General features: G+C 64.9%; 56 protein-coding genes and 1 pseudogene (1 of these 57 cut by a window edge). 33 read left to right on the plus strand and 24 right to left on the minus strand.

Annotation, left to right across the window (positions count from 1 at the left end; all coding sequences use genetic code 11):
* Positions 1-9 precede the first annotated feature (9 nt).
* Complete coding sequence (locus ACM43_RS23030; protein WP_271542981.1) at positions 10-1,506, minus strand: sigma-54-dependent transcriptional regulator; 1,497 nt, start codon at positions 1,504-1,506, stop codon at positions 10-12.
* Positions 1,507-1,633: 127 nt separating this feature from the next.
* Here ACM43_RS23030 and ACM43_RS23035 point away from each other — a divergent pair, with 127 nt between their 5' ends.
* From ACM43_RS23035 to ACM43_RS23095, 13 genes are all read left to right on the plus strand, one after another.
* On the plus strand, positions 1,634-3,571 hold the full coding sequence (locus ACM43_RS23035; protein ID WP_271542982.1) for a M3 family oligoendopeptidase: 1,938 nt from the start codon (positions 1,634-1,636) through the stop codon (positions 3,569-3,571).
* Between the two features lie 82 nt (positions 3,572-3,653).
* Positions 3,654-3,878: an AbrB family transcriptional regulator gene (locus tag ACM43_RS23040; RefSeq protein WP_035998672.1), complete on the plus strand. Its 225-nt coding sequence runs from the start codon at positions 3,654-3,656 to the stop codon at positions 3,876-3,878.
* Positions 3,879-3,890: 12 nt separating this feature from the next.
* Positions 3,891-4,286, plus strand: coding sequence for a type II toxin-antitoxin system death-on-curing family toxin (locus ACM43_RS23045; RefSeq protein WP_271542985.1), 396 nt, complete (start codon positions 3,891-3,893; stop codon positions 4,284-4,286).
* Between the two features lie 97 nt (positions 4,287-4,383).
* A complete protein-coding gene (locus ACM43_RS23050) occupies positions 4,384-4,536 on the plus strand; it encodes an aa3-type cytochrome c oxidase subunit IV (RefSeq protein ID WP_035998674.1) in 153 nt (50 codons plus the stop codon).
* Between the two features lie 140 nt (positions 4,537-4,676).
* Positions 4,677-5,804 (plus strand): Re/Si-specific NAD(P)(+) transhydrogenase subunit alpha, encoded by a 1,128-nt coding sequence (locus tag ACM43_RS23055; RefSeq protein WP_157288160.1) that lies wholly within the window; start codon positions 4,677-4,679, stop codon positions 5,802-5,804.
* 11 nt (positions 5,805-5,815) lie between these two features.
* Positions 5,816-6,133 (plus strand): proton-translocating transhydrogenase family protein, encoded by a 318-nt coding sequence (locus ACM43_RS23060; RefSeq protein WP_035998681.1) that lies wholly within the window; start codon positions 5,816-5,818, stop codon positions 6,131-6,133.
* Positions 6,134-6,172: 39 nt separating this feature from the next.
* Complete coding sequence (locus ACM43_RS23065; RefSeq protein WP_057028050.1) at positions 6,173-7,570, plus strand: NAD(P)(+) transhydrogenase (Re/Si-specific) subunit beta; 1,398 nt, start codon at positions 6,173-6,175, stop codon at positions 7,568-7,570.
* Between the two features lie 17 nt (positions 7,571-7,587).
* Positions 7,588-7,758, plus strand: coding sequence for a hypothetical protein (locus ACM43_RS23070; protein WP_271542990.1), 171 nt, complete (start codon positions 7,588-7,590; stop codon positions 7,756-7,758).
* A gap of 28 nt (positions 7,759-7,786) precedes the next feature.
* On the plus strand, positions 7,787-8,584 hold the full coding sequence (locus tag ACM43_RS23075) for an alpha/beta hydrolase (protein ID WP_271543099.1): 798 nt from the start codon (positions 7,787-7,789) through the stop codon (positions 8,582-8,584).
* Positions 8,585-8,681: 97 nt separating this feature from the next.
* The gene (locus tag ACM43_RS23080) at positions 8,682-10,016 is read left to right on the plus strand and encodes a sodium:proton antiporter (protein ID WP_442869340.1); all 1,335 of its coding nucleotides are present in this window, start codon (positions 8,682-8,684) and stop codon (positions 10,014-10,016) included.
* Between the two features lie 49 nt (positions 10,017-10,065).
* On the plus strand, positions 10,066-11,163 hold the full coding sequence (locus ACM43_RS23085) for a calcium:proton antiporter (RefSeq protein ID WP_157286898.1): 1,098 nt from the start codon (positions 10,066-10,068) through the stop codon (positions 11,161-11,163).
* Positions 11,164-11,175: 12 nt separating this feature from the next.
* Positions 11,176-11,460, plus strand: a complete 285-nt coding sequence (locus ACM43_RS23090; protein ID WP_271542994.1) for a cupin domain-containing protein — start codon at positions 11,176-11,178, stop codon at positions 11,458-11,460.
* A gap of 93 nt (positions 11,461-11,553) precedes the next feature.
* Positions 11,554-12,459 carry a hypothetical protein gene (locus ACM43_RS23095; RefSeq protein ID WP_271542996.1) on the plus strand — a complete coding sequence of 302 codons (906 nt, stop codon included), beginning with the start codon at positions 11,554-11,556 and terminating at the stop codon, positions 12,457-12,459.
* Positions 12,460-12,485: 26 nt separating this feature from the next.
* On the opposite strand, the gene ACM43_RS23100 is transcribed toward ACM43_RS23095, so the two are convergent.
* Positions 12,486-13,136, minus strand: a complete 651-nt coding sequence (locus ACM43_RS23100; protein ID WP_157286896.1) for a tetratricopeptide repeat protein — start codon at positions 13,134-13,136, stop codon at positions 12,486-12,488.
* 101 nt (positions 13,137-13,237) lie between these two features.
* Entirely contained in the window at positions 13,238-13,534 is a 297-nt protein-coding gene (rpsU, locus tag ACM43_RS23105; RefSeq protein WP_008546194.1) for a 30S ribosomal protein S21, read from the minus strand.
* Between the two features lie 259 nt (positions 13,535-13,793).
* Between rpsU and aqpZ the strand changes: the two genes are divergently transcribed.
* The gene (gene aqpZ / locus ACM43_RS23110; protein WP_271542999.1) at positions 13,794-14,516 is read left to right on the plus strand and encodes an aquaporin Z; all 723 of its coding nucleotides are present in this window, start codon (positions 13,794-13,796) and stop codon (positions 14,514-14,516) included.
* Positions 14,517-14,562: 46 nt separating this feature from the next.
* On the opposite strand, the gene ACM43_RS23115 is transcribed toward aqpZ, so the two are convergent.
* Positions 14,563-15,669, minus strand: coding sequence for a 5-(carboxyamino)imidazole ribonucleotide synthase (locus ACM43_RS23115; protein ID WP_271543001.1), 1,107 nt, complete (start codon positions 15,667-15,669; stop codon positions 14,563-14,565).
* Positions 15,666-16,154 carry a 5-(carboxyamino)imidazole ribonucleotide mutase gene (gene purE / locus ACM43_RS23120; protein ID WP_271543003.1) on the minus strand — a complete coding sequence of 163 codons (489 nt, stop codon included), beginning with the start codon at positions 16,152-16,154 and terminating at the stop codon, positions 15,666-15,668. The genes ACM43_RS23115 and purE overlap by 4 nt, the downstream gene beginning before the upstream one ends.
* A gap of 142 nt (positions 16,155-16,296) precedes the next feature.
* Here purE and ACM43_RS23125 point away from each other — a divergent pair, with 142 nt between their 5' ends.
* Entirely contained in the window at positions 16,297-17,004 is a 708-nt protein-coding gene (locus ACM43_RS23125) for a GGDEF domain-containing protein (protein WP_271543004.1), read from the plus strand.
* Position 17,005: 1 nt separating this feature from the next.
* On the opposite strand, the gene ACM43_RS23130 is transcribed toward ACM43_RS23125, so the two are convergent.
* From ACM43_RS23130 to ACM43_RS23140, 3 genes are all read right to left on the minus strand, one after another.
* A complete protein-coding gene (locus ACM43_RS23130; RefSeq protein WP_157286891.1) occupies positions 17,006-17,257 on the minus strand; it encodes a hypothetical protein in 252 nt (83 codons plus the stop codon).
* A gap of 22 nt (positions 17,258-17,279) precedes the next feature.
* Positions 17,280-17,498 carry a hypothetical protein gene (locus tag ACM43_RS23135; protein WP_271543007.1) on the minus strand — a complete coding sequence of 73 codons (219 nt, stop codon included), beginning with the start codon at positions 17,496-17,498 and terminating at the stop codon, positions 17,280-17,282.
* A 131-nt stretch (positions 17,499-17,629) separates the two neighbouring features.
* Entirely contained in the window at positions 17,630-17,836 is a 207-nt protein-coding gene (locus ACM43_RS23140) for a YdcH family protein (RefSeq protein ID WP_008546179.1), read from the minus strand.
* 330 nt (positions 17,837-18,166) lie between these two features.
* Here ACM43_RS23140 and ACM43_RS23145 point away from each other — a divergent pair, with 330 nt between their 5' ends.
* Positions 18,167-18,349 (plus strand): YdcH family protein, encoded by a 183-nt coding sequence (locus ACM43_RS23145; RefSeq protein WP_008546178.1) that lies wholly within the window; start codon positions 18,167-18,169, stop codon positions 18,347-18,349.
* Between the two features lie 146 nt (positions 18,350-18,495).
* Here ACM43_RS23145 and ACM43_RS23150 read toward each other — a convergent pair whose 3' ends face one another.
* Positions 18,496-19,620, minus strand: a complete 1,125-nt coding sequence (locus tag ACM43_RS23150; protein ID WP_271543009.1) for an NAD(P)/FAD-dependent oxidoreductase — start codon at positions 19,618-19,620, stop codon at positions 18,496-18,498.
* A gap of 202 nt (positions 19,621-19,822) precedes the next feature.
* On the opposite strand from ACM43_RS23150, the gene ACM43_RS23155 reads away from it, so the two are divergent.
* From ACM43_RS23155 to ACM43_RS23175, 5 genes are all read left to right on the plus strand, one after another.
* The gene (locus tag ACM43_RS23155; protein ID WP_271543011.1) at positions 19,823-22,507 is read left to right on the plus strand and encodes an EAL domain-containing protein; all 2,685 of its coding nucleotides are present in this window, start codon (positions 19,823-19,825) and stop codon (positions 22,505-22,507) included.
* 137 nt (positions 22,508-22,644) lie between these two features.
* Complete coding sequence (locus ACM43_RS23160; RefSeq protein WP_271543013.1) at positions 22,645-24,123, plus strand: glycerol-3-phosphate dehydrogenase; 1,479 nt, start codon at positions 22,645-22,647, stop codon at positions 24,121-24,123.
* Between the two features lie 52 nt (positions 24,124-24,175).
* Positions 24,176-25,348 carry an ABC transporter ATP-binding protein gene (locus tag ACM43_RS23165; RefSeq protein ID WP_271543015.1) on the plus strand — a complete coding sequence of 391 codons (1,173 nt, stop codon included), beginning with the start codon at positions 24,176-24,178 and terminating at the stop codon, positions 25,346-25,348.
* On the plus strand, positions 25,345-26,259 hold the full coding sequence (locus tag ACM43_RS23170) for an ABC transporter permease (RefSeq protein ID WP_271543017.1): 915 nt from the start codon (positions 25,345-25,347) through the stop codon (positions 26,257-26,259). Before ACM43_RS23165 ends, ACM43_RS23170 begins: the two co-directional genes overlap by 4 nt.
* A 4-nt stretch (positions 26,260-26,263) precedes the next feature.
* The gene (locus ACM43_RS23175) at positions 26,264-27,076 is read left to right on the plus strand and encodes an ABC transporter permease (protein WP_271543019.1); all 813 of its coding nucleotides are present in this window, start codon (positions 26,264-26,266) and stop codon (positions 27,074-27,076) included.
* A gap of 141 nt (positions 27,077-27,217) precedes the next feature.
* Here ACM43_RS23175 and ACM43_RS23180 read toward each other — a convergent pair whose 3' ends face one another.
* The 4 genes from ACM43_RS23180 to ACM43_RS23195 form a co-directional block, all read right to left on the minus strand.
* Complete coding sequence (locus ACM43_RS23180; protein ID WP_035998760.1) at positions 27,218-28,069, minus strand: carbohydrate ABC transporter permease; 852 nt, start codon at positions 28,067-28,069, stop codon at positions 27,218-27,220.
* On the minus strand, positions 28,066-28,938 hold the full coding sequence (locus tag ACM43_RS23185) for a carbohydrate ABC transporter permease (protein WP_035998764.1): 873 nt from the start codon (positions 28,936-28,938) through the stop codon (positions 28,066-28,068). Before ACM43_RS23185 ends, ACM43_RS23180 begins: the two co-directional genes overlap by 4 nt.
* Positions 28,939-29,031: 93 nt before the next feature.
* Positions 29,032-30,417 (minus strand): ABC transporter substrate-binding protein, encoded by a 1,386-nt coding sequence (locus ACM43_RS23190; RefSeq protein ID WP_271543023.1) that lies wholly within the window; start codon positions 30,415-30,417, stop codon positions 29,032-29,034.
* Positions 30,418-30,620: 203 nt separating this feature from the next.
* Positions 30,621-32,513 (minus strand): AsmA family protein, encoded by a 1,893-nt coding sequence (locus tag ACM43_RS23195; protein ID WP_198399966.1) that lies wholly within the window; start codon positions 32,511-32,513, stop codon positions 30,621-30,623.
* A gap of 288 nt (positions 32,514-32,801) precedes the next feature.
* Here ACM43_RS23195 and ACM43_RS23200 point away from each other — a divergent pair, with 288 nt between their 5' ends.
* Genes ACM43_RS23200 through ACM43_RS23210 form a run of 3 tightly spaced genes read left to right on the plus strand, consistent with a single transcriptional unit; the run spans position 32,802 to position 34,835 of the window.
* Positions 32,802-33,509 carry a CoA transferase subunit A gene (locus ACM43_RS23200; protein ID WP_035998773.1) on the plus strand — a complete coding sequence of 236 codons (708 nt, stop codon included), beginning with the start codon at positions 32,802-32,804 and terminating at the stop codon, positions 33,507-33,509.
* 18 nt (positions 33,510-33,527) lie between these two features.
* Positions 33,528-34,178, plus strand: a complete 651-nt coding sequence (locus ACM43_RS23205; protein ID WP_035998776.1) for a CoA transferase subunit B — start codon at positions 33,528-33,530, stop codon at positions 34,176-34,178.
* Positions 34,179-34,199: 21 nt separating this feature from the next.
* Complete coding sequence (locus tag ACM43_RS23210; RefSeq protein WP_271543028.1) at positions 34,200-34,835, plus strand: GNAT family N-acetyltransferase; 636 nt, start codon at positions 34,200-34,202, stop codon at positions 34,833-34,835.
* Positions 34,836-34,916: 81 nt separating this feature from the next.
* On the opposite strand, the gene ACM43_RS23215 is transcribed toward ACM43_RS23210, so the two are convergent.
* The 5 genes and pseudogenes from ACM43_RS23215 to ACM43_RS23235 form a co-directional block, all read right to left on the minus strand.
* Positions 34,917-36,551, minus strand: a complete 1,635-nt coding sequence (locus ACM43_RS23215; RefSeq protein WP_271543030.1) for an ABC transporter permease — start codon at positions 36,549-36,551, stop codon at positions 34,917-34,919.
* A 67-nt stretch (positions 36,552-36,618) separates the two neighbouring features.
* A complete protein-coding gene (locus tag ACM43_RS23220; RefSeq protein WP_035998784.1) occupies positions 36,619-37,644 on the minus strand; it encodes a Fe(3+) ABC transporter substrate-binding protein in 1,026 nt (341 codons plus the stop codon).
* A 164-nt stretch (positions 37,645-37,808) separates the two neighbouring features.
* Positions 37,809-38,572 (minus strand): annotated as a pseudogene (locus tag ACM43_RS23225) (SUMF1/EgtB/PvdO family nonheme iron enzyme).
* A 158-nt stretch (positions 38,573-38,730) separates the two neighbouring features.
* The gene (gene nirK, locus ACM43_RS23230; protein ID WP_271543033.1) at positions 38,731-39,828 is read right to left on the minus strand and encodes a copper-containing nitrite reductase; all 1,098 of its coding nucleotides are present in this window, start codon (positions 39,826-39,828) and stop codon (positions 38,731-38,733) included.
* Between the two features lie 303 nt (positions 39,829-40,131).
* Complete coding sequence (locus ACM43_RS23235) at positions 40,132-40,332, minus strand: hypothetical protein (RefSeq protein ID WP_271543035.1); 201 nt, start codon at positions 40,330-40,332, stop codon at positions 40,132-40,134.
* Between the two features lie 164 nt (positions 40,333-40,496).
* On the opposite strand from ACM43_RS23235, the gene hemN reads away from it, so the two are divergent.
* Together hemN and ACM43_RS23245 are read left to right on the plus strand one after the other, a co-directional pair.
* On the plus strand, positions 40,497-41,849 hold the full coding sequence (gene hemN / locus ACM43_RS23240; RefSeq protein ID WP_271543037.1) for an oxygen-independent coproporphyrinogen III oxidase: 1,353 nt from the start codon (positions 40,497-40,499) through the stop codon (positions 41,847-41,849).
* A gap of 179 nt (positions 41,850-42,028) precedes the next feature.
* The gene (locus tag ACM43_RS23245; RefSeq protein ID WP_271543039.1) at positions 42,029-42,226 is read left to right on the plus strand and encodes a DUF1858 domain-containing protein; all 198 of its coding nucleotides are present in this window, start codon (positions 42,029-42,031) and stop codon (positions 42,224-42,226) included.
* 109 nt (positions 42,227-42,335) lie between these two features.
* Here ACM43_RS23245 and ACM43_RS23250 read toward each other — a convergent pair whose 3' ends face one another.
* Positions 42,336-43,046 carry a Crp/Fnr family transcriptional regulator gene (locus tag ACM43_RS23250; RefSeq protein ID WP_271543041.1) on the minus strand — a complete coding sequence of 237 codons (711 nt, stop codon included), beginning with the start codon at positions 43,044-43,046 and terminating at the stop codon, positions 42,336-42,338.
* A gap of 140 nt (positions 43,047-43,186) precedes the next feature.
* On the opposite strand from ACM43_RS23250, the gene ACM43_RS23255 reads away from it, so the two are divergent.
* Positions 43,187-44,398 carry an NnrS family protein gene (locus tag ACM43_RS23255; protein WP_271543043.1) on the plus strand — a complete coding sequence of 404 codons (1,212 nt, stop codon included), beginning with the start codon at positions 43,187-43,189 and terminating at the stop codon, positions 44,396-44,398.
* Between the two features lie 2 nt (positions 44,399-44,400).
* Here the strand turns inward: ACM43_RS23255 and ACM43_RS23260 are convergent, their stop codons facing one another.
* Positions 44,401-45,429, minus strand: coding sequence for an AraC family transcriptional regulator (locus ACM43_RS23260; protein ID WP_271543045.1), 1,029 nt, complete (start codon positions 45,427-45,429; stop codon positions 44,401-44,403).
* A 201-nt stretch (positions 45,430-45,630) separates the two neighbouring features.
* Between ACM43_RS23260 and ACM43_RS23265 the strand changes: the two genes are divergently transcribed.
* Together ACM43_RS23265 and ACM43_RS23270 are read left to right on the plus strand one after the other, a co-directional pair.
* On the plus strand, positions 45,631-46,239 hold the full coding sequence (locus ACM43_RS23265; protein ID WP_157286873.1) for a response regulator transcription factor: 609 nt from the start codon (positions 45,631-45,633) through the stop codon (positions 46,237-46,239).
* Positions 46,240-46,418: 179 nt separating this feature from the next.
* Entirely contained in the window at positions 46,419-48,095 is a 1,677-nt protein-coding gene (locus tag ACM43_RS23270) for a mucoidy inhibitor MuiA family protein (RefSeq protein ID WP_271543048.1), read from the plus strand.
* A gap of 172 nt (positions 48,096-48,267) precedes the next feature.
* On the opposite strand, the gene ACM43_RS23275 is transcribed toward ACM43_RS23270, so the two are convergent.
* The 4 genes from ACM43_RS23275 to ACM43_RS23290 are packed head-to-tail and all read right to left on the minus strand — an operon-like array spanning position 48,268 to position 51,321.
* Positions 48,268-49,080 (minus strand): heme ABC transporter ATP-binding protein, encoded by an 813-nt coding sequence (locus ACM43_RS23275; RefSeq protein WP_157286871.1) that lies wholly within the window; start codon positions 49,078-49,080, stop codon positions 48,268-48,270.
* Positions 49,077-50,162, minus strand: coding sequence for a FecCD family ABC transporter permease (locus ACM43_RS23280; protein ID WP_271543050.1), 1,086 nt, complete (start codon positions 50,160-50,162; stop codon positions 49,077-49,079). The genes ACM43_RS23275 and ACM43_RS23280 overlap by 4 nt, the downstream gene beginning before the upstream one ends.
* Positions 50,159-51,109, minus strand: coding sequence for a heme/hemin ABC transporter substrate-binding protein (locus ACM43_RS23285; protein ID WP_271543052.1), 951 nt, complete (start codon positions 51,107-51,109; stop codon positions 50,159-50,161). Before ACM43_RS23285 ends, ACM43_RS23280 begins: the two co-directional genes overlap by 4 nt.
* A gap of 5 nt (positions 51,110-51,114) precedes the next feature.
* Positions 51,115-51,321, minus strand: coding sequence for a hemin uptake protein HemP (locus ACM43_RS23290; RefSeq protein ID WP_271543054.1), 207 nt, complete (start codon positions 51,319-51,321; stop codon positions 51,115-51,117).
* A 262-nt stretch (positions 51,322-51,583) separates the two neighbouring features.
* Here ACM43_RS23290 and ACM43_RS23295 point away from each other — a divergent pair, with 262 nt between their 5' ends.
* From ACM43_RS23295 to exbB, 4 genes are all read left to right on the plus strand, one after another.
* On the plus strand, positions 51,584-53,977 hold the full coding sequence (locus ACM43_RS23295) for a TonB-dependent hemoglobin/transferrin/lactoferrin family receptor (RefSeq protein ID WP_271543056.1): 2,394 nt from the start codon (positions 51,584-51,586) through the stop codon (positions 53,975-53,977).
* A gap of 126 nt (positions 53,978-54,103) precedes the next feature.
* Positions 54,104-54,439, plus strand: a complete 336-nt coding sequence (locus tag ACM43_RS23300; protein WP_035998838.1) for an antibiotic biosynthesis monooxygenase family protein — start codon at positions 54,104-54,106, stop codon at positions 54,437-54,439.
* Positions 54,440-54,468: 29 nt separating this feature from the next.
* The gene (gene hutX, locus ACM43_RS23305) at positions 54,469-54,984 is read left to right on the plus strand and encodes a heme utilization cystosolic carrier protein HutX (protein ID WP_271543058.1); all 516 of its coding nucleotides are present in this window, start codon (positions 54,469-54,471) and stop codon (positions 54,982-54,984) included.
* Between the two features lie 23 nt (positions 54,985-55,007).
* Positions 55,008-55,462 carry the 5' portion of a tonB-system energizer ExbB gene (gene exbB, locus ACM43_RS23310; RefSeq protein WP_271543060.1) on the plus strand. The gene runs 322 nt beyond the window's last position, so only the first 455 of its 777 coding nucleotides appear in the window; the start codon lies at positions 55,008-55,010; its stop codon lies beyond the right edge, outside the window.

Consider the following 55,462-nt stretch of genomic DNA (forward strand, 5'->3'; position numbering starts at 1 on the left):
GCACTGGGCTCAATGCGTCTCCTCGCCGCTTTTGCCGCCATGCCCGGGAACCCCGGCCTCGTCGAGTTTGCGGTAGAGCGTCGAGCGGCCGATTTTGAGTCGGCGAGCCACTTCGGACATCTGGCCGCGATAATGCGAGATGGCGAAACGGATGATCTCGTTCTCCATGGCCTCCAGCGGGCGGACATCCCCGGTCGCAGTGAGCATGGACAGCGTTCCCACCGCGGGGAGCGGGGCGATTGGTATTTCATTACCCGATACCAGGGAGGGCGTCGCCGCCGGCTCGAGCAACAGCGGAGCGGTCGGAATATCCGTGACGGGATGCGCCTGCGAGGCCAGCAGGGGGAAGTCGCCGAGACCGAGCTGGTCCCCATCGCTCATCACCACGGCGCGATAGACCGCGTTCTCGAGCTGGCGGATGTTGCCGGGCCAGTCGAGCTGGGCAAGATGGGCCACCACCTCGCCGCTGATCCCCGTGATCGGGCGGTTCTCCTCGGCGGCAAAGCGCGTGATGAAATGCCTGAGCAGGTGCGGGATGTCCTCACGCCGCGCGCGGAGCGAGGGGATCGTCAGTGGCAGCACGTGCAGCCGGTAGAACAGGTCTTCCCGGAAATGTCCCTGCTTCACCCGCTCCAGCAGCTTGCGATTGGTGGCCGAGATGATGCGGACATCGACCTTGACCGGTTTGCGGCCGCCGACCGATTCCACGGCGCCTTCCTGGAGCGCGCGCAGCAGCTTCACCTGCGCCGTCAGCGGCAGCTCGCTGACCTCGTCCAGAAACAGCGTGCCGCCATGAGCCTCGACGAACTTGCCCGTGTGCCGCTCGGTGGCGCCGGTGAAGGCGCCCCTCTCATGGCCGAACAGGATGGACTCGACGAGGTTATCGGGAATTGCGCCGCAATTGACCGCAACGAACGGCTTGGCCTTGCGCTCGCCGCTGCCATGGATGGCGCGCGCGAACATCTCCTTGCCGACGCCGGACTCGCCCTCAATCAGCACGGGGATCGCGGAGTTTGCCGCCTTCTGGGCGGCGCGCATCACGCCCGTCATCGCTTCGGAGCGGGTGATGATGTCGGAGAAGGTGAGCCGTCCTTCGCGGCTGTGACGGATGCGCTGCAATTCGCCCTTGAGCGCGGACGTGTTGAGCGCGTTGCGAAGCGAGACCTGGAGCCGCTCGACGCCGACCGGCTTGACGACGAAATCGGCCGCGCCCGCGCGCATCGCGGAGATCACGTTGTCGATGCCGCCATGGGCGGTCTGCACGATGACGGGGACGCTCAGCCCCGCTTCGCGGATCTTCGCCAATACGCCCATGCCGTCGAGGCCGGGCATCACGAGATCGAGGATGACGGCGTCGATGGTTGGTCCGTCGGGGGCAGTGAGGGCGGCAATTGCGGCGTCACCGGAGTCCACGACGACCGTCTCATAGCCGCATTTCTGCACCATGTTCTCGACCAGCCGGCGGGCTACAGCGTCGTCGTCGGCGATCAAAATACTGGCAGCCATGGTGTTCCCCGCACGCTACTACTATCTGTCTCGAATCGGGGCACTCTGGCCGAAGCCGATTAACGCACGCTTAAACCTTGATGTCCCCGCCTGCCGCCGCGATTGTTGAACACAGGTTTCCCACACAATGAATTCGCGCTCCAAGTCCGCCTTGAACAAGTCTGCCTTGAACAAGACCGCTCTCAAGAAGTCTGCTCCCGGCAAGCCCGCTCCCCGCAAGCCAAGCACCAAAAAATCCGCCGCCAAGGCAAGACCCTCCAAAGCTGCACCCTCCAAAGCTGCGAGCAAGACCGGCAAGCTTCCGGAGTGGAACCTGGCCGACCTCTATTCCGGGATCGCGGCGCCGGAGGTGGCGCGCGATCTCGAAAAGCTGGATGCCAACTGCATCGCCTTCGAGACGGACTACAGGGGCAAGCTGGCGACAGGGACAGCAAACGAAGATGGCGGAAAGTGGCTCGCCGAGGCGGTGCGACGCTATGAGGCGATCGACGATCTCGCCGGCCGTCTTGGCTCCTATGCCGGGCTTGTCCATGCCGGCGACAGTGTGGACCCTGCGATTTCAAAGTTTTACGGCGACGTGTCCGAGCGGTTGACGGCGGCGTCCACGCATCTGTTGTTCTTCGCGCTCGAGCTCAACCGGATCGATGACGATATTTTGAATCGCGCGATGCAGGCCGCCGAGCTCGCGCACTACCGTCCCTGGATCGAGGATCTGCGCAAGGAGAAGCCGTACCAGCTCGATGACAAGCTGGAGCAGCTTTTCCTGGAGAAGGCGCAGACCGGCTATTCAGCCTTCAACCGGCTGTTCGACCAGACCATCTCCGGCCTGCGCTTCAAGGTCGGCACCAAGGAGCTCGCGATCGAGCCGACGCTCAACCTGTTGCAGGACCGTGACGGCTCCAAGCGCAGAAGCGCGGCGGAGGCGCTGGCGAAGACCTTCAAGGCCAATGAGCGCACCTTTGCGCTGATCACCAACACGCTGGCCAAGGACAAGGACATCTCCGACCGCTGGCGCGGCTTCAAGGACGTTGCCGATTCCCGCCATCTGAACAACCGCGTCGAGCGCGAGGTCGTCGACGCGCTGGTCGCCTCGGTTCGGGCGGCCTATCCGAAGCTGTCGCATCGCTATTATGCGCTGAAGGCGAAATGGTTCGGCAAGAAGCGGCTGGCCTATTGGGACCGCAACGCGCCGCTGCCTTTTGCGGCGACCGATGTCATCGCCTGGCCGGAGGCGCGCAGCATGGTGCTGACGGCCTATCGCGGCTTCTCGCCTAAAATGGCCGATATCGCCGAGCGCTTCTTCACCGACCGCTGGATCGACGCGCCGGTGCGGCCGGGCAAGGCGCCCGGTGCGTTCTCGCATCCGACCACGCCGTCGGCGCACCCTTACGTGCTCATGAACTACCAGGGCAAGCCGCGCGACGTGATGACGCTCGCGCATGAGCTCGGCCATGGCGTCCATCAGGTGCTCGCGGCAAAGAACGGCGCGCTGATGGCGCCGACGCCGCTGACCCTGGCGGAGACCGCGAGCGTGTTCGGCGAAATGCTCACCTTCAAGCGGCTGCTGGCCCAGACCAAGAGCGCGAAGCAGCGCCAGGCGCTGCTCGCCGGCAAGGTCGAGGACATGATCAACACCGTGGTGCGGCAGATAGCATTCTATTCCTTCGAGCGTGCGGTCCACACCGAGCGCAAGAACGGCGAGCTCACCGCGACGCGGCTCGGCGAGATCTGGCTGTCGGTGCAGGGCGAGAGCCTCGGGCCGGCGATCGAGATCAAGGCGGGTTACGAGAACTACTGGATGTACATCCCGCACTTCATCCATTCGCCGTTCTACGTCTACGCCTACGCGTTCGGCGACTGTCTCGTGAACTCGCTCTATGCCGTCTACGAGAACGCGGCCGAGGGTTTCGCCGAGCGCTATCTCGACATGCTCGCCGCCGGCGGCACCAAGCACTATTCCGAGCTGCTGCGGCCGTTCGGGCTCGATGCGAAGGACCCGAAATTCTGGGACGGCGGGCTCAGCGTCATCGCCGGGATGATCGACGAGCTGGAGGCGATGGGCTGACGCATTCGCCATCCGTAAAACATCCGTTGAACCGACTCTGTTGGTTGTGTTATACAAGTGTATAACGCGCCGGAGGTCAGCCATGAAAATTGAGATCAAGAAGATCGGCAATTCGGATGGTTTGCTGTTGCCACGCGAGCTGATGCAGCGCCTCGATCTCAAGCGCGGCCAGCAATTGCATGTGGTGGAATTGCCTGGTGGTGGTTTTCAGCTGCTGCCCTACGACCCCGATTTCGAGCGGACGATGGAGATCGCCGACGAGATCATGGATAAGTATCGCGACACGCTCGCTGCGCTCGCAAAATAGCTGGCGATGCGCATGAGCGATCCTCAGGAGCCGCTCTGGGTCACCTACGAGCAGGCTGTCGCAATTCATGGTCGACAGCTCCGGCGCTTCGGCGGTGCGCCGCGATTGCGCGACGAAGGCATGCTGCGCTCGGCGCTGGAGCGCCCGATCAACAAATGGCGCTATGGACAGGCGCCGTTGGACGAACTCGCTGCAGCCTATGCATTCGACCTCGCGAAAAATCATGCATTCGTCGACGGAAACAAGCGCATCGCCTTCATGACCATGATGGCTTTTCTTCGCAAGAACGGCGTAGCTTTCAGCCCCGATCCCGCAGAAGCGACAACGATCATCCTCTCTCTCGCTGCCGGCGAAGTCAGCGAGGAGAGCCTCGCGCGCTGGATCCGGGACAATTGGAATTCCAAATGACCCGATTTGCGGGAAAACCCCGCCTCGGTGCCGTTGCCCTGTCTAAATCTTTCAGGTATCCCAGCCCGAGAATTCGACGTTCGACTGGGGACATTCCATGGCTGACCATAGCGAAGTGGCATACACCACCGCCGACGGCAACGACTACGTTGCCCACGAGCAGACCTATGAGGGCTTCATCAAGCTGGTGAAGTACGGCACGGTCTCGGTCGCGCTCATCGTGATCCTGATGGCGGTCTTTCTGACCTGATCCATCGTCGGCTGCATCCGCCAACGCCGGCGGCTGCTCATTAATTTTGCATACAAGCCGGTTTCAAAACCGGTATCCAAACGTTGCGGGAGTAACGCTAAGTTCGCGTGCGCGCTTTTGTCCGCGTCGCTGGAGGGCCTATGAAGATCGCCGTTGCCAAAGAAATAGATCCGTCGGAGCCGCGGGTCGCCGCTTCGCCTGATACGGTGAAGAAGTTCAAGGCGTTGGGCGCCGAGATCGCCGTCGAGCCGGGTGCCGGCATCAAGTCGGGGCTTCCGGATTCCGAATTCACCGCGGCCGGCGCCACCGTCAGCGCTGACGCGCTCAAGGACGCCGACATCATCATCAAGGTGAAGCGCCCTGAGGCATCCGAGCTGGCGCAGTACAAGCGCGGCACCCTCGTCATCGCCATCATGGACCCCTACGGCAACGATGCCGCGCTGAAGACGATGGCCGATGCCGGCATCGCCGCCTTCGCGATGGAATTGATGCCGCGCATCACCCGAGCGCAGGTGATGGACGTGCTGTCCTCGCAGGCCAACCTCGCCGGCTACCGCGCCGTGATCGAGGGCGCCGAAGCCTTCGGCCGCGCCTTTCCGATGATGATGACCGCAGCCGGCACCGTGCCTGCCGCAAAGGTGTTCGTGATGGGCGTCGGCGTCGCCGGCCTCCAGGCGATCGCGACCGCGCGCCGTCTCGGCGCCGTCGTGACCGCGACCGACGTGCGGCCCGCCACCAAGGAGCAGGTGGAATCCCTCGGCGCGAAATTCCTCGCCGTCGAGGACGAGGAGTTCAAGAACGCGCAGACCGCCGGCGGCTACGCCAAGGAAATGTCGAAAGAATACCAGGCCAAGCAGGCCGCGCTCACCGCCGAGCACATCAAGAAGCAGGACATCGTCATCACCACTGCGCTGATTCCGGGCCGCCCGGCGCCGAAACTTGTCAGTGCCGACATGGTCAAGTCGATGAAGCCCGGCTCGGTGCTCGTCGACCTCGCCGTCGAGCGCGGCGGCAATGTCGAGGGTGCGAAGCCGGGCGAGGTCGTCGATGTCGATGGCATCAAGATCGTCGGCTACACCAACGTCGCCGGCCGCGTCGCAGCCTCGGCCTCCAGCCTCTATGCCCGCAATCTGTTCTCCTTCATCGAGACCATGGTCGACAAGAAGGAGAAGAAGCTCGCCGTGAACTGGGACGACGAGCTCGTCAAGGCCACCGCGCTGACGAAAGACGGCGCCGTGATCCACCCGAACTTCCAGCCGAAGGTTTAAGGAGAGCCGCCATGGAGCACGCTGCACAGGTCGTCGACCCCTTCATCTTCCGGCTGTCGATCTTCGTTCTCGCCGTCTTCGTCGGTTATTTCGTGGTGTGGTCGGTGACGCCCGCGCTGCACACGCCGCTGATGAGCGTGACCAACGCGATCTCCTCGGTGATCGTGGTCGGCGCGCTGCTCGCCGTCGGCGTCGGCATGGTTTCGAGCGGCTCGGGCTGGGCACGCGGCTTCGGCTTCGTCGCGCTCGTCTTCGCCTGCGTGAACATCTTCGGCGGCTTCCTTGTCACCCAGCGCATGCTGGCGATGTACAAGAAGAAGTCGAAGTAAGCGGCCACCTCGGGCTGAAGGGATCAATGGGGACCTGAGATGAGCGCCAATCTCTCTGCATTCTTGTATCTCGTGGCGGGGGTGCTGTTCATCCTGTCGCTGCGCGGGCTGTCGAGCCCGGCAACCTCGCGCCAGGGCAATCTGTTCGGCATGATCGGCATGGCGATCGCGGTCGCCACCACGCTGGCGAGCCATCCGCCGGCCGATGGCGTGGCCTGGGTCCTCGTGATCCTCGCGGTCGCGATCGGCGGCGGCATCGGCGCGGTGATCGCCCGTCGCGTGCCGATGACCTCGATGCCGGAACTGGTCGCCGCCTTCCACTCGCTGGTCGGCATGGCCGCGGTGCTGGTCGCCGCCGGCGCGTTCTACGCGCCGGAGGCCTTCGACATCGGCAAGCCTGGCGCCATTCATGCATCAAGTCTGGTCGAAATGTCGCTCGGCGTCGCCATTGGCGCGCTGACCTTCACCGGCTCGGTGATCGCGTTCCTGAAGCTGTCCGCGCGCATGAGCGGCGCGCCGATCATCCTGCCCGCCCGTCACATCATCAACATCGCGCTCGCCGTGGCGCTGGTGTTCTTCATCGTCCGTCTCGTCCTCACCGGCGGCGCGTTCGACTTCTGGATGATCACCATCATCGCGCTGGCACTCGGCGTGCTCATGATCATCCCGATCGGCGGCGCCGACATGCCGGTCGTGATCTCGATGCTGAACTCCTATTCGGGTTGGGCGGCCGCCGGCATCGGCTTCACGCTCGGCAATTCCGCGCTGATCATCACCGGCGCGCTGGTCGGATCGAGCGGCGCGATCCTGTCCTACATCATGTGCCACGCGATGAACCGGTCCTTCATCTCGGTCATCCTCGGCGGCTTCGGCGGCGAGACGGCTGCTGCCGGCGGGGCCACGGGCGAGCAGAAGCCCGCCAAGCTTGGCTCGGCGGACGATGCCGCCTTCATCATGAAGAACGCCTCCAAGGTCATCATCGTGCCCGGCTACGGCATGGCGGTGGCGCAGGCGCAGCACGCGCTGCGCGAGATGGCGGACATGCTAAAGAAGGAAGGCGTCGAGGTGAAATACGCCATTCACCCGGTCGCCGGCCGCATGCCCGGCCACATGAACGTGCTGCTGGCCGAAGCCAACGTGCCCTATGACGAGGTGTTCGAGCTCGAGGACATCAACTCCGAATTCGCGCAGGCCGACATCGCTTTCGTGATCGGCGCCAACGACGTCACCAACCCGGCGGCCGAAGAGGACAAGACTTCGCCGATCTACGGCATGCCGGTGCTCCAGGTCTGGAAGGCCGGCACGGTGATGTTCATCAAGCGCTCGCTGGCCTCGGGCTATGCCGGCATCGACAATCCGCTGTTCTACCGCGACAATACCATGATGCTGCTCGGCGACGCCAAGAAGGTCACCGAGAACATCGTCAAGGCGATGTAGCGCCAGGCGCGCGGACCGTGGCCATCAACAAGGAATGGCACCGGTCCCATCGCATGCCGCCCAAAGCGACGCGCGAGCAGCGCATCGCCTGGCACGCTGCCCACAAGGCGGCGTGCGGCTGCCGCGACGTTCCGGCGAGCCTGCGGCCCGACGTCATGAAATTGCTGTGGAGCCGTCGCAAGCCCTAGTCTCAACCGAGGGGCCGGCCGCGCAATGATGACAATCGTCAAGTGGATCGCCATCCTGCTCGTGACCGTCTATCTCGTCGGTCTCGTCGTGCTGTACGTCCGCCAGCGCGAGATGCTGTTTCCGATCCCGCCCGTTGGCCGCACCGCACCCGATGCTGCGGGCCTTGCCGAGGCACAAGAGCATGTCCTGACCACGTCTGATGGCGAGCAGGTCATCGTCTGGCACGTGCCGGCCAAGCCCGGTCGTTCCGTGATCCTCTACTTCCACGGCAATGGCGATTTTCTCGCCGGCCGCGTCAGCCGTTTCAAGGCGATGACCGCCGACGGCACCGGCCTCGTTGCGCTGTCCTATCGCGGCTATGGCGGCTCGAGCGGGATGCCGAGCGAACAGGGCCTGCTGCGCGACGCTGCAGCCGCCTACGCGTTCACCACCGCGCGCTACGCGGCGGAACGAATCGTCGCCTGGGGCTTTTCGCTCGGGACGGGCGTCGCAGTCGCGCTCGCCTCGGAGCATCGCGTTGGAAAACTCATCCTGGAGGCGCCCTATACGTCGACGGCCGACATTGCGGGGTCATCGTTCTGGTTCGTTCCGGTCCGCCTTCTGATGCGCGACCCCTTCCATTCGGACCAGCGCATGTCGCGCGTCACGGTGCCGCTGCTCGTCATGCATGGCACCAATGACCATGTCATTTCGATCGTCTTCGGAGAGCGTCTGTTCGCACTCGCCCGCGAGCCCAAGCGGTTCGTTCGCATGGAGGGCGGCGGGCACGACGATCTCGATCAATATGGCGCGATCGAAACGGCGAGAGGCTTCATTGGCGGCTGACCGCTTGGCTCAACGTTACATCCCCGCGCTCGTCGTCTCCTGCTTGACGTTTCTGCCGCAGAACGCGCTTGCCGCGGCCGGCCTCGACGGTGCGGCGATGCGCTGGCCCTATGCGCTGCCCTTTGCCGGCTTGTTGCTGTCGATTGCAATGGGGCCGCTGCTGTTGCCGAAGATCTGGCATCACCATTACGGCAAGATCACCGCTGCCTGGTCGCTGCTGGCGCTCGCCGCGCTCGTCGTCTTCGCCGGCGGCATGGCGACACTGGCGGCGCTGGTCCATGCCATGCTCGCCGAGTATCTCGGCTTCATCGTGCTGCTGTTCGCGCTCTATGTCGTGGCCGGCGGCATCCTCATCACGGGCGACATCAAGGGCACGCCGGCGGCGAATGTCGGCATCCTCGCGCTCGGCACGCTGGGGGCGAGCATCGTCGGCACCACGGGTGCTGCGATGATCCTGATCCGCCCCTTGATCCGCGCCAACCGGCAGCGGCGCCACAACACCCATGTGGTCATCTTCTTCATCATCCTGGTGGCCAATGTCGGCGGCGCGCTGAGCCCGCTTGGCGATCCCCCGCTGTTCGTCGGCTTCCTGCATGGCGTTGACTTCTTCTGGACCACGCGGACCATCTGGTTGCAGACCACACTCGTCGCCGTCCTGCTGCTCGCGATCTTCGCCGTCGTCGATGTCTGGCGCTTTCGCAGTGAGTCGCCGCCCGCCGACACGGGCCGGGGAGAGCCGTTGCGCATCCGCGGCCTCGTCAATCTGGTGCTGATCGCAGCCATTGTCGCCAGCCTTCTCGCCTCGGCGATGTGGAGGCCGGACATTGCCTTCGACATTTTCGGTACCAAACTGGAGCTGGAGGACGTCGCGCGCAATCTGGCGCTGCTGGCCATCGCGGCGCTGTCGGTGTGGCTGACGCCCGACGAGCACAGGCAGGCCAACGGCTTCACCTGGGAGCCGATCCGCGAGGTCGCAAAACTGTTCGCGGGCATCTTCGTCGCCATCATCCCGGTCATTGCCATGCTCAATGCCGGCCATCACGGCGCGTTCGCCTGGCTGCTGTCGGCGGTGACGGCGCCGGATGGCGCGCCGCGCGAGGTCGTCTATTTCTGGTTCACCGGCCTGATGTCCGCGTTCCTCGACAATGCGCCGACCTATCTGCTGTTCTTCGAGCTCGCCGGCGGCAATCCGCAGGTGCTGATGCATCAGCTCTCGGGCACGCTCGCCTCGATCTCCATGGGAGCGGTCTACATGGGAGCGCTCACCTATATCGGCAACGCGCCGAACTTCATGGTGAGCAGCATCGCCCGCGAGAACGGCATCGCGATGCCGAGCTTCTTCGGTTATCTCCTGCGCGCCGGCGCCGTGCTGATCCCGCTGTTCCTGTTGCTGACGTTCCTGCCGGTCGCACCGATCCTGCACTGGGATTGAATCTGCCGGCCGATTTGCTATTGCTCGCTTTCGTAGTTGGAGCCGATGGATGAGCGCGCATGATCCGATGCCCCGGTCGGCCTGGGTCTTTCCGGCGCTGTCTCTGCTGTTGTTCGCAGCCGTCAGCGCCACGGATTACGTCTTCACGCTGTCGTTTGGCGGTCTTCTCTTCACCGCCGTCCTTCTGGTCATCCTGTTCGGCACGGTGTTCGCGGCGGTTCATCATGCCGAGGTGATCGCGGAGCGGGTCGGCGAACCCTATGGCACGCTGGTGCTGACGCTCTCGGTGACCATCATCGAGGTCGCGCTGATCACCACGATCATGCTGGGCGAAAAGCCCGCTCCGGCACTGGCCCGCGACACCGTGTTCGCCGTGGTCATGATCGTCTGCAACGGCCTCGTCGGGCTCTGCATCTTCATCGGCGGCCTGCGCTATCGCGAGCAGGGTTTTCAGCTCTCCGGCGCTAACGTCTATCTCAGCGTCCTGTTCGCGCTCGCGACCATCACGCTGATCCTGCCGAACTACACCACCACCACGCCGGGGCCGGTCTATTCGGCGGTCCAGCTCGGCTTCGTCGACGTGGTCACGCTGGCGCTCTATGCGGTGTTTCTCTACACCCAGACGGTCCTGCACAAGGATTACTTCGTCCACGAGCGGGCGTATGGCGGCAGCGGCGAGGTGCATCTGTCGGGCAGGATGCTGGTGCTCAGCGTCGTGCTGCTGCTGATCGCGCTGCTGGCGGTCGTGCTGCTCTCCAAGAAGTTCTCGCTGGTGGTCGACGCCGTCGCGGCCAAGATCGGCGCGCCGCCGGCCTTTGCCGGGCTTCTGGTCGCGCTTCTGATCCTGATGCCGGAAGGCGTCGCGGCCGTCTCGGCGGCCCGCCAGAACGACCTCCAGAAGAGCATCAACCTCGCTCTGGGATCGTCGCTGGCGACCATCGGCCTGACCATTCCTGCCGTCGGGGTCGCCACTTACGCGCTCGACAAGGAGCTCGAGCTCGGCCTCGGCGCCCAGGGCAGCGTGCTCCTGCTGCTGACCTTCTTCCTGAGCATGCTGACCTTCGGCACGGGCAGGACCAATGTCCTGTTCGGCCTGGTGCATATGGTGGTATTTGCCGTCTACGTCTTCATGGTTTTCGTACCCTAGAAGGAGCTCCCAGTGCTTGCCGCCCAGTCCGAGGTTCAGGTCGACAACGAAGAGGTCCGGGTGACGGAATGGCGGCTTGCCCCCGGCAGCGCCACCGGTCATCACACCCATGGCATGGACTATGTGATCGTTCCGGTCGTCGCTGGCGAGATGACCATCGTGGCGCCCAATGGCGAAAGGTCCAAGGCGCAGCTTGCCGCCGGGAAATCCTACTTCCGCAAGGCCGGCGTCCAGCATGACGTACTTAACGAAACCTCAACTGAGATCGTGTTCCTTGAAATTGAGCTGAAACGCTAGGGTCGCGCGCCCGTTTGCCATCGATCCGTCGCAGTTGATCCCTCACAATGCCCTAAAGTTCCCGCATCAGGTCGCGCGGGGAGTGTGGTCGGAATGCTGAAATACCTCGCAAAAATTTCGATGGATATTTTCCCCTCGGTGCTCGCGACGATCATCGGGGCCTACATCGTCAATCATTACATCAACGCCAAGCCCGCCGCCGACACCCCAGCTGCCGTGACCGCGCCTGCCCAGACCGGCAGCGACGGCAAGCCCACCGATACCGCCAACCTTCCCGCTCCCGGCGTCAAGGCCAAGGGCATCCCCGAGAAGAGCGTGACGGACAAGGCGGCGGTCGAGAAGCCGGCCGATCATCCGCCGGCCGCCGAGACCAAGGCCGCAGACGTGGCTCCCACTGAGACCGGCCCGCGCGGCCGTCCCTCTGCCCGCGACAAGGCCGCGGCGAAATCCGCACCGGCTGCCTCTGCTCCCGTGGTTGAGGCCAATTCGGCCCCGACAGCGGCATCCCCGGCCCCCGATGCCAACGATCTGGCGCGTGCTGCGATCGAGCGCCTGCGCAAGTCGCCCGAGGGCAAGGCTGCCGAGGCCAGAGCGTCCGAGACCAAGCCGTCCGAGGCTCGCGCGCCGGAGACCAAGCCGGCTGAGCCTGCGGTGCGGGACGCCGCCCGCACGCCGGAGGCCCCGCGGGTCGTGAATGTGGAGCCGTCTCCAGTCCGTCCGCTGCCGCCGCCGATCAATGTCTCGACGCCCTCACCCGAGGCCTATGGCAATGGGGGCTCCAATCCGCCGTACACGGCCTCGATCGGCAACGATGATCCGAATCGGGTGACGCCGCCGGCCGACATTCCCGTGCCGGTCATCGCACCGCCGCTCGACCTGCGTGCCGATGCGGGCGCCGCCCTGCCGCGGCCGAAGAAGACCAATGTCGCCGACGAGATGCTGTCGGGCATGAAGTCGATGTTCAACGCCGTTCTGCCCAAGAGCGCCACGCCCGACTAGAACTCCGCTCAGCCTGCGCCAAACCGTCAGCCGCCGACGCGGGCGAGACCGCTGCGGGCGGGTTCGTCGCGTGGACGAAGCGCGACCGCCTTGGTGTAGGACGCCGCCGCCTTGGCTTTGTCGCCCAGGCGCTCATAGACCTGACCGCGCGCGGTCCAGACTTGGGCATTGTTCGGATCGGCCTCGGAGGCTTCGTCGAGATCGGCTGCGGCCTCCTTGACCTTGCCGAGCGCGAGATAGCTGTTGGCGCGGCCCAGCAGCGGCTCGGCCTTTTGCGGGTTGAGTCCGCTGGCGGCGCTGAAATCGGCGATCGCGAAGTCGTGCTGGTTGTTGCCTTGGTAGATCAGGGCGCGGCCATAGAGCGCCTGCGCATTGTAGGGATCGAGGCCGATCGCGCGATTGAACTCGTCGAGCGCTGCCGCGGTCTCGCCCGACTTCGCCAGGGACTGGGCCTTCGCGGTATGGGCCTGGGCTTCGGTGACGTTGCCGGCGCTCACGGCGCTCTCGGCCGGCGCGGCGGCCTTGGGGGCCTCCTGCGGCTTGTCCTTCTCCGGCATCAGCGATCCCAGATCGAACGAGCAGCCGCCCAGCACGATTCCCGTCAGGGCCGCCGCGAGCGGCGGCTGCCAGATCCGGCGCCGTCGCGGAAGGCCGCGCTGGGAGAAAGGAGAGGCCATCTACGGTTGGCTCGCGCTAGAGCTTGATCCGACAAGTCCTCAAAACAATAACGCGGGCCTGGGGCCCGCGTCATCGAAAACTAGAGTCTTGCTGAATCGGCTCAGCGCGGTCCGCGCGGACCTGCGCCGGGGCCGCCACGACCGCCGCGATCACCGCCCGGGCCGGCGCCGAACACCGGCTTCGGCTTCATCGGCAGCAGGCCTTCGCGCTGCAGCTTCTTGCGGGCCAGCTTGCGCGCGCGGCGCACGGCTTCGGCCTTTTCGCGGGCCTTCTTCTCGGAGGGCTTCTCGTAATGACCGCGGAGCTTCATCTCGCGGAAAATTCCCTCGCGCTGCATCTTCTTCTTCAGCGCCTTGAGGGCTTGATCAACATTGTTATCGCGAACGAGAACCTGCACGCGGCATCCTCTTCAGGTGGATCGGATTTGAATTCTGGTAAGTCAAAGGGGATGGCGAAACGCGCAAGCCCTTAACCTTGAGCGCGCGGATGTATCAGACAAAACCGCAGATGTCCACCGGCCAAGCGGGTTTTCGGGCCAAGTTCGGCCATTAAATGCGGCGAAAATACCTCCATGCGGCCCCGATTTGGGCGATTTGGCGCCGAGGACGGGGCCGCGCCGGAGCTTGTTCCGGAATCTTTGCAATGAGGGGACCACAATGGACATCAAAAAATACGCTGCCGAAGCCATCGGCACCTTCTGGCTGACATTCGCAGGCTGCGGAAGCGCAGTGATCGCGGCCGGTTTCCCGCAGGTCGGCATTGGCCTTGTCGGCGTCTCCCTCGCCTTTGGATTGAGCGTGGTCACGATGGCCTATGCGATCGGTCACATCTCGGGCTGCCATCTGAATCCGGCCGTCACGGTCGGTCTCGCCGCCGGCGGCCGCTTTCCGGCCGGCCAGATCCTGCCTTATGTGATCGCCCAGGTGGCGGGCGCGATTGTCGCCGCATCGCTGCTCTATGTTATTGCCAGCGGGGCGCCCGGCTTCGACGTCAGCAAGGGCTTCGCATCGAACGGATACGGCGCGCATTCGCCCGGCCAGTACAGCCTGATGGCCGGCTTCCTCACCGAGGTGGTGATGACCATGATGTTCCTGTTCATCATCATGGGGGCAACCCATGGCCGCGCGCCGGCGGGTTTCGCACCGCTGGCGATCGGGCTCGCGCTGGTGATGATCCATCTCGTCAGCATTCCCGTCACCAACACTTCGGTGAACCCGGCACGCAGCACCGGCCCGGCACTGTTCGTCGGCGGCTGGGCGCTGGCGCAGCTCTGGCTGTTCTGGGTCGCGCCGCTGATCGGCGGCGCGCTCGGTGGGGTGATCTATCGCTGGCTCAGCGAGGAGCCCACCGGCATCGTTGCGGGTGTGAAGACGGCGTAAGTAATCACAATCACCCGGCGGGATTGCAGCCTTTGCTGCGATCCCGTCACTTGTCCCGGGGCGGCCTGACTTCGGTCACGTGGCCCATCTTGCGGCCGGGGCGCGGCGCGCCCTTGCCGTAGATGTGCACGGTCGCGCCCGGCACGCTCAGCCACTTTTCGTAATCGTTGATCTCGTCGCCGATCAGATTGGTCATGGTGACGACGTCGCCGTGGCGCACCGGCTTGCCGAGCGGCCAGCCGGCGATGGCGCGGATGTGCTGCTCGAACTGCGAGACGGAGGCGCCGTCGAGCGTCCAGTGCCCGGAATTGTGCACGCGTGGCGCGATCTCGTTCACCAGCACCTTGGGTCCGGTGCCGTTGTTCAGCACGAACATTTCGACGGCGAGCACGCCGACATAGTCGAGCGCGCTCGCGATCTTGCTCGCGATGCTGCGCGCCTCTTCGGCGAGCGCGTCAGGGATCGGCGCGGGCGCACGCGATATCTTCAGGATGTGGTCGCGGTGCTCGTTCTCGGTGAGGTCGAAGCACTCGACCTCGCCCGTGGCCGCGCGCGCAGCGATCACGGAGATCTCGCGCTCGTAGGGCACGAAGGCCTCCAGGATCGCCGATTTGGTGGCGAGGCTGGTCCACACCTTCGCGATGTCGTCGCCCTCGCGGATGATGGCCTGGCCCTTGCCGTCATAGCCGAAGCGGCGGGTTTTCAGCACCGCTGGAAGGCCGATCCCGGCGATCGCCTCGCGCAGCGAGGAGACGGAGGTGACGTCGGCGTAGGCGGCAGTGCCGATCCCGAGCTTCGTCACGAAATCCTTCTCGGCGAGCCGGTCCTGGGTCGTCTCGAGGATCTTGCGGTTGGGCAGCACCGGGCGGCGCGCGTCCAATACCAGCGCGGCTGCCGCCGGCACGTTCTCGAATTCGTAGGTGATGACGTCGACATCATGTGCGAACAATTCGAGCGCCTCGACGTCGGCATATTCGGCGCAGGTCGCGTTCAGCACGACGTCGAAGGCCGGTGAATCGGGATCGGGCGAGAACACCTGGCAGCGCAGGCCGAGTCGCGCCGCGGCCATGGCAAGCATCCGGCCCAATTGTCCGCCGCCGAGGATTCCGATGGTGTCACCGGGCTTCAGCTTCACGTGCCTGGTGTCCGTCACGCCTTGTCCTCCGGTCGCTCGGCGACCGCCTCGGTCTGGGCCTTGCGCCAGGCGGCGAGGCGATCCGACAGGGCCGAGTCGGACAATGCCAGCACCGCGGCTGCCAGCAGCGCGGCATTGATCGCGCCGGCCTTGCCGATGGCGAGGGTGCCGACCGGAATGCCCGCGGGCATCTGGACGATTGAATAGAGCGAATCGACGCCCTTGAGCGTCTTGGATTCGACGGGAACGCCAAACACCGGGAGTTCCGTCAGCGCCGCCGCCATGCCGGGCAGATGGGCCGCGCCACCGGCGCCGGCGATGATAATCTTGTAACCTGCGGCCTTGGCACCCTTGGCGAATGCGAACAGCCGGTCGGGCGTGCGGTGGGCCGAGACGATGCGGCTGTCGGCAACAATGCCGAGCGCGTCAAGCGTGTCGGCGGCGTGCCGCATCGTATCCCAGTCCGACTGGCTTCCCATGATGATGGCGATCGGCGCGGTCATGACGTCAATTGTGCCCAGAAAAACAGAGAGATAGGCCAGATTAATGATTCCGGCCGGCGGCTCGCAAGGCGGTGGCAAGGAGAAGGGAATCCACTATCCTGTCTTGGTGAATCCCCGCAAGCCTTCATTGAGCAGGATGCCCATGAAGAAACCGAAAAGGGCGAGCCCTGAGAAGGTCAGAAAGGGCCGGAACATCAGCGCCGCCCGACCCAAAGCCGTTTCGAGCCGCGCGGCCAAACCGGCCTTGCGCAGAGCGCCGGCTGCTGATGACGGCAAGGCGATCATCCGCGGCCTCAGGAGCAAGCTCAAGGCGGCCCTGCTGCGGATCTCGGAGCTCGAGGCGGCCGCCGATACCGATTTCCTGCTCGGGATTCCCAACCGGCGCGGTTTCGAGCGCGAGCTCGCGCGCGCCATCGCCTATATGAAGCGCTACCGCGCCAGCGGGGCGCTGATCGTGCTCGACGTCGATAGGTTGAAGCCGATCAACGATTCCTTCGGTCATGCCGCCGGCGATGAGGTGCTCAAGGCGATCGTCGCCACGTTGACGCGACAGGTCCGCGCCTCGGACGTGGTCGGCCGGCTCGGGGGCGACGAGTTCGCGCTGCTGCTCTGGAATCTCAGCGAGACCGATGCCAAGGCGAAGGCCGCGGCCCTGGAGCAGGCGATCGACGAATTGTCATTCGTTTTTCGCGGCCAGCACGTGACCGCGGGCGCCTCGGCCGGCGTCGCGCTGCTCGGTCCGCAATCCGCTGCGGGCCGCGCCCTGGAGGAGGCGGATGCCGCCATGTATGTGCGCAAGGCGAGCCGCCGGCACGAGCCGCGGATCAAGCTGGTCGGCAGCGAGCGCTAGTCTACAGGGAGGCAAGATCGTCCGGCACGTTGCCGAACTTGCGCAGCAGCGTCGCGTCGCCAAATTCGCCCGTCATGGGATCGCCGCTGCGGCTGAACGCGATTGCGCCGATATGGCCGGCGCCGCGCGCCAGCATCTCGGCGCGTCGCAGCGCCGCCGTCGAGGACTGGCACTCCTCTGCAGCGCCTGCGACGGGTGATCCGTCGTCATCGATCAAGAAGGGCATTGCAACGTAATAGGTCACATCCGACATGGCGTTGCTCCAAGGTTGAAGATTATGCGGCGCTGCTCTTGCTCCGCATCTTGCTGCGCGAGATCTCCGGAATGCAGCCTGCGGAAATCGCCGCCTGCAATTCCTCCAGCTCGGCTTCCAGATATTCGTTGGCCATGATCAGCGCCTTGATGGTGCTGCGCAGATTGCCGTCGCACATCGCGATCGCCTGATCGCAGGCCTGTTCGTAATGGTTGTTGTCGAAAAGGGCGGTTGCCGACATCTGCGTTGTCCTCGTGTGTTGTCCTTGAGCGTTCTCTGAGGTGTTGGGGTGCCCGCGAATGTTCCTATTTTGTTCTTATTGAGTCAAGCGGATTCGGAAGCGGCGGGGCGCCGCGCAAGACCGGCTCACGGTCAGGCGATGATGTCGGGGGTGATCTGGTCTTCGATGAACGCGATACGGTCGCGCAACAACAGCTTGCGCTTCTTCAGGCGCTGTAACCGCAACAGGTCGGGGGCGGGCGATTGATGCAACGCATCGATCGCCGCATCGAGATCTCGGTGTTCCTGCTGCAACCGGGTGAGCTCGGCTTCGAGCTCACGCTCATCTTCATTGGTCATGTCTGCGGTGGCCGAAAACCGATAGGCGTGAGATCCGGGCTGTGGATGCCCTGTGGAAATTATCGTCCTTGCGCCGCGTGATCGCAAGCGATCTGCGATCCCCCGTCGCCAATCTCCCGCAACATATTTCTGCAGGGAGCCGCGGCGGTGCGCCGGCGTATTGATATCATGGATTTTTCCGGCGTGGTTCCCTTAGTCACGCTTCGTTACATATGAACTTTCAAAAATGACGCTGCAACGACGGATACCCATCGACAGGACGAATCGGTGATGTAGACTTGGTTGTCCGGATCGAATCCTAAAGGTTCAACCCTACCGAGGAGGTTTCGAATGACAATTCAGGCACATCTCGTTGAATTGGAACGGAAGCACAAACTTCTCGAAAACGAATTGCACGAAGCTCTCGTGCACCTTTCAACAGACGACCTGCAAATTGTTGAGTTGAAGCGCCGGAAGTTGATGGTCAAGGACCAGATCGAGCGTCTGAAGCAATCTGGCGACACGCTCCACTAGTAACCCCCGTGACAGTGTAGAGTTGATCACGTCCTTCACGCAGGGATGAGAGCATTCGTGCTCATCCCTGCTGCAAGGTGTGTACCGTGCAACACGGTTGTGCGGCGCTCACTCTTGCTTGGACCCGTGGTTCTCGACGCGCACACTTATCCGCTTCTCGAAACGCTCTCGATGTCTGCGAGTTCGGCGACGTGATCGGCGATCGCGAGCGAGGACGTCAGTCCCGGCGATTCGATGCCGAACAGATTGATCAGGCCTGCAACGCCGTGATCGCGCGGGCCCTGCATCAAGAAATCCTGCGCGGCCACGGCCGGAGGCACGATCTTCGGGCGGATGCCCGAATAGCTCGGCATCAGCGCGCCGTCAGGCAGCGTCGGCCAGTATTTGCGGATCGCGGGATAGAAGCGCTCGGCGCGTGACGGATCGACCTCGTAGTCGATCGTCTCGATCCATTCGACGTCAGGCCCGAAGCGCGCCTGTCCTGCCATGTCCAGCGTCAGGTGCACGCCCAGGCCGCCGGGCTCTGGCACCGGATAGATCAGGCGCGAGAACGGCGCCCTGGCGTTGCAGCTGAAGTAGTTTCCCTTGGCGAGATAGGCCGGTGGAATCCGGTCCAGCGGCATGCCGTCGATGCTGCGCGCCACATGCGTCGCCGACAGCCCCGCGGCGTTGACGAGGAGGCTGCATTGCAGCGTCATCGGTGCCTCGCCGCCGGCATCGATCTCGATGAGGCCGGCCGCCGCCTTGGCACGGATCAGCGGGGTGTGAAACGCGAAAGCTGCGCCGGCGTCCTCGGCTTCGCCGCGCAGCGAGAGCATGTAGGCGTGGCTGTCGATGATGCCCGTCGACGGTGACAGCAGCGCGGCGTCGCAGGCGAGCGCCGGCTCCAGCGCGCGTGCGGCCTCGCCCGAGAGCAGCTGCATGTCGAGCACGCCGTTGGCCTCGGCGTGCGCCTTGATCGATTGCAGCTTCTCGGTCTCCTTCGGGCTGGTCGCGACGATCAGCTTGCCGCAATTCTTGTGCGGGATGCCGCGCTCGGCGCAGTAGCGGTACAGCGCGTGCTTGCCTGCCACGCACATGCGCGCCATCCAGCTCCCGGCCCGGTAGTAGATGCCGGCATGGATCACCTCGCTGTTGCGCGAGGAGGTGACGGTGCCGATCGCCTCGGCTTCCTCGAGCACGATCACCTCGCGCCCGGCCTGGGCGAGCTTCCGGGCCACCGCGAGCCCGACCACGCCGGCTCCGATGACGACGCAATCGACCCTATCCATGGTTGTGCAGGAAACCAGTTGGAAGCACCGGTGGCGCACGGTCCGGATGCGGCGGCGCAAGCGGGGCTTCCGTTAAGAAGTCGTTTATCATGTCAGGGCAATTGCCGCATTTTATGTCACATTATTCTGTTGTGCCCACAGGCGTTTACCCGATCCAAACCCGCGAGGCCAGACAATCCGACGTTGAAATCGCGGGTGGCTGATGGCTGAGAAGAACTGGCACGTGGGCAGCACGCTTTCGATTGCTGTGCACGCCCTCCTATGCCTGGCCGTTACGGGCGCGCCTGCGCGCGCCTTTGCGGCATCGGACAGACTTGCCGTTCCGGGCGATCTCACCAGGCTTGATCCCGGCGTGATCTGGGAAGCCCTCATCGCGGGCATCGTGGTCTGCTCGTTCCTCGCCGCGATCGGGCTGTGGATCCATTCCTCGCTGCGCCGGTCCAGCCGTTTGCAGCTGCGTCGCAACGCCTTCATCTCCTCCGCCATGAACAACCTCAACCAGGGCGTGGTGATGACGGATGCGCAGCGCCGCGTCATCTTCTGCAATGACCGCTATCTCGAGATCTATGGCCTGACGCGATCCGACCTCCGGCCCAACATGACCGGTTGCGACATCCTGAGGCTGCGCCGCGAGCGCGGAGTGCTCGGCGTCACCGATGACGAATTTTACGAGAAGGCATCGAGCGCCAATGGCCTGACCACGGAACTGCCGGACGGACGGGCCATCCTGGTGAAGTATTTCGTGTTGCCGAACGGCGGCTCGGTGGCGACCCACCTCGACGTCACCGAGCAGCGCAACCTGTCGCGGCAGCTCGCCTCCACCAAGCAGTTCCTGGAATCGGTGCTCGATCATGTGCCGGCCTGCGTGGCGGCCAAGAACATCGAGGACGGCTGCTACATTTTCGCCAACAGCGCCTATGAGAAGTTCTGGGGATTGTCGCGGGACTTCGCCGTCGGCAGGAATGCACGGGAGCTGTTTGCGTCGGCCTCGGCGGCCAGCATCGAGGCCGCTGACCAGGCGGCGCTCAATTCACCGGATGGCCAGCACCGCAATGAGTTCGAGGTGGATCGTGCCGGCGCGCGGCGCATGGTCGCCTCGATCCGGATCGTGGTTCGCAACGAGAGCAACAAGCCCGAATTTCTGCTCATCCTATTCGAGGACATCACCGACCGCCGCTCGCTGTCGCAGGAGCTGGAGAGCACCAAGAAGTTCCTCGAGCTCGTGGTCGACAACATCCCGGTTGCGCTGATCGTGGAGCAGGTCAAGGACGGCCGCTATCTGCTCGCCAACCGCAGCGCGGAGACGATCCTCAACCGCAGGCGCGAGGAAGCCACCGGCCTGACCGCGTCCGACATCTTCAACGCCAAGGAAGCCAAGCTGATCGTCGCGCGCGACGAGGCCGCGATCAGGAAGCGCGGGATGATCACCGAGGAGCATCCGATCTCCACCAAGAACGGCCTGCGGCTGTTCCTCACCCGCCGCGCCACCGTGGTCAATGATGCCGGCGAGCCGCAATATCTGATCAAGACCCACGAGGACGTCACCGACCGCCGGCAGACCGAGTCGCGCATGGCGCACATGGCCTATCACGACGGCCTCACCGATCTGCCGAATCGCGCCGCCTTCCTGCAGGCTCTGACCCAGATGATCGAGGCTTGCGAGGGCACCCGCGAGGAGTTCGCGGTGCTCTGCGTCGACCTCGACGGCCTTAAGGAGGTCAACGACGTCTTCGGCCATGCGCTCGGCGACAAGCTCCTGATCGAGGTCGCCCATCGGCTCCAGGATTCCGCACGCGGCGGCGTGGTGGCGCGCCTGTCCGGGGACGAGTTCGGCCTGATCATCGACGGCAAGCAGCCCGAGGCCGGCCTCGCGCTGGCGCGGCAGATCGGCGAAGCCGTCGCGAAGGATTTTCAGATCGACGGCCGGCCGGTCCGCGCCGGCATCACCACGGGCATGTCGGTCTTCCCCCACAATGGCACCGATGGCGCCTCGCTGCTCGCCAATGCCGGCGCGGCGCTGTTCCGCGCCAAGCAGAAGTCGCGCGGCACGATCAGCCTCTACCAGCCCGAGATGGACCAGCAGATCCGCGACCGCCGCGTGCTGCACCAGGACCTCTCCATGGCGGTCAAGAACGGCGAGCTCTCGCTCGCCTTCCAGCCGCAGGGGGCCGCGGGCCACAGCGTCGCCGAGAGCGAGATCATCGGCTTCGAGGCGCTGGCGCGCTGGCAGCATCCCGTGCGCGGCCAGGTTTCGCCGGCCGAATTCATTCCCATCGCCGAGGAGAGCGGCCTCATCGTCGAAATGGGCGAGTGGATCCTGCGCGAGGCCTGCCGCGAGGCGGCGTCCTGGCCGAAGCCGCTGCAGGTCGCGGTCAATCTGTCGCCGGCGCAGTTCATGCACGGCGACGTGGTCGGCCTCGTCCATTCGATCCTGATCGAGACGGGCCTTGCACCCGGCCGGCTCGAGCTCGAGATCACCGAAGGCGTTCTGATCGAGGATTTCGATCGCGGCCTTGCGCTGCTGCGCCGCCTGAAGGCGCTCGGCGTGCGCATCTCCATGGACGATTTCGGCAGCGGCTATTCCTCGCTGAGCTATCTCCAGGCGTTTCCGTTCGACAAGATCAAGATCGACCGCGCTTTCATCATCAATCTCGGCCGCAACCCGCAATCGGCGGCGATCGTGCGCGCCGTCATCGACCTCGGCCACGGCCTCGAAATGTCGATCATCGCCGAGGGCGTCGAGACGCTCGACCAGCTCGCCTTCCTCGCCAAGGAAGGCTGTGACGGGGTACAGGGCTATCTGCTCGGCAAGCCTTTGCCGATCGGCAAATATGCCGGGCTCATCGGCCGCGCCGAAGCCATGGAGCTTGCGCTGAAGACCGGTTAGAGCGTTTTCGAGCGAAGTGGACATCGGCTCGCGTCAAGAAAACGCGTCAGAATATGAATCTAGAGCCACCGTTCCGATTTCATCGGAACGGAAATCGCTCTAGTGATGGGAGTGCTTCGCTCCCATTCGACGGCTTCATGGCGGACTACGACCTCGCGATCATCGGCGGCGGCCTGAACGGCGTCAGCCTCGCCCGCGATGCGGCGGGCCGCGGCCTGCGGGTGATCCTGTTCGAGCAGGGCGATCTCGGCGGCGCGGCGTCGTCGGCCACACCGCGGCTGATCCACGGCGATCTCTCGGTGCTGGAGCGCCGCGGCTTTTGGCGGGTGCGCCGGGCACTGGCCGAGCGCCGGACCTGGCTCGCCATCGCGCCGCATCTGGTGCGGCCGATGCGTTTCGTGATCCCCGCGCATGTGGACGAGCGTCCACCGTGGCTGCTGCGGGCCGGCCTGTTTCTTTATGACGTCCTCTCCGGCCGGAGCGGCCTGCCCGGATCGACGACCCTCGACATCACCCATCACCCGGTCGGTAACGCGCTGAAACGCCCGTTCGGCACGGCGTTCGAATATTCGGACTGTATCGTCGACGATTCCCGCCTTGTCGTGCTCACGGCGCTGGACGCCGCCGAGCGTGGTGCGACGATCCGGACCGGGGCGCGCTGCGTGCGTGCCGACCGAACCGACATCTGGCGGCTCGCCGTGGTCGATCGCGGCCACCGCCGCTCCGTTACAGCAAGGGCGCTGGCCAATACCAGTGGCGGCTGGACCTCGATCGTCGCGGAGACGGTCCTGCGCCAGCCGCAGCCCGCCGCGACGGCCATGCAGATGAGCCAGATCATCGTGCCCAGGCTGTTCGATTCAGACAATGTCTACGTGTTCCAGAACAACGACGGGCGGCTGATCTTCGTAAGCCCGTTTGAACGCGCGTTCACGCTGATCGGCACGGTCACGCACGATTTCACCGGCGACCCCGCCATCGTGGCGGTGCGAGGGGCCGATGTCGGTTATCTCTGCGAAGCGGCGAGCCGCTACTTCCGCGAGCGCGTCGCCCCGACCGACGTGGTCCGGGCGGTCTGCGGCGTCAATCTGAGGCCGGCGTCCGCGCGGCAACGCGAGGGCACAACCCTGTTCCACGCGCGCCGGCGCAAGGCACCGCTGATCACGATGTTCGGCGGCGACCTCACCACCGCGCGCCGGCGCGCCGAGCGGGCGGTGACGAAGCTGACGCCGTTCTATCCGATGTCGCCGCCCTGGACCGCCGGCGCAGCGCTGCCCGGTGGAGATTTCGCCTGGGATCGTTTCGACACCGAGGTCGACCTGGCACGCGAGCGCTGGCGCTTTCTGTCCGAGCCGGAAGCCCAGCGCCTGGTCGCGGCCTACGGCTCGCGATTGGCGGCCGTGCTCGGTGAAGCAACGACACGCGAAGAGCTTGGCCCTGCCTTCGGCCCCGAGTTGACCGGCGCCGAGGTGCGCTATCTCATGGCCCACGAATTGGCGCGGTTTCCGGATGACGTTCTGTGGCGCCGTTCCAAGCTGGGCCTGACAATGCCTGCGGCGGACCGTGAGGCGCTGGCGGCGTTCATGGCGGATGTGAACGATTCACCCCGAACCGGTTGAGCTAAACACGATCGGCCGCTAGCGTGCGGCGGAATCGGGGTTGGCAGGGACCATGGCGGAAGAATTGCCCGGAACGAACGTTGCGGCTGAAACGGCTGGCGGAGACGCATGTCCCGCGGCCGGCCAGCCGTTGCTGCGCATCGAGGGCGTCGCCAAGACCTTTGGCACGTTCCGCGCCGTCGACGGCGTGTCGCTCGATATCAAGGCCGGCGAGTTCTTCGCGCTGCTCGGCCCGAGCGGCTGCGGCAAGACCACGCTCTTGCGCATGCTCGCGGGCTTCGAGGCGCCGGATGAGGGGCGTATCCTGCTCGGCGGCAAGGATATCGCGCAGGCGCTGCCGCACGAGCGCCCGATCAACATGATGTTCCAGAACTATGCGCTGTTCCCGCATCTGTCGGTACGCGACAACATTGCCTTCGGCTTGAAGCGCGCCGGCATGCCGCGGGCCGACATCGCCACGCGTGTGGCGGAGATGGTGGCGCTGGTCAAGCTCGAAGGATTGGAAAAGCGCAAGCCGGACCAACTGTCCGGCGGTCAGCGCCAGCGCGTAGCGCTCGCCCGCGCATTGGCGCGCCGCCCGCAGCTCCTGCTGCTCGACGAGCCGCTCGCAGCCCTCGACAAGAAGCTTCGCGAAAACACGCAAGCCGAGCTGATGGAGCTGCAGCGGCGGCTCAGCATGACCTTCATCATCGTCACCCACGATCAGGAGGAGGCGATGACGATGGCTGATAGAATCGGCGTGATGAACGCCGGAAAGCTCGCCCAGGTCGCGAGCCCCCGCGAGCTCTACGAGGCGCCGCGCTCGCGCTGGGTCGCCGAGTTCGTCGGCGACATCAACCTGTTCGACGGCGAGTCCAAATTGCGCGACGGTCATCGTCTGGTCATCGGCACGCCTGATGCGGGGGCGCTGGTGGTGGCCGAGCCGCGCGAGGCGGTTCGCACCGGAAAACTGGCGGTCGCGATCCGCCCCGAAAAGATCAAGCTGTCGCGGCGCGGCCCGGTCCGCGAGGCCGGTCGTGAGACCGCGATCAACGCCCTCGACGGCGTGATCGCGGACATCTGCTATCTCGGCGGCACCACCACCTACAAGGTGAAGCTCGACACCGGCGGGATGCTGCAGGCGTCGGTCGCCAACAGCGCGCGGCTCGACCTCGACGCCTACAGCCTGAACCAGCAGGTCGTTGCCTGGTTCACGCCCGACGATTGCGTGGTGCTGCAATCATGAACTCGCGCCGCATCTTCGCAAAGCCGGCGCGCTTCGCGGCCATCGCGCCCTATGTCTGGATGATGCTGTTCTTCCTGGTGCCGTTCGGCTTCGTGCTCAAGATCAGCCTGTCGCAGACCGCGATCGCGCAGCCGCCTTACGAGCCGGTGTTCGACCTGACGGCGGGATGGGACGCGCTGAAGGCGGCGTTCGCTGCGCTCTCGGTCGACAATTTCAAGCTGCTCGTCTCCGACGACATCTACGTCTTCGCCTATGTCCGCAGCCTCACCGTCGCCCTCACGGCCACCGCGCTGCTGCTCCTGATCGGCTATCCCATCGCCTACGGCATGGCGCGGCTGCCGCAGCGCTGGCAGGCGGTGGCGATGGTGCTGGTGATCGTGCCGTTCTGGACCTCGTTCCTGATCCGCATCTATGCCTGGATCAACATCCTCCAGCACGACGGCCTGCTCAACCAGATCCTGCTGGCGCTGCATCTGGTCAGCCAGCCCGTGGTGTGGCTCTCCACCGACACCGCGATGTATATCGGCATCGTCTATTCCTATCTGCCGTTCATGATCCTGCCGCTCTACGCGACGCTCGCCAAGATGGAGCCGGCGCTGGAGGAGGCGGCCTCCGATCTCGGCGCGCCGCCCTGGCAGGTGTTCTGGCTCGTCACCTTCCCGCTGTCGCTGCCCGGTGTCGGCGCCGGCGTGCTCTTGTGCTTCATCCCGATCGTCGGCGAGTTCGTCATTCCCGACCTTCTGGCGGGCTCCAACGCGCTGATGATCGGCCAGACCCTGTGGCTCGAATTCTTCACCAACAAGGACTGGCCGGTTGCCTCCGCTGCGGCGATCGTGCTGCTGGTCGTGCTGCTGGTGCCGCTCTTGCTGTACGAGCGGCTGCAGAAGCGGCAGCTGGAGCGGGGAAGGTAGCGCGATGCGCAAGGTCTCCCGCCTGTCCCGCTTCAACATCGCCTCGCTCGCGCTGGGGCTGGCGTTCCTCTATTTGCCGATCCTCATCCTCGTCCTCTACTCCTTCAACGCCTCGCGCCTGGTGACGGTGTGGGGCGGCTGGTCGCTGCGCTGGTATCATGAGTTCTTCAACGACCGCGCCATGATTGAGGCGGCCTGGATGAGCCTGCGGGTTGCGGTCTCCTCCGCGACCATTGCGACGCTGCTCGGCACGCTCGCGGCGGTGGCGCTGTCGCGCGGTGAGCGCTTTCGCGGACGCACCCTGTTCTCCGGCATGCTCTACGCCCCACTGGTGATGCCGGAGGTGATCACCGGGTTGTCGCTGCTCTTGCTGTTCGTCGCGCTGAACGCCGAGCGCGGTTTCTGGACGGTGACGATCGCCCACACCACGCTGACCATGTGCTTCGTCGCGGTGGTCGTGCAGTCGCGCCTCGGCTCGCTCGATCGCTCGCTGGAGGAGGCGGCGATGGATCTCGGCTGCAATTCCGTCGGTGCGTTCGTGGCCGTGACGCTGCCGCTGATTGCGCCGGCGATCGTCGCGGGCTGGATGCTGGCGTTCACGCTGTCGCTCGACGATCTCGTGATCGCGAGCTTCACCACCGGCCCCGGCTCGGCGACGCTGCCGATCCGCATCTATTCGGAGGTGCGGCTCGGCGTGAAGCCCGAGATCAACGCGATCTGCACGCTGGTGATCGCGCTGATCGCGGTCGTCATCGTCATCGCCTCGCTCGCTTCGAAGCTGTCGAGCTCGCAGGGCGAGAGCGCTGCGCCGCTGTGAGGCCCTGCTGTCATTGCGAGGAGTTCTTGCGACGAAGCAATCCAGTCTGTCTCTGCAGAGGTAGTCTGGATTGCTTCGCGGAGCCTGTCATCGGGCCGCGCTCCGCGCGGACCCGGTGGCTCGCAATGACGAAAGAAGAGCTTACGACTTCACCGCACCCGCCGTGAGCCCGCCCACCATGTAGCGGCGGAAGGCGTAATAGACCGCGGCCGGCGGCAGCGCGTAGATGAAGCCGGTGGTCATCAGCAGCTCCCAGGGCGAGTCGTCGGCGGCGAGGAAGTTGCCGAGCGCGACGGGGAGCGTGATATCGCGGTCGTTCGACAGCAGCAGGAACGCGTAGAGATATTCGTTCCAGGCCAGCAGCACCGCATAGGTGCCGATCGCGACCAGCGAGGGCATCATTAGCGGCAGGTAGACCAGGCGGAAGATCTGCAGCGTGGTGGCGCCGTCCATCACCGCGGCCTCGTCCAGCTCCACCGGCAGCTTGTCGGAGGCCTGCTTCAGCACCCAGATCGCGTAAGGCGAGGCGATCGTCACCATGGCCAGGATCAGCGACCAGTGATTGTTGAGCAGGCCGTAATTGCCCATGGTGCGATACATCGGCACCGCGAGGAACGCCGCCGGAATGAAATAGGTGAACAGCGCGAGGTTCAGCACCGCGCGTCCGCCCGGCACCTTCAATCGCGAAATCGCGAACGCCGCGGCGGTCGCGATGAACAGCGTGAGCACGCCCACGGAGACTGCGATCAGCGTCGAATTCCAGAACTGGGCGTAGAAGTCGCGCAGGAAGTAGTGCTGCTGCTTGAACACGATTTCGAAGTTGTGCAGCGTCGGATGGTCCGGCCACAGTTTGCCCGAGAACGCGTCCTCCTTCGGAGAAATCGCGAACAGGAACATGTGGTAGATCGGGATCATCGTCCACAGGAAGACGGGAATGCCGATCAGCAGCAGCCGCGCTTCCGTCGCGACGTCACGGAGGGAGGGAAGCTTCATCGCGACAACCGTTTCATCATGAAGTAAACCAGTGGCAGGACGAACGGCATCGCGCAGACGATGGATGCCATCGCGAGCGAGAGCTGGTCAAGCCGAAGATAGCGGATGCCGAGCGTCGCCAGCACGTGCGTGAGGTCGGCAGGTCCGCCGCCGGTGAGCAGGTAGACGCTGTTGAAATCGCCCAGCGTCCAGATCATCGAGAGCAGCGTGCAGGTGACGTAGAGCGTCTGCATCGACGGCCAGGTGATGTAGCGGAATTTCTGCCACCAGCTCGCGCCATCCACCTCCGCGGCCTCGAACAGATCGTGCGATATCGCAAGGCGCCCGGTGATCAGGATCAGCGTCCAGAACGGCAGCGACTTCCAGATGTGCACGGCGATCGCCATGCACAGCGCGACGGTCGGGTCGTTCAGCCAGTTCGGGCCGTCATCGCCGGTCAGGGAGAAGATGAAGTGGTTGACCATGCCCCATTCGGGATTGAGCATGAAGCGCACCGACAGGATGGTCGGGATCGACGGCACCGCCCAGGGCAGGATGAAGATCACCGACAGCCATCTGATCCAGGTGCGCTGCTGCGCGAAGAAGCCGGACAGGAACAGCGCAATCATCATCTTGATGTTGATGCCGACGACCAGGAAGATCAGCGTGTTGATTGCAGCGCGCGCGAAGATCGGGTCGTGATACAGCGCCACATAGTTCGCCGGATCGCGTGCCAGCCAGAGCCCGTAGCAGACGGGATAGACGACAAAGGCAAGGAAGACGAGCAGATAGGGCGTTAGCAAGAGGATGCCCCAGACCTGCGCCGGGGTCAGCCGCGACGACAGGGGCGGGCCGGGTATTGCCTGATCGCCAGAGAGGGTGATCGCCATTCTTTCGGACTCTTCAAAGAGAAGCCGGCCGCGAAACGCGGCCGGTGTGTTGTTGCACTCTCCGCCGTGATGCGGAGAGAAGGGGCGGACGACTTAGCCCGCGACCTGCTTGATGCGGGCGATCAGCTCGTCGACGGCCTTGTCGACCGGAACCTTTTCGCTGACGACGCGGTTCATCGCCTTCGCCCACACGTTCTCGTTGTTCAGAATGGTGAACTTCCAGTTCTTGGTGAAGTCGAACTGAGAGGTGCCGCCCTTGAACTGCGTGTAGACGGCCTTGCGGTGCTTGTCAGCCTGCCAGAACGGGCTTTCCTGGCTTTCCTTCGTCACCGGGAACCAGCGGCCGAGCGCGCCCTCGATGTAGGGACGGATGTTCTCTTCCTGGAGCAGGAAGTTGAGGAACTGCTTGCCCTCGGCCTTGTTCTTGGCCGCGGTGAAGATCAGACCCGTCTTGACGTCCGAGCGATACTGGATGGTCGAGCCATCGGGAGCCTTGGGGAAAGATGCCGTGACGATGTCCTGCTCATAGGCCTTCTTGCCGGCCTCGCGCTGTTCCGGCGTGACGTTCTGATTCTGTGATTCCTCGTACCATTTCGCCGCGATCGAGATCGTGAAGTTGTGGGTCATCACGATGGTCTTGTTGTGGAAGGCGACGTTGTTGTCCGGGTCCTTCCAGGTGGTCGCGGAGGGCGGGGCGCAGCCCTTGACGTAGGTGTCGGTGTAGTCCTTCAGCGCCTTGATCAGGCCGTCGCGGACCTTGGGGTCGTCGACCAGCAGCTTGCCGTCGTCGTCGACGAGCTTGACGTGGTAGGCGTCCATGAAGGTGTAGAACGATTGGAACGAGTCGGTGGATTCCACGCCCATCGGCTGGCCGACGGCATAGATGCGCTGGCCTGTGGCCTTACGGATCGCCGGCTGCACCTTGTCGCACCAGAAGCTCCAGTAGCCGGTCCAGTCGTTCGGGATGTCACTCTGCTTGAAGCCGGCTTTCTCCAGCATGTCGCCCCAGATTTGGACGTGCATGCTCTGCTGCTTCAGCGGGAAGCCGTAATAGGCCTTCTTCTTGGCGACGTCGTTGTAGAGGATCGAGGCGTCCAGCGTGTTCTGCACGAACCGGCCCTTGATCGGGTCCATGACATCGGTGAGGTCCTCGAGCTTGCCCTCATAGGCCCACTTGCCCTGCACCTGCACGTCGTAGCTGTCGGAATAGGCGACGTCGGGCACGGTGCCGGCATCGAGCGCTGCGACGGTCTTCGGAATCATGTCCTGGATCGCGTACTGCGACAATTCGACTTTGATGCCGGTCTTGGCTTCAAACTTCTTGATCGTCTCGGCGAGCGCTTCGTCCTCGGACTTGTAAAAGCCTTTGACCCACCAGACCGTGATCGTCTTTTGTTGCGCAAATGCGGGCGCAGTGGCGGCAAACAGCCCGACCGCAGCGACCGCCAATGAAACTGCGCCAATAACCTTGGATTTCACGTTTTTCTCCCTCAAACGGCCGGTGTTTTAACCGGTCGTATAAAACACTAGCGCATGGTGGTAGCGCAATCAACGCATCTTGTCGGACCAAGGTCGTAGCGTTTCAACTGCGGAGATGCATCATGCGCGCATCGATCCAATCGCCGCATCAATTCACCACGATCAATTCGCGATCATCGGGCAGCGGCAGAGGAACGCGATCCTCAGTTGGACTTCGCATTCTCCTTGGCGTTCTCGGCTGTCGGCGATCCGTCCTGCGCCGGGCGCTTTCCGCTGCCGGTGATGCGCTGCTTGAGGAGGTCGAGGAACGGAGACGCCGCAGGCGATTGCCGGATCAGGCTTTCGGGATCGGGGAAGATCAGGGGATCGTCCCAGGGGCCCTGCACCATGAAGGGCAATTGAAAGCCGGACGTCGTGTTGAGGCTCGCCACGCCCTTCATGTCGTATTCGCGGGTCGGCACGGAGGCGGTGCCGGTCAGCGTGATCTTGGCCGCCGGGCCCTCGATGCGGATGTCTTCGGCGGTTGCGATGCCGTCGGAGAATTTCACCGAGATCGTGAGCTTGTCGTATGGCGTCGAGCCGTTGCGGAAATTGCCGCCGCCCGACAGCGGCCGCCGCTCCAGCCGCTTCAGCAACTGCTCGGCATTGAAGCCCGCGATCGCGCCGTTATGCCCGGTCACGGTGGCGCTGCCGTCGAGCGACTGCACGAGGCCGAACGGGCTCGAGCCCGAGGCGAAGAGCGAGACGTTGATATTGCCGCGGCCGGACAGCTTGTTGAGGCCGAACAGCTCGGTGGCGCAGGCCTGCAGATCCACGTCGGTGAACTGGAATTGCGCCTTGATGTCGGCGACCGTATCGGACCGCGCGATGCCGAACGAGCCTTTCGCGATACCGCCATAGACCTGCGCCTCGCCGACCGAGAGCGCCAGCGTGCCGTTGCGCAAATTGGCGCCGATCGCGGTGCGGCCGAGCTTGGTGGGCCCGACTGTCAGCTTGGCCGCCGACAGGCGCATGTCGAGGTCGGTGGTCGACAATCCCTGGAGGTCGAACAGCTGCCTGTTCCAGTCGCGCGCGCCGCTCGCGAGCAGGCGGAACGTCGAGATATAAGGTGTGAAGTCGAGCGCGTCGGCGGCGAGCGTGGCCTGCAGCGTCTGCCGGCCGTTATTGGCGTAGGTCATGACGCCTTCGGCGGCATTGCCGTCGAGCTCGACATTGACATTGGTGAGCGCGATCGAGGCGCCGACGACGTTGGCGCGCGCCTTCAGCACGAAGCGGCCGAAGCCGCCGCTGCCGGGCTGCGGCTGCCCGGTCCAGCGCAGCGCATTGCGCAAGGACGGGCTGTCCACCGTGAGCGTGCCCTCCATCATCGGGCTGGTGCGGTTGGCGACGCTGCCGTCGAAGGCGAGCTTGAGCGGCGCGCTGGCGATGCGTGCCTTCAGGCCGGAGCGGTCGCCGGAGAGGGCGGCGACGAAATCGGAAAAGCTGATCGAGCCGTCGACGCGCTCGCCGCGCCAGTCGAACTGCCCGGTCGCGGCAAAGGAGCGGGAGATCGAAGGCCAGGCCAGCGACAGGTCGATGTCGTCCAGCTTCTCGGTGGCACGCGTGGCAACGTCCTCGTAATCGAGCACGCCGTCCTGGATGCGGATTTCGGAGAACGAGACCTGGTTCTCGGCGCCGGGCTTCATGGTCCGTGCGATGGTCTGGATGAAGGGCGTCCAGTTGCTCTCGCCATCCGGCTTCAGGCTGACGTGGATGCGCGGCCGCAGCAGCGTCAGGTCGGCGATCTCGAAGCGTTGCAGCAGGAGCGGCAGCAGCCGCAAATTCGCAGTGAGCACGTCGACCTGGAGCGCGGGAGCGCTGGTGCCGCCGCCCTTGAGGCCGACGTCGCGGAAGGAGATATAGCTCGCCGGAAGCACCGAGATCTCGATGCTGCCTGCGACATTGAGCTCGAGCCCGGTGACGTCGCGGATCTGCGCTTCGACCGCCTTGCGCAGCGCGTCGCGGTTGATGAGCCAGGAGGTCGCGATCAGGGCGATCAGCGCGACGCCGAGCAGCGCCGCGATCGGCGTCCCGAGGCGCTTCATTCCTTGGGCCATGGTCAATGGCATGTCCTGATCGGGTTGGTCGTTGGAGCCAGAAGGGCGGGTCGCGAAACGTGTGTGCCGAACGCCCAGATCCTATGGTGTTAAGTACCGCAACTTGATGGGTTTTCTTGACGCTTTCAAGGCCGCTGCTCGGTTATGCCCACGGCATGGGCAGCTTCTATCACCCGGGGGCGGAGCGGAGAACCCCGTATCATTGACGGCTTCGGACGATTTCGCCTAATAATCGCCGCCAATGAGGCGCGACGCCCGCCAGCCGAAGGTTCAGTCGAGGTTTTTTTCATGAACAAGGTCTATCCCGACGCCAAGTCGGCGCTGTCAGGCATTCTAAAAGACAACATGATGATCATGTCGGGCGGCTTCGGCCTCTGCGGCATTGCCGAGGAGCTGTCGGACGCGATCCGGGATTCCGGCGTCAAGGGCCTGACCGTGGTCTCCAACAATGCCGGCGTCGACGGCATCGGCCTCAGCCGCCTGCTCGAAACCCGCCAGATCAAGAAGATGATCTCGTCCTATGTCGGCGAGAACAAGCTGTTCGCCCAGCAATATCTCGCCGGCGAGCTGGAACTCGAGTTCAATCCGCAGGGCACGCTGGCCGAGCGCATCCGCGCCGGCGGCGCCGGCATCCCGGCCTTCTACACCAAGACCGGCGTCGGCACGCTGATCGCCGAAGGCAAGGAAGTGAAGGAATTCGACGGCGAGAAGTACCTGATGGAGCGCGGCCTGTTCGCCGACCTCGCCATCGTGCACGCCTGGAAGGGCGACACCGCCGGCAACCTGATCTACCGCAAGACCGCGCGCAACTTTAACCCGATGATGGCGACCGCCGCGAAGATCACGGTGGCCGAGGTCGAGCATCTGGTTCCCGCCGGTGAACTCAATCCCGACCACATCCACACGCCCGGCATCTTCGTGAAGCGCATCGTCGAGGTCGGCACGGCCAAGAAGCGCATCGAATTCCGCAACACCCGCCCGCGTACCGCCGCTTAAGCGCAACAGGAGACTCACATGGCCTGGACCCGTGAACAGATGGCCGCGCGCGCCGCGAAGGAATTGCGCGACGGCTACTACGTCAATCTCGGCATCGGCATCCCGACGCTGGTCTCGAACTACATCCCCGATGGCATGGACGTCTCCTTGCAGAGCGAGAACGGCATGCTCGGCATGGGGCCGTTCCCCTATGAGGGCGAGGAAGACGCCGATCTCATCAACGCCGGCAAGCAGACGGTGAGCGAGCTGCCGTCGACCTCGTATTTCTCGAGCGCGGATTCCTTCGGCATGATCCGCGGCGGCCACATGGATCTCTCGATCCTCGGCGCCATGCAGGTGGCCCAGAACGGCGATCTCGCCAACTGGATGATCCCCGGCAAGATGGTCAAGGGCATGGGCGGCGCGATGGATCTCGTCGCCGGCGTCAAGCGCGTCGTCGTGGTGATGGAGCATTCGGCCAAGGACGGCCCGAAGCTCCTGAAGAGGTGCAATCTGCCGCTGACCGGCGAGCGCGTCGTCGACATGGTCGTCACTGATCTTGCCGTCTTCACCATCGACAAGCACGGCGATGGCGGCATGGCGCTGATCGAGCTCGCCGACGGCGTCACGCTCGACGAGATCAAGTCCAAGACCGAAGCCGAATTCCGCGTCGCGCTGAAGAACACGTAGGGTCGTCGTAAAGGGGCGCGCATGACGATACGGTCCGCGCGTCCCGAAGATGCCGAATTCATCGCACAAACCATCCTGAATTCGATGCGCGGCCACCGGCCGCGCGGCTGGTTCGACGTGGCGCTCGGCTGGCCGGAAGCGGAGTGCCTCGCTTTCGTCACGCGCGTCGCCGTCGCACGGGCGGTGTCGATGTGGCATTTTTCGCAGTTCCTGGTCGCCGAGATCGATGGCAAGCCCGCTGCTGCGCTTTGCGCCGTGCCGGCGGCCGGCACCGGCTCTGCGGCATGGCGCGCGGTCGAAGAGGTTGGTCTCTCAATTGGGCTCACGGCGTCAGAGCTCGATGCCATCCGCCAGCGCGGTGCCTATTCGCGAGCTTGCTGGGTCCAGGGCGGCGAGGGCGATTGGATGATCGAGCATGTCGCAACCGACCCGGCCTATGGTCGCCGCGGTCTCGTGCAGGCGTTGATCGCGCATGCACTGGACAAAGGGCGGGCAGCTGGGTTTGCCAGGGCGACGATATCGTTCCTGATCGGCAACGAGCCGGCCGAGCGCGCCTACGCGAAGGCGGGTTTTGTCTTCGCGGAAGAGAAGCGCGATCCGAATTTCGAGGCAATCATCGGCGCGCCCGGTTTTCGCATGTTCGCGCGGAAGATTTGAGCAGGTTGCAGGCGCCGGCGACAACCAAGCGTTTGCTATCAATTCGTCGAAGCGCCATGAATGTGCGGACGATGTGCCCCTTCAAGCGGGGCCGCTCGGCACTTCAGAGAACCGGGTCAGCCAGGCAACCGGGCCGATGCTCGCGGCGATGATCAGGAGCGCCGCGAGCGCGCCGTCCTCGAAATTGCCGCGGCTTGCGTACTGGTAGATCGACGTGGACAGCGTTTCGACGTTGAGGGGCCGCAGGAGCAGCGTTGCCGGCAGCTCCTTCAGGCAGTCGACGAACATGATGATGACGGCGCCAAGCATCGCGGGCCGGAGCAACGGCAGATAGATCTGCCTCAACATGACCCCCTGGCCGGCGCCGACCGCGCGCGCGCTCTCGTCATAGTCGCTCGGAATGCTGTCGAACCCGGCCTTGATCATGCCGACCGGCACAGCCAGAAAACGAATCGTGTAGGCGATCACGACGGCCATCCCGGAGCCGACCAGGACCAGCCCGGGAAGCGAACGTCCGGTCCAGGTCGCGACCGCGCTCAGCGCATTGTCGACCGCCAGGACCGGGGTGAGCAGGCCGAGAGCGATGACGAGACCCGGCAGCGCATATCCGGCCTGCGCGATGCTCAGCGCGACATATCGCAGAGGATCCGGCCGCAAGCGATGCGCGATCGTGGTGGCGAGCGCAAGCATCAAGGCCATGAGCGTCGCGAGCCCTGCAAACGCAAACGAATGGAAGGTGTGGCGCCACAGCAGCGGGTCGAAATTTGCAAGCAGGCCGCGGCCGAGAGCCTGATGCGCCAGATAGAACAGCGGGACCACGAAGCCGATCAGCACCGGCAGCACGCAGACCGCGAACGCGATCGACGCTCTTGCGCCCGACAGCGGGGTTCGCCGCCTCACATGCGGGCTTTCGGCCGAGAATTCGATGCTGGCGTTGCGACGGCCGTAACGCTCCATCGCGATCAGGCCGGCGACGATCGCAAGCATCAGGCATGCGAGCTGCGCTGCACCGGCAAGGCTGCCGCGGTTGAGCCAGGTGGTGAAGATCGAGACCGTCAGCGTGCGGATGCCGAGATATTCGCTGGCTCCGATGTCGTTGAGCGTTTCCAGCGCGACCAGCGCCACGCCGACCGCCAGCGCCGGCCGCGCCATCGGCAGTGAAACGCGCCACAAGATGGTCCATCGGCCGGCGCCCAGAGTCGTGGCCGCTTCCGCGAATTCGGCAGACTGAACCTGGAACGTCGCACGCGCCGAGAGATAGACGTAAGGGTAGAGCACGAGCCCGATCACGAAGATGGCGCCCGGCAGCGAGCGGAGGTTGGGCAGAAGGCCGAGAGCATCGCCGAGCGGCAGCCAGGTCGCCAGGGTGCGATGCACCAGGCCCAGCGGTTCGAACAGATCGGCATAGACGTACGCCGCAAGATAGGTCGGAATCGCCAGCGGCAGCGGCATCAGCCACAGCAGCATGCCCCGGCCGGCAAAATCGTGGCGCGACATCACCCATGCAGTGCCGGCGCCAATCAAAAGTGTGACCGCGCCGACCCCGACGAGCAGAAGGGCAGTGTCGAGAAGGGCGGCCGGCAGCACGTAGTTGATCAGGTCGTGCCACACATCGGACGCCGGCTGCAAAGCCAGCGCAACGATCGAGATCACGGGCGCCGCGACCAGGACCGCGGTTGCGATCGCGATGGCGGTTGCGGCGCGACCGGCGTGCACACGGCCCCTCGATCGAGGCCGTGTGCTCGTAGCTTCCAGCAGTTCGATAGACGTGGGCCGCCAGAGATCAGTTGTCAAAGCCGACCTTATCCACCAGCGAGGCCGCAGCCTTGCGGTTGGCGGCGATCTTTGCGATCGGCAACGGATCCGGGACGAGCTTGCCGTAGCCGGCGATGGTCGCATTGACGGCGACACCGCTCCGAACCGGATATTCGTAGTTCTGGTCGGCATACATCTGCTGCGCCTGCTCGCTGACGAGCCACTCGATCAGCTTGGTACCGTTGGCCTTGTTGGGCGCGTTCTTGGCGAGCAGCACGCCGGAGAGGTTGACGTGGGTGCCGCCACCCTCGAAGGTCGGCAGGATGACGCGGGTCGCCTCCGCCCACGGCTTCTTCTCGGGATCGTTGTTCATCATCAGCGCCCAGTAATAGGTGTTGCCGATGCCGATATCGCATTTGCCGGCGGCGACGTCACGCGCGGCTTCGCGATCGCCGCCCGACGGCTTCTGTGCGAGATTGGCCTTCAGGCCGCGCAGCCATTCCTCGGCCTTGGCCTCGCCGTACTTGGCCGCGTAGGCCGCGAACAGCGCGTTGTTGTAGATGTGCTGGCCCGAGCGAATGCAGATCTTGCCCTTCCACTTGGGATCGGCGAGTTCCTCATAGGTGATCTTGTCCTGCTTGACGCGATCCTTCGAGGCATAGATCACGCGCGCGCGCATGGAGATGCCGGCCCAGTGTCCGTCCGGATCGCGATATTGCGCCGGCACGACCTTGTCGACCGCCTCCGACTTGATCGGCTGGGTGACGCCGGCCTGCACGGCCTCGTCGATGCGGCCGATGTCCACCGTCAGCAGCACGTCGGCCGGACTGTTGGCCCCTTCCGCCTTCATGCGCTGCTCCAGACCGGAGCTTGCGGAGACGACGTTGACCTTGATGCCCGTGTCCTTGGTGAACGCATCGAACAGCGGCTGGATCAGCTTGGTCTCGCGGTAGGTATAGACGTTGACCTCGCCATTGGCGGCTGCCTCCGACACGAAAGACGTGGTCAGGCTCAACACCGCCGCAGACGCGGCGAGGACGCGAAGATAGATCATAAGGGCTGCTCCCAGGCGCGAGATTGAACGCCGATTGAGTAGCGCAGGCGGTGAGACAACGTTAGCGACGCGATGTCGCGAGGGCATGAGCTTAGAGCAATTCCAAAGTATCTTTTAGACTCATTCTAATACTGAAGCGACGGTCATGGGAAATGATTGGCGCCCTACGATCCTGCCGGCCACGCTTTGCTCAAGCGCTGCGAGACGCTGGCCAGCCACGACGTCTCCTCGCGCACCAGGCGGAAGCCGAGATTGGCGGGCGGCACGCCTTGGGCGCAGCCGCCGGCACGGGCGTCGCGGATGAAGTCGGTGACATAGGCGCGGTGCGCGCCCTCGGCGACCCTTACACCGCAATTCACGGTCGCGCGGCCGGGATTGCCGGAATCATCGACTCGCGAGCGCACGAAGCACGTCGCGGTCCACTCCCAGACATTGCCGGCGAGGTCTTCGACGCCATGCTCGTTCGGGCCGAACTTGCCGAAGCGATGAGCCGTGGTGTCGGAGAGGTCGCGGTCGGATTCGCGCTCGTAGCGGCTGATCCAGCGCTTCGAAGGGTCGCTTGCATCAACCGGTACCCCGTCATCCCGGAATCTGGAGCCGGCGGCAAAGGCCCATTCCTCGTCGCTCGGGAGGTCTTGCGCGACAGCCAGCCTGCATAGGCCTCGGCGTCGTGCCAGCTCACCTGCACTGCGGGACGATCGGGTGCGATTGCGACGTCGCGATCGAGTGCGCGGCAGGCGCCATCCTGCACGCAATGCTGATAGTCGGATGAAGCGACCTGATTCCGCATGATGCGCAGCGGCCGGTTCATCCGGATGGTGCGCATTCGGCGCTTCCGCCTGCTGTCCGCCGCGGGTGAAATCGCCGGCCTCGCGATAGGCGAAGCTGCCCGGGGCGACCTCGACCAAGGCCGGCTCGCCGACGGCATGGCGCATCGTCAGCTCCGAGACCAGAGGCGCAACGCCCAGCGGCCCCGCAAGCCCTGCCGCGCAGGCAAGTGCCAGCTTGAGCTTGAATGCGATCAGCACAATCATTCCTCCGCAGAAGGAAAAAAGGGGCCGGCGATGACCGGCCCCTTCATCGCGTCTAGTTGGTGCTGGCAGGAGGTATTTCGGCAGGCGCCTTCACTTGCATCATCAGATCGTCGTTCCACTTGCCTTCGACCTTGAAGTGCGCGGTGGCGCCGAGACTGGCCGCCTCGATCAGGTTGTGCGTGACATAGGCGTAGATGCCGGGCTGCTGGAACTTGTACAGCGCAGCTCCCGCCGAGCCGCCGCGGATGAACCAGGTCTCGAGCCCGACCTCGGGCGCGTTGCCGAACTTGCCGGTCTCCCAGACATAGTCGCCGTGGCCACCGATCAGATGCGGACGGCTGTCGCGATTGGCCTGCGAGTGCACGATCAGCACGTTCTCGCCGACCTTCGCGGTGAGCGCGTTCTTGCCGGTGAGCGCGCCAACCTTGCCGTTGAACACGACATGGGTCGGGGTCAGCTTCTTCATCACCTCTTCGGTCTCGGTGAAGGCTTCGCCCGGCGATTCGTAGGACTTGAAATTGCCCTTCTCGTCGCGCGGCACGTACATGTCCTGCTCGCCGATATAGTAGACCTTGTCGTATTTCAGCGCGCGGCCCTTGCCGTCGTTCAGCCCCTCGCGCGGCAGCACCATCACGGCACCGTTCATGCCCGAGACGACGTGCCAGGGGGTCATCGGGCCGCCCGGTGCGCAGTGATACACGAACACGCCGGTCTTGGTCGCCTTCCAGCGCAGCACGACCTGCTCGCCGGGATTGATGAGCGTGAGCTCGCCGCCGCCGAGCGCGCCGGTCGCGGAATGGAAGTCGATGTTGTGCGGCATGGTGTTGGTCGCGGGATTGACCAGCGTCAGCTCGACATAGTCACCCTCGTGCACGACCATGAGCGGGCCCGGCATCGAGCCGTTGAACGTCATCGCCTGGAAGGTGGTACCCTTGTCGTCGACGACGACTTTCTTCTCCTCGACCGTCATCCTGAACTCGACGATCTTGGGGCCTTGTGTCGTGGCCTGCTCGTGCGCGTGCACGAAGGGCGGAGCGACCAGCTCCACCTTCTGACGCGGCAGCTTGAGGTCGCCGGTGGCGAAAGCCGGGGTAGCCAACATCAGGGCGGTCGCGGCGGCGCTGATCAATGCGGCTCTGCGGGTGAACATCGGAAGCATCCTTCATCTGAAATGGTTTTGATGACGGAGTGCAGTGTGCGCCTGTTACGGAAAGCGTGTTTGTGCTGCGACAAGCTTCCGCGGGATTCACCTCCGCAACAGGATCTAGGTTTCTCGAAAGAGCGGGATCGGCGATGGCAACTCACCGCGTTCGCAGGGCGTGATGCTGATCGAGGCCGAGCGTCAACTCAGCGGCAACTTGTTTGCATGTTCAAGTTGGAGGACGATCTCGATCGCCCCGCTCATGCGCGTGGATGAGATCGCAAGGCAAGCCCTTGACGAAAGTGCGGCCGGTCAGAGCAGGTTCAAGGTAAGCCAGACCAATCCCCAGACCGCCAGCGACAGCGCGGTGAAGACGGCGATCGCGGCGGCCAGGGCGCGCACCACGCCGACGGGGGCCGGCGCGGCCGGGACCGGCCGGAAGTCGTCGAAACGCGGGATATGGCCGCGGACGTCGAGCAGGGAGAGAATGAGTTCGAGTGCGAAAAGCCTCATGGCAAACGCTCCGGATGGCCGCCATTTTTCTCACAATGGCCGGGAACCGGCGCCTCCGCTTTGCGCGAGCGCAAAGTCGGGTCCGCCGATCCTGGTTATTTGAGTTCATTCCGTGATTTGCCGCGATGTCTCGCGCGCGGCGGGGATTTACGAATGGGTAACTTATGAGAGCTGATCTTGCGGCGATCTACGGCGAGGAACGCCTGCCTCGCTACACCAGCTATCCGACCGCACCGCATTTCACGCCCGCGATCGGTCCGGACGCCTATGCCCGCTGGCTGGCGGAGCTGCCGGTGGCCGCCAGCGCCTCGCTCTATCTGCACGTGCCGTTCTGCCGCGAGATGTGCTGGTACTGCGGCTGCCATACCCAGATCGTCCGCCGTGACGAGCTCATCGCCGGCTACCAGCGGACGCTGCGCAGCGAGATCGCGCTGACCGCCGAAGCCATCGGCCACCGCATCAAGGTCGAGCACATCCATTTCGGCGGCGGGACGCCGACGATCATGGCGCCGGACGCCTTTGCCGAATTGATGGCGACGATGCGCCAGGAATTCTTCGTGCTGCCTTCGGCCGAAATCGCGGTCGAGATCGATCCCCGCACATTGACCGCGGACATGGTGGAGGCGATGCGGCTCTCCGGCGTCAACCGCGCGAGCCTCGGCGTGCAGAGCTTCGATCCCGTGGTGCAGCGGGCGATCAACCGCGTGCAAAGCTTCGCGCAGACGGCGTCCGTGGTCGACATGCTCCGCGGCGCCGCGATCGAGGGCATCAACTTCGACCTGATCTACGGGTTGCCGCACCAGACAATGGCTTCGTGCCTGGAGACGGTGCGGCGCAGCCTCGCGCTCGCGCCCAGCCGCTTCTCGGTGTTCGGCTATGCTCACGTGCCGGACTTCAAGAAGCACCAGCGCATGATCAACGAAGGCGTGTTGCCCGACGGCCTTGCGCGCCACGACCAAGCCTGCGCCATCGCCAATGCCTTGAAAGAGGCCGGCTACGTGCAGATCGGGCTCGATCATTTCGCGCGGCCCGACGATGCCATGGCCGTGGCGTTCGAGCAGGGCACGCTGCGGCGCAACTTCCAGGGTTACACCACCGACCGGAGCGAAGTCCTGCTCGGCTTCGGCGCCAGCGCGATCGGACATCTGCCGCAGGGCTATGTCCAGAACGAGGTGCACATCGGCGCCTATGCGCAGAGCATCGCTGCCGGCCGCCTCGCCACCGCGAAGGGCTATGGCCTCACCGATGACGATCGGCTGCGTGCCGACATCATCGAACGCATCATGTGCGAGTTCGGTGCCGATCTCGGCGACATCTGCGCGCGCCACGGGGCGGAGGCCGACGTCATGCTGAAATCGGCATCGCGTCTCAAGCCGCTGATCTCCGACGGCGTCGTGAGATTGGACGGCGAGCGGCTCGCCGTCGCCGGAGATTCGCGCTTCCTGGTCCGCAGCGTCGCCGCCGCGTTCGATGCGCATCTGGATCCAGGCAAGCAGTTGCACAGTCGGGCGGTGTAGCTCCCTGTCATTCCGGGGCGCGCGAAGCGCGAGCCCGGAATCCATCCTTCCACGCAATCCGTTGCACAATGGATTCCGGGCTCGCGCCAAGCGGCGCGCCCCGGAATGACAAGGCAGCTTGCGCTCCAGCAAAGAAACTCGGTCCCGCGCCGCTATCGTCGATCGGAATGGAGCTGTCCATGCCCTTCCGATCCGAAGATCTGGTCGATGACATCATGCATTCGGCGCCGCACACGATCCGCGTGTTTCTCGCCTTCAGGATGGCTTGCGTCGGCTGTCCGATCGCAACCTTCCACACGGTCGATGACGCCTGCCGCGAGCATGGCATCGACCGCGAGAAGTTCCTCGCCGCATTGAGCGAGTGCGTGCCGGCGTGAAACGGTCAGGAAGCGCGCAGGTGTGCGCGGATTCCCGGATGAGGGCGCGCTTGCGTCGTAAGCGCAAGCGCCCCTCACCCTACTATCTTGAGGAGGGATGCTTCGGCTTTCATGCCGCGCCGCTGTCGGCGCTCCGCTCCGCCAGAACCACGATCTTGTGCGGCTCGCGCAGAACGATGCGCTGGCGGCCACTCTCGACGAGGCCCTGGCTCTCCCAGCCACTCAGGATGCGGCTGACGGTGTGCAGCGTGGTGCCCGTCATCTGCGCGATGTCCTGGCGGCTGATCGGGAAGTCGATTTCGATGCCGTGGTCGCGCTTCCTGCCGGACTGCTTGGCGAGGCGCAGCAGCGCGTGCGCGATGCGTTGCTCGACCTGCTGGGTCGACATTTCCAGGATGCGGGTGTGACTTTCCTGCAGCCGCGTGCCGACGGTCTGGAGCGTGTTGGCGGCGAGCGCCGGAAACCGCTCGACCAGCCGCGGCCAGGCCGAGGTTGGCCAGATCAGCACGACGCTGTCGTCGACGGCCATGGCCGTCGCCGGATACCGCGCGGCTCCGATCGCCATCGCGAGACCGAACGTCTCGCCGGGCGCGACATAGCGCACCACGATCTGCTCGCCGGCCGGCGTGGTCTTGGCCGCGCGGACATGGCCGTGCAGCAGCAGGAAGAAGGACTGCGCGTCCGCGCCCTGCTCGAAGATTGCACTGTTCTTGGGATAGCGCGCCGAGCGGGCCTCACGCAGGATCTCGTCGAGAGCTTCCGGCGTCATCCCCGCAAACAGCGGCAGATGCGCAACCAGCGATGTGTCGACCTTGGCCATTCTGCCTCCCTGGCATCGGGGAGTGTGATGGCACCTGCAATCGCCAGGTAGTTTGCGTTAGCGCAAAACGAGGCGGCCCGGCGGCAGTATTTTTCCAAATAACGATCTGAGTAACGGTCTGAATTGATTGGAGTTGACCCATGGCTGGCGCCCGATCCCGCAACTTTGCGGGCTGGCCGCTGTTTGCGAACAGCTTTCGCCCCTTTTTCCTGCTCGCCGCAATCCAGGCGGCGCTGTCGATCCTGGTCTGGCTGCCGATGTTCTACGGCGAATTGTCGGTGAGCTCCGCGTTCGCGCCGCGCGACTGGCACATCCATGAGATGCTCTATGGCTTCCTGCCGGCGGTCATCACCGGCTTCCTCTTCACCGCCATCCCGAACTGGACGGGGCGCCTGCCGATCCAGAGCGCGCCGCTCGCGGGCCTGGTGACGGTCTGGCTTGCCGGACGCGTCGCGGTGACGCTGTCGGCGAATACCGGTTGGGCGTTTGCACTGGTCGTCGATGCCGCATTCCTGGCATTGGTCGTTGCCGCCGCGACGCGCGAGATCATCGCAGGCGGCAATTGGCGCAACCTGCCCGTGGTGGGGCTGGTGCTGGTTCTGCTCGCCGGCAACATCGCCTTCCATGTCGAGACGTATTACGCAGGCGCGGCCGACGTCAGCATCCGCATCGGCATCGGCGTGGTCATTCTGCTGATCAGCTTGATCGGCGGCCGCATCATTCCGAGCTTCACCCGCAACTGGCTGGTCAAGTTCAATCCCGGCCGTCTTCCGGTGCCGTTCGGACGATTTGACGGCGCGGTGATCGGCTTGAGCGCGCTGGCGCTGATCGCATGGATCACGGCACCGCTGAACATGATCACCGGCGTCGCGATGGCAGCAGTGGGCGTGCTGCATCTGGTTCGGCTTGCACGCTGGGCCGGCGACCGCACCACGCGGGAGCGGCTGCTGCTGATCCTTCATGTCGGTTATGTCTTCGTGCCGCTCGGCTTCATCCTGAATGCCGTCGCCGCCTTCGGCGAGCTGCCGCTGAGCGCCGGCATCCATGCCTGGATGGCAGGTGCGGCGGGAACGATGACGCTCGCGGTGATGACCCGCGCCAGCCTCGGCCATACCGGACAGGCGCTGACGGCTTCGCCGGCGATCCAGGGAATCTATGCTGCAATCATCATTGCGGCTCTGGCCCGGGTCGGTGCCGTCGTGTTGCCCGCGTATGGCGACGTGCTGCTGCACATCGCCGCCTGCGGCTGGATTCTCGCCTTCCTGGGATTTGCCCTCGCGTTTGGTCCGCTGCTCGCCGGCAGCGGGCGGCGGGCGCTCGCCACGATGGGCGTGCCCGCTCCGGCACGCTGAGGTCAGGCGGCACTCGCCGAGGGTGGCGCCGAGGAAGGCCGCACGCCCTTGCGCCACTCGGTGATGGTGCAGCCGAAGCGGCCGCGAAACCAGCGCGCCATTGCGCTCTGTGCGGAGAAGCCGAGCTGCACCGCGATGTCGGCCAGCGGCCGGGCGGGATCCTCGATCAGCTGGATCACGAGATCGGCGCGTTGCGCGTCCAGGATGGCCGAGAAGCTGGTGCCCGATGCGGCGAGGCGGCGGTGGATGGTGCGGCGGGTACAGGCCAGATGCTCGGCGACGCGCTCGACCGTGCAATCGCCGCTGGCGAGAAGGCTGCGCACCACCTCGTCGACCTTCGCCTCCCAGCTTGCCGGCCTGCTCTCGATCGCCTCGATCCGCTTGCGCAGGTAGTTCGCGATCAAGGGATGCGCGCTCGGGATCCGGCGCTCCATGTCGTGCGCCGACAGCAGGATCGCATCGTCATCAGCATTGAAAGTCACCCGGCAGCCGAAGAAGTCGCGGTAGCGCTTGCGGTCGAGCGGCGGCGGGTAGTGCAGATGCACCTCGAGCGGCCGCCAATCGCCGCCGAACAGCGACTGGATGATGCGGTGGACGCTGCCGAGGGCCATGTCGATCGACTGCCGCGGCGCGCGCGGCCGCCGGCCGCGCAAATGCAGCGTGATGGTCACGGTCCGCTCGTCACGCCTGACCTCGAGCCGCATGCCGTCGTGATGGATATGGATGAAGCGCGAAAACGCCTCGATCGCTTCGCCGACGGTCGCCTGTTCGCGCACGATCAGGCCGACCGCGCCGAAATTGGTGAGGCCGCCGCGCTCGGCGAGACGCAGGCCGAAATCCTCTGCACCGGAGGCCTTTGCCGATAGTTCGAGCAGGCGGCGCATGCCGGTGACGGCGATAGGGATGTTCGGCTGGTCGAGGCAGGCCAGCGGCAGCCTGACCTTGCGCATCATCTGGCTGGGGTCGAGCCCGGCCGACCGGGCGACCTCGGGGTAACAGCTCAAGCCTGCGCTGCGAATGAGGTCGGTCATGCAAACCGTTCCTGTCAGCCATTCCCGCAGATGTCCCGAAATGTAAAGTTTCTGTCCCGATCCGTCAAATCCAGGAACCGGATGGAACATACATAAGGGGGAAACCGAAGCACTGGCGTGAATGCCGTGCGCATGACGGCGGGCGCGACGGGGCCCCGGCCGTCTCGGGCCATTTGACCAAGACATTGCTGGATCGGGACTATGCCGGGGAACATGCTTTCCAAGGGCGAGGTATTCGTCATCGACACCGACGCCGCCTCCCGCGAACAACTTTCCGCCGCGCTCGAACAGAGCGCCTATGACGTGATCTGCTTTGCCGATGGTGCCTCTCTGCTCTCGGAAGCCAAGGCGCGGATGCCAGCCTGTGTGCTGCTGGAGATGCCGCCGGATCGCTCCGCTCTCGAGGTGCTCAGGCAGCTGCGCGAGGAGAATTGCATGGCGCCGGTGCTCGTGACGTCGGCGAATGGCAGCATCGCCATGGCGGTCGACGCCATCAAGAGCGGCGCGACCGACTTCATCGAAAAGCCGTTCCGCACCCACGACATCGTCAACCGGATCGATGCCGCCATCGATCAATTCGCGCAACCCGGGGCGATCCGGCAACGCTGGCTGCCGGGCTGTGAGCCTCTGACCGCGCGCGAAGCCGACGTGCTCGAGCATCTTGCCGCCGGCCTTACCAACAAGGAGATCGCCCGGCGGATGCATCTGAGCGCGCGGACCGTCGAAGGTTACCGCGCCGGCGTTCTGAAGAAGGCCGGCGCCAAGAACGTGACCGATCTGCTCCGGCGCATTTTCGGCCAGGGCTCTTAGGCCCAGGCCTGAAGCCGCCCGGACCACCGAGCGTTCCACAGACATGGTGCCGCCGCGGCGGCGCCCCACGGAAGTCTCAATCGAACCGGTTCCTTCCCTGCCGCGTCCAACCACAATGGCGAGGCATCTCATCGCGCGCGTCCGGCTGGCGGCGCGGCGATACCGGCAGGAGGGACTTCATGCGCATCACCGCAAGATATTTGGCAACCACGGGGCTGGTCTTGGTGACCACGGCGCTCGCATCGCCGTCATGGGCGGCCAACGTGGACGCCAATTCGACGATCGACACGGTCACCGTCTATCCCGATGGCGCCACCGTCACCCGCGTCATTTCGCTGGATCTCGCCTCCGGCGACTCGACGCTGGTGGCCAAGGATTTTCCGCTCTCGCTCGACCCGTCTTCCCTCCGCGTCGAAGGGGAGGCGGGCGCCAAGCTCACCATCGGCACGATCGATGCACGCCCGCCGAAGGCCGCGCCGCCGGTCAACCTGCCCGACCTCGACAAGCGCATCGAAGCGCTGAGGGATCAACGGGCCGATCTGCAGGGCGCGATCGATTCCGCCAATGCCCGGCGCAAGTTTGCGCAGCGTTTTGCTGAAGCTTCGCCGGCCGGCCTCGGCGAGAAGGGCGAGGCACGTCCGATCGCCGAATGGCGCACGGCCTTTGCGGCTGTCGCCGAGGAGGTCGCGACTGCGGACACCGCCATTCGTGAAGCCACCCGAAAACAGCGCGAGCTTGACCGCCAGATCGCGGAATTGGAAGCCGAGCGCTCGGCCAAGCCGCCGAGCAAGCTGGAAGTGCGGATCGACGTCGCCTCGGCCGCCGCGACCAAGGCGACGCTGCGCGTGACCTATACCGTGCGCAACGCGCGCTGGGTGCCGCTCTACGACGCCCGGCTCGACACCGGCGCCAAGGACCGCAAGCCGCAGCTCGAGCTGGTTCGTCGCGCCGAGGTCACGCAGTCGACCGGCGAGGACTGGTCGAACGTGACGCTCGGCGTCTCCACGGTCCGCATCAGCCGCGGCGGCAGTGCCCCTGAGTTGAACTCGCTGGTAGCGCAGTATCCGCAAGTGCCGAAGCCGCCGGCGCTCGGCACGACTTCGGATCTGGCCCGCCCCGCGCCAACCGTCCGCCAGCGTTCGGCGCAGTACGAGCCCATGTCCAAGGTCGCAGAAACGACCGAGCGGACCGACGAGCAACAGGCCGTCGCCGAGATGGGCGACTTCCAGGCCACCTTCAAAATTCCGGGCCGTGTCAGCCTCGGCGCGGCCGAAGGCGCCAAGAGTCTCCGCATCGCTTCCGTCAATGTTCCCGCCGACCTCGCGGTGCGCGCCGCGCCGGTGCTGGATCCGACCGCGTTTCTCGAAGCCAGCTTCAAGCAGGCGGACGACGCCATTCTGCTGCCCGGCAAGGTCGCGATCTACCGCGGCGGCGTCTACGTCGGCCGCGGCAACATCACCGCGTCCGCCAAGGACGACATCGTGCGGCTCGGCTTCGGCGCCGACGACAAGGTGAAAATCGAGCGCGCCGTGCTCAAGCGCAACGAAGGTTCGGCCGGCTTGCTCCTGACGACGTCGAAGACCGACGAGCGCGCGTTCAAGACCACGATCCGCAACGGCCACGACTTCCCGATCAAGGTCTCCATCGAAGACCAGCTGCCGGTCAGCGAGAACGAGGACATCGTCGTCGAGATGCTGCCCTCGAGCACCCAGCCCACCGCAAGCAACATCCGCGACAAGCGCGGGGTGCTGCAATGGTCGTTCGACGCCAAGCCCGGCGAGGTCCGCGACATCAACTTCGCCTGGCGCGTCCGCTGGCCGAAGGACAGGAACATGGTGATCGTGCCGGCGGGCTGATTTCCTGCACAGGTGGCGCAGCTTCACCTCGCCCCGCTTGCGGGGAGAGGTCGGATTGCATCGAAGATGCAATCCGGGTGAGGGGGTACAGGTCTCTCGACCATCTCGCGTGTGGAGAGAGGCCCCTCACCCCAACCCTCTCCCCGTAAGAACGGGGCGAGGGAGCGCACCTTCACCGTGGCGGCAGTTCAGCTTGCCCCGCAGCCCGCATCGACTGCGGCAGCACATAAGGCACGCCGTCAACCTGATGCACGTCCGCGTCGATCTCGAAAATATCCCGGATCCTCTCCCGCGTGACGACATCGGCACGCGGACCGTCCGCGGCGAGCCTGCCGCCGGCCAGCACGACGAGCCGGTCGGCAAAGCGGATCGCGAGGTTGAGATCGTGCAGGATCGCGATCACGGCGGTGCCGGCTGCCGCGCGGCGGCGCGCCGCTTCGACGAGGTCGATCTGGTGGCGCAGATCGAGGCTCGATGTCGGCTCGTCCAGTAGCAAGAGCCCGGGGCCGTGCTTGGCCTCGCCGCAGGCGAGCTGCACCAGCACGCGGGCGAAATGGGCGCGCTGCTGCTCGCCGCCTGACAGCGTCGGCAATTGCCGTTCGCGGAAATGAGAAAGCCCGACCTCGTCCAGCGCGGCGTCGACGAGCGGGCCGGCCTCGCGCAAGCTGCGCTCGCCCGCGCCCATCAGCACGATCTCCTCGACGGTGAAGGGGAAGGTGACGTTGATGTGCTGAGACAGCATCGCGCGGCGCGCGGCGAGCTCGCGCGGCGCGAAGCTGCCGATGTCGCGCTGCTTGAGCCGTACCTCTCCGGCGCTCGGGCGGAGATCGCCGGAGAGCAGCCGCAGCAGCGTCGACTTGCCGGCGCCGTTCGGGCCGATGATGGCGATCATCTCGCCGGCCGCAACCGTTAGGCTGACGCCGTCAAGCAATGTCGCGCGGCCGGCGCGCTTGCCTAAGTGTCGTGCTTCGAGCACTGCGGTCATAGCGCGGCGAGCCCGCGCTGCCGCAGCAGGATGAAGAGAAAGACGGGTGCGCCGACGGCCGCCGTCAGGATGCCGATCGGCATCTCCGCGGGCGCCACGATGGTGCGCGCCAGCGTGTCGGCCCCGACCATCAGGATCGCGCCTGACAGCACCGAGGCCGGCAGCAGCAGGCGATGCGCCGGGCCGATCACGAGACGGAGCAGATGCGGCACGACGATGCCGACGAAGCCGATCACGCCGCTGATCGACACAGCGACGCCGGTCATGGCCGAGACCATCACGATCGAGATCCGCTTCAGGCGCTCGACGTCGACGCCGCCGTGAAAGGCGTCGGCCTCGCCGAGCACCAGCAGGTCGAGGCCGCGCGCGATGAAGACGCAGCCTGCGAGTCCGGCAATGAGCACCGGCGCGAGCACGGCGGCCTTGGTCCAGGTCGCGCCGCTCATCGAGCCCAGCATCCAGAACGTGATGTCGCGCAGCTGACGGTCGTCGGCGATGAATACCAGGAGGCCGATGCCCGCATTGGCGATCGCGGTGATGGCGACGCCGGCGAGCAGGAAGATCGCGATCGAGGTGCGCCCCGAGCGGCTGGAGATGCCGTAGAGGATTGCGGTGGTCGCCAGCGACCCCGCGAAGGCCGCCAGCGGCAACAGCTCGGTCTGGAGAAAGCGCAGCGCCTCGCCGAAGCGGGAATCGGTGAAGACGATCGCGCTCGCGGCTGCGAGCGCGCCGCCGCTGGAGACGCCGACCAGGGCGGGATCGGCGAGCGGGTTGCGAAACAGCCCCTGCATGATCGCGCCGGCCGCGGCAAGCAGGCCGCCGATCATCGCCGCCGCCGCGATCCGGGGAATGCGGATCGACCACAGCACGAGCTGGTCGCGGGCCGTCATGGCCGTGCTTTCGCCGGCCAAGCCCAGCGCGGATGGCAGCCGGGAGAGTGGGATGCCGGCGGCGCCGACCGTCAGAGCGGCGATCGCGGTGACCAGGAGCACCGCGAGCAGAAGGGGAATCGCGAACGATGCGGCCCGCCGTCCCGCGCTGTGTCGCGGGCTCCGTGCTTTGATCCCGACCGCTACGCTCATTGCCGGCAATTCGCCGTCGACAGCGCCGACGCGAACGCGCCGCCCTCGGCCAAGGCCGGGTAGAGCTTGACCGAGAGATCGCGCGCCGCCGCCGCGGTGCGCGGCCCGAAACCGAGCAGATAAAGCCCGTCCATGGCAATGAAACTTTTGTTGGCCGCGACCGGCGTCAGCGCAAAGCCGGGATGCGTGTAGACTGCATCGGCCTGCAGCGAATCCTTGCCGCGCTCGATCGACAGCACGACATCGGGCTTTGCGGCCACGATCGCCTCGTCGCTGATGACCTTGTAGCCGTCGTAATCCTCGACCGCGTTGGCAGCGCCCGCGAGCTGGATGATTTCATCCGCCGCGGTCTTGTGGCCCGCCACCATCGCCCGCCCGTTCTGGAGCGACATCACGAACATCACCCGCACCGGCTTCGTTACCTTGGCGCGCAGGGCACGGAGCTGTGCAAGATCGGCGCCGACCGCGGCGCTGAGACATTCGGCACGCGCATCAACGCCCATGGCATGGCCGACCAGCTTGATCTTCTCGATCAGGCCTTCCTCGGAAAAGGTCTCGGGCACCAGCACCAGCGGCACCTTCGCCGTCTCCAGGATGTCCATGGTCTCGCGCGGGCCCGAGCCCTGGATCGCCAGGATCAGCGTCGGGTTGAGACCGAGCACGCCTTCGGCCGAGATCTGGCGCACATAGCCGACATTCGGCTTGTCTTGCAGTGCCGCCGCCGGATAGAGGCTCGTTGTGTCGACGCCGACCAGCCGGCTTTCCAATCCCAGCGCATAGAGGATCTCGGTGATGGCGCCGCCGATCGACACCGTGCGGGCAAAATCGGTAACAGTGACGTCGCGATTGCGCGCGTCATGCACGGTGATGCCCGCGGCGTGCGCAGCAGACGCGAACGCGAGTCCGCCGGAGAGCAGGAGACGGGCGAGGGTGCGGCAACATGTCATTGCAGTTACTTCGTCAGGATCAGCTTGTTCTGCGAGGTCAGGCGGAGACGATAGCTGTCCTCGCCATGCGCAATGATGATCTCGCGCTCGGCGGCAAACAGCTCGCGGCTGTCGATGCGGCTGCCGCGCATGGTGAGAGTTCGCGTTGCTGCAGAAGGCCTTTGTGCCGGTCCTGCCGCGCTGCCGCTGCTGTCTCCTGATGTTGCTGACATTGTCGGTGTGATGCGCTTTCGAAAGCTGGGGTACCGCCCGTTTGTACAGGTGGCGCCAAGCGCATTCCAACCGTCGCAGTTTACAATCGATATAAACTGTAACCCGATGTCATTGACCGTCAGAGTGTTGCCACGTAACCATTTCCGACAGCGGGGAACTCGCCCGCCTCTTGAGACAATCAGCCAGCCAGTCGCTCGCGTTGCGAGCGCGCGCCAGCCAGACGACATCAAAAACTAAAGTGAAGTGCAGGCTGGGGCTGGTATGGCTGACGGGGCTAGGTATTCGCGCGCCCTGATTTTGGGCGCGTCGGTGGTTTCAATTGCGGCAATGACGGCGGAGGGCAGTCTCGCGCAGACCGCATCGCCGCAGAGTGAAAACGCGTCGTCGGAAAAGCCAAAGCAGACCAAGCGCAAGCAGGCGCCCCAAGTTGCGCAGCAGGCCGCGCCCGAGGTGATGAACGCCCGCGCGCAGGCGGGCGGCGCCTCGCCGGTTCAAGTGCTCGACACCATCACGGTTGCGGCGACCAAGACAGAAGAGCGAGCCGTCGACGCACTTGCGCCGGTCAGTGTCGTGACGTCCGAGCAGATCGAAGCCCGTCAGGCCAGCACCGTCGGCGATCTTATCTACAACGTTCCCGGCGTATGGGTTCAGCACCGCGGCGACGAGCCGTCGACCTCGATCAACATCCGCGGCCTTCAGGATTTCGGCCGTGTTGCCGTCGTGGTCGACGGCGCGCGGCAGAACTACCAGCGCACCGGTCATTTCGCCAATGGTTCGTTCTTCCTCAATCCGGAACTGATCAGCGGCATCGACATCGTGCGCGGCCCGACCGCGAACATCTACGGCTCCGGGGCGATCGGCGGCGTGGCCTCGTTCCGCACCAAGGACATCGAGGACGTTGTCCGCGTGGGAGAGCGCTGGGGCGTCGACGTGAAAACCATCCTCGGCAGCAATTATGGACGTGCGCTCGGCTCGGCCTTCGGCGGCGTGCACGTCAATCCGAATGTCGACGTGTTCGCAGGCGGCACCTATTCGACGCAGGAGAGCTACAAGGACGGTACCGGCTACGAAGTCGCAAACACCGGCAACCGTCTGAGCAGCGGCATCGCCAAGCTGACGGTGCGGCCGGCGGACGGTCACGAGGTCAAGCTCGGCGCCATCTTCCAGGAAGACATCTACAGCCTTGGCCAGCCGCCGCGACGCGCGGGCGATCCCAATTCGACCAATGCGAACGGTACGAACAATCTCAACGGCACGTCGATCTACGCCTCCAACGTGAAGAATTACACCACGACGCTCGGCTGGAAATACTCGCAGCCGGATGATCAATGGTTCGACTGGGATGCGAAGATCTACTGGAATCGCACCGAGAACGATCAGGTCAAGACGAGACATACCAGCACGACCCCGTCCGTTTATTGCGGCGGCGTGCCGGGCAATGCCGTTTCGGGGTGCATCGGGAGCAACCGCGGCTATCTGCTCGATACAATCGGTGTCGACGTGCACAATACGACGCGGTTCGACACTGGAAGCTGGCGTCACGCGGTGACATACGGCCTGGACGCCTTTCAGGACAAAGTATCTACGCAGGATAGGACGGGTACCGCCGAAGTGACGACGCCCGGCGGCCAGCGCACGGTGTCTGGCGGCTTCGTGCAGTGGCGGGCGAACTACACTTCGATGCTCGAGGTGATCGGTGCGCTCCGTTACGACAATTATCAGCTTTCCTCGGCGTCCTCGTCGTCGGGCGGCGATCGCCTCTCGCCGAAGATCACGGTTGCTCTCGTTCCGACCGCGGTCGTGACCCCCTATGCCAGCTACGCAGAAGGCTACCGGGCGCCCTCGATCACGGAGACGCTGGTGAGCGGGCCGCATGCCGGCGCGACGGTCAACGACTCGTTCTTCCGCTGTCCGTCGGGCACGCCGGGACCGGGCGCGGATTCGACCTTCTGCTTCGTGCCCAATCCAAACCTGCGCCCCGAGGTCGGCAAGAACAAGGAGATCGGCTTCAACATCAAGAAGAACGATCTGTTCACGGCAGGCGACACGCTGCGCGGCAAGATCAACGTGTTCCGCAACGACATCAGCGACTTCATCGACCAGGTCGCGTACGGAAACCCGCTCGTGGTCCCGACCGGGCCGCCACCGGCACCATCGATCACGGTGCTCCCGTTCCTACAGTATCAGAACGTGGCGTCCGCGCTCATTCAAGGCGTCGAGGCCGAGGCGATGTATGACGCGAACCTGTGGTTCTTCGGCCTCTCCGGGACCTATCAGACTGGAAAAAATCTCCAGACCGGATTCGGTCTCTACAGCATTCCGCCGCAGAAGATCACGACGACGGCCGGCGTGCGTCTGCTCGACCGTACCCTCATCCTTTCGATGATGTGGACGTCGGCACTCGCCAATTACGACATCCCCCGGACCTACACGCCGGCAACGTCGTACGACCTCGTCAATCTCTACGCGCAGTATCATCCGACGCCGGATCTCACGCTCAACTTCTCCGTCGAGAACCTCTTCAACCGCTACTATCGCCCGTACGCCATTCCGGTCGGCAGCACGGGCGACACGCAAAACGACGTGAAGTGGGCGAGCGCCGGTGCTGGGCTCGTGATCAAGGGTGGTCTCAAGTACCACTTTGGCGGCACCTGAGGGAGACACCGGAGGTTATGCCTTGCCGATCTCGAAAGCCACGCTGATGCGTCAGCGTGGCTTTCGACCCGTTCTGAAATATCCGATCGGCAACTGCCGATTTACAAGTCACAGGAGAAAAGTCGAATGTTCATCGCCATGAATCGCTTCCAGGTGAAGCCCGGCTCGGAAGCCGCGTTCGAAACCGTCTGGCGGACCCGCGAGTCTTATCTCGGCAGCATGGCGGGGTTCGTCGAATTCCATCTGCTCAAGGGGCCGGTCGCCGAGGACCACACGCTGTACTCCTCGCATACGGTGTGGGTCGACAAGGCGGCTTTCGAGGCCTGGACACGATCGGAGGAATTCCGCCGCGCTCATGCGCGCGCCGACAACAAGACCGGCGAGAGCCTCTATCTTGGTCACCCCAAGTTCGAAGGCTTCGAGGTCATCATGACCGAGCGCAAGGCGAGCGCGGCGGCCTGATCGCGGCCGATGACGAAAGGAAGCCGGACATGCTGAGCACCGATCTCGCCGATCTCAAGGCGCATATGGCGGACAATCCGGGTGCCGTGATCGAGGACGTCGCGCGCGAGCGCAGCGTCACGCCGCGCGCGGTGATCGAGGCGTTGCCGCCGTCAATGGTGCGCATCGGGAGCGGCGAACATTTTGCCGCCGCCATGCAGGACATCGCGGAATGGGGCGAGGTCACGCTGATCGTCCACACCGATGATGCGATCTTCGAGTTCACCGGGACCGTTCCCGCGGGCGAGATCGGCCGCGGCTATTTCAACCTGATGCAGCCAAAGGGCCTGCACGGCCATCTCCGTCACGAGCGCTGCGCGGGAATTGCCTTCGTCGAGCGGCCCTTCATGGGCAAGTCCTCGGCCTTCGTCGCCTTCGTGAACGCCGACGGCGGCATCATGTTCAAGGTCTTCGTCGGCCGCGACGAGACGAGGGCGCTGCGGGCGGATCAGCTGACGCGATTCCGGCAGCTTGCGGACCGGATAGCGGCGAAGCCTCCGGCGTAACTTCCATTTGTCGGGAGATCAGGATGCAGAGCAATTCCACGCTTCGCCATGTGATCCTTGCAAGCGCACTGGCGCTCGTGCCGGCACCGGCGCTTGCGATCGACGCTGCGCTGTTGCCGCGCAATCTGTCGCCCTGGGGCATGTTCCTGGGTGCCGACATCGTCGTGAAGATCGTGATGGTCGGCCTCGCCATCGCCTCGCTGGTCACCTGGACCGTGTGGCTCGCCAAGACCATCGAGCTGCGTCGCAAGGCATCGCTTGCTCTCGAGCGGACGCGTGCGCTCGAGGGCAACATGACTCTGGCCGAGGCATCCGCGCGGGCCGGCGACGCGCGCGACGCGGTCGCGCAGCTGATCCAGTCCTGCGCCAGGGAGGCCGAGCTCTCCGGCGGCATTCTCGACGACCGCCTGCAGGAACGCGTCGCGTTACGGCTGGAGCGGGTCGAAGCGGCGATGTCCAGGCAGATCGCGCGCGGCAC

The sequence above is a fragment of the Bradyrhizobium sp. CCBAU 45321 genome (genome assembly GCF_028128975.1).
GTDB classification, from domain to species: domain Bacteria; phylum Pseudomonadota; class Alphaproteobacteria; order Rhizobiales; family Xanthobacteraceae; genus Bradyrhizobium; species Bradyrhizobium yuanmingense.

Coding starts and splice junctions, on each gene's coding strand:
- ACM43_RS23255 (WP_271543043.1), top strand. CDS start 43,187: ATGGCTGGCGCCCGATCCCGCAACTTTGCGGGCTGGCCGCTGTTTGCG.
- ACM43_RS23275 (WP_157286871.1), bottom strand. CDS start 49,080: ATGACCGCAGTGCTCGAAGCACGACACTTAGGCAAGCGCGCCGGCCGC.
- ACM43_RS23080 (WP_442869340.1), top strand. CDS start 8,682: ATGCGCTGGCCCTATGCGCTGCCCTTTGCCGGCTTGTTGCTGTCGATT.
- ACM43_RS23270 (WP_271543048.1), top strand. CDS start 46,419: ATGCGCATCACCGCAAGATATTTGGCAACCACGGGGCTGGTCTTGGTG.
- ACM43_RS23210 (WP_271543028.1), top strand. CDS start 34,200: ATGACGATACGGTCCGCGCGTCCCGAAGATGCCGAATTCATCGCACAA.
- ACM43_RS23195 (WP_198399966.1), bottom strand. CDS start 32,513: ATGGCCCAAGGAATGAAGCGCCTCGGGACGCCGATCGCGGCGCTGCTC.
- ACM43_RS23160 (WP_271543013.1), top strand. CDS start 22,645: ATGGCGGACTACGACCTCGCGATCATCGGCGGCGGCCTGAACGGCGTC.
- ACM43_RS23265 (WP_157286873.1), top strand. CDS start 45,631: ATGCCGGGGAACATGCTTTCCAAGGGCGAGGTATTCGTCATCGACACC.
- ACM43_RS23035 (WP_271542982.1), top strand. CDS start 1,634: ATGAATTCGCGCTCCAAGTCCGCCTTGAACAAGTCTGCCTTGAACAAG.
- ACM43_RS23170 (WP_271543017.1), top strand. CDS start 25,345: ATGAACTCGCGCCGCATCTTCGCAAAGCCGGCGCGCTTCGCGGCCATC.
- ACM43_RS23085 (WP_157286898.1), top strand. CDS start 10,066: ATGAGCGCGCATGATCCGATGCCCCGGTCGGCCTGGGTCTTTCCGGCG.
- hemN (WP_271543037.1), top strand. CDS start 40,497: ATGAGAGCTGATCTTGCGGCGATCTACGGCGAGGAACGCCTGCCTCGC.
- ACM43_RS23150 (WP_271543009.1), bottom strand. CDS start 19,620: ATGGATAGGGTCGATTGCGTCGTCATCGGAGCCGGCGTGGTCGGGCTC.
- ACM43_RS23300 (WP_035998838.1), top strand. CDS start 54,104: ATGTTCATCGCCATGAATCGCTTCCAGGTGAAGCCCGGCTCGGAAGCC.
- ACM43_RS23175 (WP_271543019.1), top strand. CDS start 26,264: ATGCGCAAGGTCTCCCGCCTGTCCCGCTTCAACATCGCCTCGCTCGCG.
- ACM43_RS23155 (WP_271543011.1), top strand. CDS start 19,823: ATGGCTGAGAAGAACTGGCACGTGGGCAGCACGCTTTCGATTGCTGTG.
- ACM43_RS23260 (WP_271543045.1), bottom strand. CDS start 45,429: ATGACCGACCTCATTCGCAGCGCAGGCTTGAGCTGTTACCCCGAGGTC.
- ACM43_RS23055 (WP_157288160.1), top strand. CDS start 4,677: ATGAAGATCGCCGTTGCCAAAGAAATAGATCCGTCGGAGCCGCGGGTC.
- ACM43_RS23180 (WP_035998760.1), bottom strand. CDS start 28,069: ATGAAGCTTCCCTCCCTCCGTGACGTCGCGACGGAAGCGCGGCTGCTG.
- ACM43_RS23075 (WP_271543099.1), top strand. CDS start 7,787: ATGACAATCGTCAAGTGGATCGCCATCCTGCTCGTGACCGTCTATCTC.
- ACM43_RS23125 (WP_271543004.1), top strand. CDS start 16,297: ATGAAGAAACCGAAAAGGGCGAGCCCTGAGAAGGTCAGAAAGGGCCGG.
- ACM43_RS23065 (WP_057028050.1), top strand. CDS start 6,173: ATGAGCGCCAATCTCTCTGCATTCTTGTATCTCGTGGCGGGGGTGCTG.
- ACM43_RS23140 (WP_008546179.1), bottom strand. CDS start 17,836: ATGACCAATGAAGATGAGCGTGAGCTCGAAGCCGAGCTCACCCGGTTG.
- ACM43_RS23250 (WP_271543041.1), bottom strand. CDS start 43,046: ATGGCCAAGGTCGACACATCGCTGGTTGCGCATCTGCCGCTGTTTGCG.
- ACM43_RS23100 (WP_157286896.1), bottom strand. CDS start 13,136: ATGGCCTCTCCTTTCTCCCAGCGCGGCCTTCCGCGACGGCGCCGGATC.
- ACM43_RS23220 (WP_035998784.1), bottom strand. CDS start 37,644: ATGATCTATCTTCGCGTCCTCGCCGCGTCTGCGGCGGTGTTGAGCCTG.
- ACM43_RS23130 (WP_157286891.1), bottom strand. CDS start 17,257: ATGTCGGATGTGACCTATTACGTTGCAATGCCCTTCTTGATCGATGAC.
- ACM43_RS23095 (WP_271542996.1), top strand. CDS start 11,554: ATGCTGAAATACCTCGCAAAAATTTCGATGGATATTTTCCCCTCGGTG.
- ACM43_RS23235 (WP_271543035.1), bottom strand. CDS start 40,332: ATGAGGCTTTTCGCACTCGAACTCATTCTCTCCCTGCTCGACGTCCGC.
- hutX (WP_271543058.1), top strand. CDS start 54,469: ATGCTGAGCACCGATCTCGCCGATCTCAAGGCGCATATGGCGGACAAT.
- ACM43_RS23040 (WP_035998672.1), top strand. CDS start 3,654: ATGAAAATTGAGATCAAGAAGATCGGCAATTCGGATGGTTTGCTGTTG.
- ACM43_RS23285 (WP_271543052.1), bottom strand. CDS start 51,109: ATGACATGTTGCCGCACCCTCGCCCGTCTCCTGCTCTCCGGCGGACTC.
- ACM43_RS23165 (WP_271543015.1), top strand. CDS start 24,176: ATGGCGGAAGAATTGCCCGGAACGAACGTTGCGGCTGAAACGGCTGGC.
- ACM43_RS23290 (WP_271543054.1), bottom strand. CDS start 51,321: ATGTCAGCAACATCAGGAGACAGCAGCGGCAGCGCGGCAGGACCGGCA.
- ACM43_RS23050 (WP_035998674.1), top strand. CDS start 4,384: ATGGCTGACCATAGCGAAGTGGCATACACCACCGCCGACGGCAACGAC.
- ACM43_RS23145 (WP_008546178.1), top strand. CDS start 18,167: ATGACAATTCAGGCACATCTCGTTGAATTGGAACGGAAGCACAAACTT.
- ACM43_RS23295 (WP_271543056.1), top strand. CDS start 51,584: ATGGCTGACGGGGCTAGGTATTCGCGCGCCCTGATTTTGGGCGCGTCG.
- ACM43_RS23060 (WP_035998681.1), top strand. CDS start 5,816: ATGGAGCACGCTGCACAGGTCGTCGACCCCTTCATCTTCCGGCTGTCG.
- ACM43_RS23205 (WP_035998776.1), top strand. CDS start 33,528: ATGGCCTGGACCCGTGAACAGATGGCCGCGCGCGCCGCGAAGGAATTG.
- ACM43_RS23185 (WP_035998764.1), bottom strand. CDS start 28,938: ATGGCGATCACCCTCTCTGGCGATCAGGCAATACCCGGCCCGCCCCTG.
- nirK (WP_271543033.1), bottom strand. CDS start 39,828: ATGTTCACCCGCAGAGCCGCATTGATCAGCGCCGCCGCGACCGCCCTG.
- ACM43_RS23280 (WP_271543050.1), bottom strand. CDS start 50,162: ATGAGCGTAGCGGTCGGGATCAAAGCACGGAGCCCGCGACACAGCGCG.
- ACM43_RS23030 (WP_271542981.1), bottom strand. CDS start 1,506: ATGGCTGCCAGTATTTTGATCGCCGACGACGACGCTGTAGCCCGCCGG.
- ACM43_RS23135 (WP_271543007.1), bottom strand. CDS start 17,498: ATGTCGGCAACCGCCCTTTTCGACAACAACCATTACGAACAGGCCTGC.
- ACM43_RS23245 (WP_271543039.1), top strand. CDS start 42,029: ATGCCCTTCCGATCCGAAGATCTGGTCGATGACATCATGCATTCGGCG.
- ACM43_RS23200 (WP_035998773.1), top strand. CDS start 32,802: ATGAACAAGGTCTATCCCGACGCCAAGTCGGCGCTGTCAGGCATTCTA.
- ACM43_RS23045 (WP_271542985.1), top strand. CDS start 3,891: ATGAGCGATCCTCAGGAGCCGCTCTGGGTCACCTACGAGCAGGCTGTC.
- aqpZ (WP_271542999.1), top strand. CDS start 13,794: ATGGACATCAAAAAATACGCTGCCGAAGCCATCGGCACCTTCTGGCTG.
- purE (WP_271543003.1), bottom strand. CDS start 16,154: ATGACCGCGCCGATCGCCATCATCATGGGAAGCCAGTCGGACTGGGAT.